The sequence below is a fragment of the Campylobacter pinnipediorum subsp. pinnipediorum genome, assembly GCF_002021925.1.
Lineage (GTDB): Bacteria > Campylobacterota > Campylobacteria > Campylobacterales > Campylobacteraceae > Campylobacter_A > Campylobacter_A pinnipediorum.
This window is the reverse complement of record NZ_CP012546.1, coordinates 1,614,802-1,672,472: the sequence shown is the minus strand read 5'-3', so window position 1 is coordinate 1,672,472 and position 57,671 is coordinate 1,614,802. Positions and strand designations below refer to the sequence as shown.

General features: G+C 29.0%; 50 protein-coding genes and 4 tRNA genes (2 of these 54 only partly in view). 11 read left to right on the top strand and 43 right to left on the bottom strand.

All coding sequences use genetic code 11. The features are described from left to right. From frr to CPIN17260_RS08485, 7 genes are all read right to left on the bottom strand, one after another. Positions 1 to 459 carry the 5' portion of a ribosome recycling factor gene (gene frr, locus CPIN17260_RS08515; RefSeq protein WP_069632748.1) on the bottom strand. Its footprint begins 99 nt before the window's first position, so only the first 459 of its 558 coding nucleotides appear in the window; its start codon is at positions 457 to 459; the stop codon falls past the left edge of the window. Between the two features lie 13 nt (positions 460 to 472). Continuing rightward, the gene (gene secG / locus CPIN17260_RS08510) at positions 473 to 799 is read right to left on the bottom strand and encodes a preprotein translocase subunit SecG (protein ID WP_069632749.1); all 327 of its coding nucleotides are present in this window, start codon (positions 797 to 799) and stop codon (positions 473 to 475) included. Between the two features lie 152 nt (positions 800 to 951). Continuing rightward, complete coding sequence (locus CPIN17260_RS08505) at positions 952 to 2,670, bottom strand: ATP-binding protein (protein ID WP_078406258.1); 1,719 nt, start codon at positions 2,668 to 2,670, stop codon at positions 952 to 954. Further along, entirely contained in the window at positions 2,670 to 4,286 is a 1,617-nt protein-coding gene (locus CPIN17260_RS08500) for a long-chain-fatty-acid--CoA ligase (RefSeq protein ID WP_078406257.1), read from the bottom strand. Before CPIN17260_RS08500 ends, CPIN17260_RS08505 begins: the two co-directional genes overlap by 1 nt. A 9-nt stretch (positions 4,287 to 4,295) precedes the next feature. Beyond that, positions 4,296 to 5,558 (bottom strand): OmpP1/FadL family transporter, encoded by a 1,263-nt coding sequence (locus CPIN17260_RS08495; protein WP_078406256.1) that lies wholly within the window; start codon positions 5,556 to 5,558, stop codon positions 4,296 to 4,298. Continuing rightward, the gene (nfo, locus tag CPIN17260_RS08490) at positions 5,551 to 6,405 is read right to left on the bottom strand and encodes a deoxyribonuclease IV (protein WP_078388092.1); all 855 of its coding nucleotides are present in this window, start codon (positions 6,403 to 6,405) and stop codon (positions 5,551 to 5,553) included. The genes CPIN17260_RS08495 and nfo overlap by 8 nt, the downstream gene beginning before the upstream one ends. Beyond that, the gene (locus CPIN17260_RS08485; RefSeq protein ID WP_153300807.1) at positions 6,402 to 6,710 is read right to left on the bottom strand and encodes a hypothetical protein; all 309 of its coding nucleotides are present in this window, start codon (positions 6,708 to 6,710) and stop codon (positions 6,402 to 6,404) included. Before CPIN17260_RS08485 ends, nfo begins: the two co-directional genes overlap by 4 nt. A gap of 300 nt (positions 6,711 to 7,010) precedes the next feature. Between CPIN17260_RS08485 and CPIN17260_RS08480 the strand changes: the two genes are divergently transcribed. After that, positions 7,011 to 7,085 (top strand) — tRNA-Glu (locus CPIN17260_RS08480). Positions 7,086 to 7,249: 164 nt separating this feature from the next. Here the strand turns inward: CPIN17260_RS08480 and sodB are convergent. From sodB to CPIN17260_RS08455, 6 genes are all read right to left on the bottom strand, one after another. Further along, on the bottom strand, positions 7,250 to 7,867 hold the full coding sequence (sodB, locus tag CPIN17260_RS08475) for a superoxide dismutase [Fe] (RefSeq protein ID WP_069632755.1): 618 nt from the start codon (positions 7,865 to 7,867) through the stop codon (positions 7,250 to 7,252). Between the two features lie 82 nt (positions 7,868 to 7,949). After that, the gene (locus CPIN17260_RS08470) at positions 7,950 to 9,011 is read right to left on the bottom strand and encodes a GGDEF domain-containing protein (protein ID WP_078398151.1); all 1,062 of its coding nucleotides are present in this window, start codon (positions 9,009 to 9,011) and stop codon (positions 7,950 to 7,952) included. Further along, positions 9,008 to 10,090 (bottom strand): GGDEF domain-containing protein, encoded by a 1,083-nt coding sequence (locus tag CPIN17260_RS08465; RefSeq protein ID WP_069632756.1) that lies wholly within the window; start codon positions 10,088 to 10,090, stop codon positions 9,008 to 9,010. The genes CPIN17260_RS08470 and CPIN17260_RS08465 overlap by 4 nt, the downstream gene beginning before the upstream one ends. A gap of 2 nt (positions 10,091 to 10,092) precedes the next feature. After that, positions 10,093 to 10,242 carry a hypothetical protein gene (locus tag CPIN17260_RS09245; RefSeq protein WP_153300806.1) on the bottom strand — a complete coding sequence of 50 codons (150 nt, stop codon included), beginning with the start codon at positions 10,240 to 10,242 and terminating at the stop codon, positions 10,093 to 10,095. 32 nt (positions 10,243 to 10,274) lie between these two features. Beyond that, complete coding sequence (locus CPIN17260_RS08460; RefSeq protein WP_069632757.1) at positions 10,275 to 12,095, bottom strand: mechanosensitive ion channel family protein; 1,821 nt, start codon at positions 12,093 to 12,095, stop codon at positions 10,275 to 10,277. An 8-nt stretch (positions 12,096 to 12,103) separates the two neighbouring features. Further along, positions 12,104 to 12,730 carry a carbonic anhydrase gene (locus CPIN17260_RS08455; RefSeq protein WP_069632758.1) on the bottom strand — a complete coding sequence of 209 codons (627 nt, stop codon included), beginning with the start codon at positions 12,728 to 12,730 and terminating at the stop codon, positions 12,104 to 12,106. 171 nt (positions 12,731 to 12,901) lie between these two features. Here CPIN17260_RS08455 and CPIN17260_RS08450 point away from each other — a divergent pair, with 171 nt between their 5' ends. After that, positions 12,902 to 13,603, top strand: a complete 702-nt coding sequence (locus CPIN17260_RS08450) for a Bax inhibitor-1/YccA family protein (RefSeq protein WP_069636520.1) — start codon at positions 12,902 to 12,904, stop codon at positions 13,601 to 13,603. Continuing rightward, positions 13,596 to 13,985, top strand: a complete 390-nt coding sequence (locus CPIN17260_RS08445; protein WP_069632789.1) for a thiamine-phosphate pyrophosphorylase — start codon at positions 13,596 to 13,598, stop codon at positions 13,983 to 13,985. Before CPIN17260_RS08450 ends, CPIN17260_RS08445 begins: the two co-directional genes overlap by 8 nt. A 37-nt stretch (positions 13,986 to 14,022) precedes the next feature. Here CPIN17260_RS08445 and fldA read toward each other — a convergent pair whose 3' ends face one another. Genes fldA through CPIN17260_RS08430 form a run of 3 tightly spaced genes read right to left on the bottom strand, consistent with a single transcriptional unit; the run spans position 14,023 to position 15,569 of the window. After that, the gene (gene fldA / locus CPIN17260_RS08440) at positions 14,023 to 14,517 is read right to left on the bottom strand and encodes a flavodoxin FldA (protein ID WP_226997051.1); all 495 of its coding nucleotides are present in this window, start codon (positions 14,515 to 14,517) and stop codon (positions 14,023 to 14,025) included. Then, positions 14,517 to 15,251, bottom strand: a complete 735-nt coding sequence (locus tag CPIN17260_RS08435; protein WP_069632761.1) for a hypothetical protein — start codon at positions 15,249 to 15,251, stop codon at positions 14,517 to 14,519. The genes fldA and CPIN17260_RS08435 overlap by 1 nt, the downstream gene beginning before the upstream one ends. Continuing rightward, positions 15,252 to 15,569, bottom strand: coding sequence for a DUF2325 domain-containing protein (locus CPIN17260_RS08430; protein WP_069632762.1), 318 nt, complete (start codon positions 15,567 to 15,569; stop codon positions 15,252 to 15,254). A gap of 463 nt (positions 15,570 to 16,032) precedes the next feature. Between CPIN17260_RS08430 and CPIN17260_RS09475 the strand changes: the two genes are divergently transcribed. Further along, positions 16,033 to 16,260, top strand: a complete 228-nt coding sequence (locus tag CPIN17260_RS09475; RefSeq protein ID WP_226996941.1) for a hypothetical protein — start codon at positions 16,033 to 16,035, stop codon at positions 16,258 to 16,260. A 136-nt stretch (positions 16,261 to 16,396) separates the two neighbouring features. Continuing rightward, the gene (locus CPIN17260_RS09470; RefSeq protein WP_226996939.1) at positions 16,397 to 16,579 is read left to right on the top strand and encodes a hypothetical protein; all 183 of its coding nucleotides are present in this window, start codon (positions 16,397 to 16,399) and stop codon (positions 16,577 to 16,579) included. A gap of 91 nt (positions 16,580 to 16,670) precedes the next feature. Here the strand turns inward: CPIN17260_RS09470 and CPIN17260_RS08420 are convergent. Further along, positions 16,671 to 16,756, bottom strand: a tRNA-Leu gene (locus CPIN17260_RS08420). A 13-nt stretch (positions 16,757 to 16,769) separates the two neighbouring features. Continuing rightward, positions 16,770 to 16,844 (bottom strand) — tRNA-Gly (locus tag CPIN17260_RS08415). Positions 16,845 to 16,977: 133 nt separating this feature from the next. Here CPIN17260_RS08415 and CPIN17260_RS08410 point away from each other — a divergent pair. Further along, positions 16,978 to 17,053 (top strand) — tRNA-Ala (locus tag CPIN17260_RS08410). Between the two features lie 357 nt (positions 17,054 to 17,410). Here the strand turns inward: CPIN17260_RS08410 and CPIN17260_RS08405 are convergent. Then, on the bottom strand, positions 17,411 to 17,944 hold the full coding sequence (locus tag CPIN17260_RS08405; protein ID WP_069632763.1) for a hypothetical protein: 534 nt from the start codon (positions 17,942 to 17,944) through the stop codon (positions 17,411 to 17,413). Continuing rightward, positions 17,945 to 20,326, bottom strand: a complete 2,382-nt coding sequence (locus CPIN17260_RS08400; RefSeq protein WP_078440882.1) for a molybdopterin-dependent oxidoreductase — start codon at positions 20,324 to 20,326, stop codon at positions 17,945 to 17,947. A gap of 131 nt (positions 20,327 to 20,457) precedes the next feature. On the opposite strand from CPIN17260_RS08400, the gene CPIN17260_RS08395 reads away from it, so the two are divergent. Next, complete coding sequence (locus CPIN17260_RS08395) at positions 20,458 to 21,129, top strand: helix-turn-helix domain-containing protein (RefSeq protein WP_069632765.1); 672 nt, start codon at positions 20,458 to 20,460, stop codon at positions 21,127 to 21,129. Between the two features lie 25 nt (positions 21,130 to 21,154). Beyond that, positions 21,155 to 21,382: a DUF2798 domain-containing protein gene (locus tag CPIN17260_RS08390; RefSeq protein ID WP_069632766.1), complete on the top strand. Its 228-nt coding sequence runs from the start codon at positions 21,155 to 21,157 to the stop codon at positions 21,380 to 21,382. 28 nt (positions 21,383 to 21,410) lie between these two features. Here CPIN17260_RS08390 and CPIN17260_RS08385 read toward each other — a convergent pair whose 3' ends face one another. From CPIN17260_RS08385 to CPIN17260_RS08335, 11 genes are all read right to left on the bottom strand, one after another. Then, positions 21,411 to 23,963: a molybdopterin-dependent oxidoreductase gene (locus CPIN17260_RS08385; RefSeq protein WP_226997050.1), complete on the bottom strand. Its 2,553-nt coding sequence runs from the start codon at positions 23,961 to 23,963 to the stop codon at positions 21,411 to 21,413. A gap of 8 nt (positions 23,964 to 23,971) precedes the next feature. Beyond that, positions 23,972 to 24,544, bottom strand: a complete 573-nt coding sequence (locus CPIN17260_RS08380) for a cytochrome C (RefSeq protein WP_078398145.1) — start codon at positions 24,542 to 24,544, stop codon at positions 23,972 to 23,974. A gap of 155 nt (positions 24,545 to 24,699) precedes the next feature. After that, a complete protein-coding gene (locus CPIN17260_RS08375; protein ID WP_078440880.1) occupies positions 24,700 to 25,710 on the bottom strand; it encodes a bifunctional 3,4-dihydroxy-2-butanone 4-phosphate synthase/GTP cyclohydrolase II in 1,011 nt (336 codons plus the stop codon). Between the two features lie 64 nt (positions 25,711 to 25,774). Next, positions 25,775 to 26,602, bottom strand: coding sequence for a LicD family protein (locus tag CPIN17260_RS08370; RefSeq protein WP_069632770.1), 828 nt, complete (start codon positions 26,600 to 26,602; stop codon positions 25,775 to 25,777). Further along, complete coding sequence (locus tag CPIN17260_RS08365) at positions 26,590 to 27,288, bottom strand: NTP transferase domain-containing protein (protein WP_078440879.1); 699 nt, start codon at positions 27,286 to 27,288, stop codon at positions 26,590 to 26,592. Before CPIN17260_RS08365 ends, CPIN17260_RS08370 begins: the two co-directional genes overlap by 13 nt. A 10-nt stretch (positions 27,289 to 27,298) precedes the next feature. Beyond that, positions 27,299 to 28,162 (bottom strand): DMT family transporter, encoded by an 864-nt coding sequence (locus CPIN17260_RS08360; protein WP_069632772.1) that lies wholly within the window; start codon positions 28,160 to 28,162, stop codon positions 27,299 to 27,301. Beyond that, on the bottom strand, positions 28,156 to 29,040 hold the full coding sequence (locus tag CPIN17260_RS08355; RefSeq protein WP_078388080.1) for a choline kinase family protein: 885 nt from the start codon (positions 29,038 to 29,040) through the stop codon (positions 28,156 to 28,158). The genes CPIN17260_RS08360 and CPIN17260_RS08355 overlap by 7 nt, the downstream gene beginning before the upstream one ends. Before the next feature lie 49 nt (positions 29,041 to 29,089). Next, the gene (gene infC, locus CPIN17260_RS08350) at positions 29,090 to 29,605 is read right to left on the bottom strand and encodes a translation initiation factor IF-3 (protein WP_069632774.1); all 516 of its coding nucleotides are present in this window, start codon (positions 29,603 to 29,605) and stop codon (positions 29,090 to 29,092) included. After that, positions 29,602 to 31,422 (bottom strand): threonine--tRNA ligase, encoded by a 1,821-nt coding sequence (thrS, locus tag CPIN17260_RS08345; RefSeq protein WP_078440878.1) that lies wholly within the window; start codon positions 31,420 to 31,422, stop codon positions 29,602 to 29,604. The genes infC and thrS overlap by 4 nt, the downstream gene beginning before the upstream one ends. Before the next feature lie 309 nt (positions 31,423 to 31,731). Next, on the bottom strand, positions 31,732 to 33,090 hold the full coding sequence (gene gdhA, locus CPIN17260_RS08340) for an NADP-specific glutamate dehydrogenase (RefSeq protein ID WP_078440877.1): 1,359 nt from the start codon (positions 33,088 to 33,090) through the stop codon (positions 31,732 to 31,734). An 88-nt stretch (positions 33,091 to 33,178) separates the two neighbouring features. Then, a complete protein-coding gene (locus tag CPIN17260_RS08335; protein ID WP_069632777.1) occupies positions 33,179 to 33,601 on the bottom strand; it encodes a Sua5 YciO YrdC YwlC family protein in 423 nt (140 codons plus the stop codon). Between the two features lie 95 nt (positions 33,602 to 33,696). On the opposite strand from CPIN17260_RS08335, the gene CPIN17260_RS08330 reads away from it, so the two are divergent. The 3 genes from CPIN17260_RS08330 to CPIN17260_RS08320 all read left to right on the top strand — a co-directional run bounded on the left by CPIN17260_RS08330 (position 33,697) and on the right by CPIN17260_RS08320 (position 39,077). Further along, positions 33,697 to 34,719 carry a ribonucleotide-diphosphate reductase subunit beta gene (locus tag CPIN17260_RS08330; protein ID WP_069632778.1) on the top strand — a complete coding sequence of 341 codons (1,023 nt, stop codon included), beginning with the start codon at positions 33,697 to 33,699 and terminating at the stop codon, positions 34,717 to 34,719. Between the two features lie 505 nt (positions 34,720 to 35,224). Beyond that, positions 35,225 to 35,863: a protein-L-isoaspartate(D-aspartate) O-methyltransferase gene (locus CPIN17260_RS08325; protein ID WP_078440876.1), complete on the top strand. Its 639-nt coding sequence runs from the start codon at positions 35,225 to 35,227 to the stop codon at positions 35,861 to 35,863. A gap of 121 nt (positions 35,864 to 35,984) precedes the next feature. Then, a complete protein-coding gene (locus CPIN17260_RS08320; protein ID WP_078398141.1) occupies positions 35,985 to 39,077 on the top strand; it encodes an autotransporter domain-containing protein in 3,093 nt (1,030 codons plus the stop codon). Positions 39,078 to 39,112: 35 nt separating this feature from the next. Here CPIN17260_RS08320 and CPIN17260_RS08315 read toward each other — a convergent pair whose 3' ends face one another. From CPIN17260_RS08315 to CPIN17260_RS08265, 12 genes are all read right to left on the bottom strand, one after another. Continuing rightward, positions 39,113 to 39,685, bottom strand: coding sequence for a ribonuclease HII (locus tag CPIN17260_RS08315; RefSeq protein ID WP_418225743.1), 573 nt, complete (start codon positions 39,683 to 39,685; stop codon positions 39,113 to 39,115). Continuing rightward, positions 39,672 to 40,817, bottom strand: a complete 1,146-nt coding sequence (locus CPIN17260_RS08310; protein WP_078440875.1) for an iron-containing alcohol dehydrogenase — start codon at positions 40,815 to 40,817, stop codon at positions 39,672 to 39,674. The genes CPIN17260_RS08315 and CPIN17260_RS08310 overlap by 14 nt, the downstream gene beginning before the upstream one ends. Before the next feature lie 9 nt (positions 40,818 to 40,826). After that, positions 40,827 to 41,015, bottom strand: a complete 189-nt coding sequence (locus tag CPIN17260_RS08305; protein WP_078388076.1) for a hypothetical protein — start codon at positions 41,013 to 41,015, stop codon at positions 40,827 to 40,829. Between the two features lie 8 nt (positions 41,016 to 41,023). Next, positions 41,024 to 41,185, bottom strand: a complete 162-nt coding sequence (locus CPIN17260_RS09240) for a hypothetical protein (RefSeq protein ID WP_157887349.1) — start codon at positions 41,183 to 41,185, stop codon at positions 41,024 to 41,026. Positions 41,186 to 41,366: 181 nt separating this feature from the next. After that, positions 41,367 to 41,549, bottom strand: coding sequence for a hypothetical protein (locus tag CPIN17260_RS08300; protein ID WP_078397619.1), 183 nt, complete (start codon positions 41,547 to 41,549; stop codon positions 41,367 to 41,369). A 162-nt stretch (positions 41,550 to 41,711) separates the two neighbouring features. Then, positions 41,712 to 43,202, bottom strand: a complete 1,491-nt coding sequence (locus tag CPIN17260_RS08295) for a hypothetical protein (protein ID WP_078440874.1) — start codon at positions 43,200 to 43,202, stop codon at positions 41,712 to 41,714. 238 nt (positions 43,203 to 43,440) lie between these two features. Further along, positions 43,441 to 43,731 carry a hemagglutinin repeat-containing protein gene (locus CPIN17260_RS09730; RefSeq protein WP_418225741.1) on the bottom strand — a complete coding sequence of 97 codons (291 nt, stop codon included), beginning with the start codon at positions 43,729 to 43,731 and terminating at the stop codon, positions 43,441 to 43,443. Positions 43,732 to 43,977: 246 nt separating this feature from the next. Further along, positions 43,978 to 45,453 carry a hypothetical protein gene (locus CPIN17260_RS08285; protein WP_078440873.1) on the bottom strand — a complete coding sequence of 492 codons (1,476 nt, stop codon included), beginning with the start codon at positions 45,451 to 45,453 and terminating at the stop codon, positions 43,978 to 43,980. Then, the gene (locus tag CPIN17260_RS08280) at positions 45,450 to 54,104 is read right to left on the bottom strand and encodes a two-partner secretion domain-containing protein (protein WP_078440872.1); all 8,655 of its coding nucleotides are present in this window, start codon (positions 54,102 to 54,104) and stop codon (positions 45,450 to 45,452) included. The genes CPIN17260_RS08285 and CPIN17260_RS08280 overlap by 4 nt, the downstream gene beginning before the upstream one ends. 16 nt (positions 54,105 to 54,120) lie before the next feature. Next, positions 54,121 to 55,752 (bottom strand): ShlB/FhaC/HecB family hemolysin secretion/activation protein, encoded by a 1,632-nt coding sequence (locus CPIN17260_RS08275; RefSeq protein ID WP_069637167.1) that lies wholly within the window; start codon positions 55,750 to 55,752, stop codon positions 54,121 to 54,123. Between the two features lie 257 nt (positions 55,753 to 56,009). Beyond that, on the bottom strand, positions 56,010 to 57,509 hold the full coding sequence (locus CPIN17260_RS08270) for a hypothetical protein (RefSeq protein ID WP_078440871.1): 1,500 nt from the start codon (positions 57,507 to 57,509) through the stop codon (positions 56,010 to 56,012). Next, positions 57,506 to 57,671, bottom strand: partial view of a hemagglutinin repeat-containing protein gene (locus CPIN17260_RS08265; protein ID WP_078440870.1) — the 3' end only. It continues 1,964 nt past the right edge of the window; only the last 166 of its 2,130 coding nucleotides appear in the window; its start codon lies off the right edge, out of view; it ends in the stop codon at positions 57,506 to 57,508. The genes CPIN17260_RS08270 and CPIN17260_RS08265 overlap by 4 nt, the downstream gene beginning before the upstream one ends.

Genomic DNA, 57,671 nt, shown 5'->3' with positions numbered 1-57,671 from the left:
TATCTCATCTTCGCTTACTGCTTTTTCTTTTTCAAGTTTTTTAACTTCATCGTTTGCGTCTTTTCTTACATTTCTGATGCTTACTTTTGCTTTTTCTCCCATTGCTTTAGCTTGTTTTGCATTCTCTTTTCTTTGCTCCATAGTCATAGGTGGGAAAAATAATTTAACACTATCGCCATCACTATTTGGGTTTACGCCAATATTTGCAGCTTGGATAGCTGTGGATATTTCTTTAATCATCGTTTTTTCCCAAGGAGTGATAGTTATCGTAGATGCATCCGTTGCTATAACCGTAGCAACTTGATTTAATGGTGTTGGTGTTCCATAATAATCAACATAAACATGATCTAATATATTTATATTAACTTTTCCAGTTCTTAATGTCGTAAAATCTCTTTTTAAAGCAACTAATGCTTTGTCGTTATTTTCCTTTTGATTTTTATAGATATCATTTATCATAGTTTATTCCTTTTTATTTTTCAGGTGCTGTTGGCGCAGAAGTTTCTTTTTTTTCAGCTGCTTTAGGGATATTTAATGTTTTTGTATCTATATTGTCAAATAAAGATTTTTTCATCTCTTTGTTGTAAGAATATCCCAGAGTTAATGTGTTTAGTATAAACAAAACCGCAGCTATAAATGTAAATTTCGCTAAAAATCCAGCAGGACCTTTTGCTCCAAACAAACTTTCATTGCTACCGCTGTATGCACCTAAGCCTATTGAAGAGCTTTTTTGTAGTAAAACCGCTATTGTTATAATTACAGCTAATACAAATTGTAAAATTAAAAATAAAGAACTCACTTAATTTTCCTTTTTAAACTATATTTTTAGATATTATACAAAAAAAATTTGAATTTATATTAAAATGTATTTTGATAAAAGCATAAAAAATATATCTTCCTATGCTTTAATTGTTAAAGATAATATATCTTTATAATTTTATGAGTTAATAGCTAAGAGCCAAATCCAACTTTTTTATCTTCACCAAAAGCAGAGCTTAGCTCTCTTTCTATGGTGCTTTTAAAATCATCAAATAAAAATATCGGCTCATCTTTAACAGCTACTTTTAATGCTGTATTTTTCATAACAAGAACTATTTGCGCACCACTTAAATTATATTTTGCAAGGTTTTTTATATCAAAATTATCTTCAAAATCAGCATTTTGTGGTAAAACTTTACGCCATATAGTAAGCCTAGAATCAAAATCAGGCTTCTTAAACTCAATCTTATAATCAAATCTTCTAGAAAAAGCACTATCAAGAGTTTGTAAAAAATTTGTTGTCGCGATAAGCACACCATTAAATCTTTCAATTTGCTCTAAAAATATATTTTGCATTTGATTATGCATTTTTTCAGCACCGTTAGAACTTTCTATTCTAGTACTTAAAAACTGATCAGCTTCGTTTAAAAGTAGTACTGGCTCTGTTTTTGTTTTTTTACAAATTTCATTATATGAATCAAAGATTTTTCTTACATTTTGTTCACTTTCGCCAACATATTTGCTTAAAATTTTAGAACAATCAAAGCTAAGCACCTGCTTTTTAAGACTCTTAGCAAGACTAACAGCACTCATTGTCTTGCCAGTCCCAGCTTCGCCATAAAAAATGATTTTTGCATCTATGCTTTTTCTATTTTTTATACCCCAAGTATTTAGTCTATTAAGAACCTTTTTATCAACTTGTTTTAGTATTGTGTCCAAAAGCTCTTTTGTCTTTTTGTTTAAAACTACATCGTTTATATTTGTTGTTGGTTCTATAAGCTCAAATATCTGATAATCTTTGATTATGCTATCAACTTTTATTTTTTTCTCTTTTTTTGAGTTTTTGGGGTGCATAATACTTTGAAGCACATCTTCATTTATAAAAAAATTCTTGCTTATAGTAGAATATGAGTTTAGGATTTCATCGTATTCAATAAGTCCGCTATCGAGCAATTTTGAGTTATCATCTAAAAGCGATCTATTTTTTACACATTCAAACTCATCTTCACTAACTAATGATATTAGATTGTCTAATTCTCTCTGATTTTCAAAATCATTGCTATACTCTTGCCTTAAAAGAGTTAGAAAAATAAGTTCTTCTTTTTCATTTAAAGTATTGTCTTTAAAAATTTGTTCTGTAACGATATCTATTTTACTTAATTCAATTCTTTGTTTTATATAATCTTCTAGTTTTGATATCTGATTATTTATCTTTAACTTTACTTCACTTTTTGCCGATAGCAGTGATTTTTTTTCATATAATTCAATTCTTAAGAATTGATCTTTTAGGTATTGTAAATTTTCATCATAAGCTACGGCATTTGGCAACTCAAGATTCAAATCACCATCTTCTAATATTTTTAAAAAATTTAAAGATAAAGAAACTTCGCAATTTAAAAGAGGAAGTAAAGATTGGCTTATCTTTTGCTCTGTTCTGAAAACACCAAAATTTTGAACAATCCAACCATTTTCTATAAGAGATTTTATATCTTTAAGATGTTCAATGTGGCTAAAATTTTCTATTGTAAACACAGAGCTTAAAATATCAAAAACAGATAATGAAAAAACCCCGTCAACATAGCTTTTGCTCAAATGTCTTAATATTTTTGTTTGCTCTTCACTTGTATTTAATATTTTTGAAATTCCAATATCTTTTTCATTGGAATTTAAAAAATCAATCAAATATTGCACTAAATTTTATCCTTTACTTGCTCTTTTAAAACTCGTTTTAAAACTTTTCCAGTTGCATTTCTGGGAAGTTCATCTGAAAAATAAATATTCTTAGGAATTTTAAAATTAGCAAGATATTTTTTAAGATATTTTTTAATCTCTTTCTCATCAATATTCATGCCTTCTTTTAACTGGACAAAAGCAACAACTTCCTCATCAGCGTGCTCATCGCTAACGCCTATAACAGCAGCAGCTTCAACCTCTTCAAGCTGATAAATAACCTCTTCAATTTCTCTTGGGTATATATTTATTCCCTTTGATATAATAAGGTCTTTTTTTCTATCAACTATATATATAAAACCATCTTCATCAATCTTACCAAGATCACCAGTTCTTAACCATCCGTTTATGATGACATCGCTATTATCCATACCATAATAGCCCTTCATAACACAATCGCCTTTTACTATTATCTCACCAACTTGACCAATTGGAAGCTCTACCATCTCATCATTAACTATTTTAACCTCGTAGCCATCAAGTGGAATTCCGACACTGAGTGGTTTTTGTTTTTCATATAAATTTGATGCAACAACAGGAGAACATTCGCTAAGACCATAGCCCTCCACAAGACTTGCTCTTGGAAATTTAGCACTAAAATCATCGATAGTTTGTTTTGCTAAAGGTGCGGCACCACACACAAAAAGACGAACATTGTTAAACCATTTAAAATACCATGGAATTTTAGCCTTTCCTATGGCTGTATAAATTGCTGGAACACCTAAAAATATCGTTGCTCTTTTTAATAATGTTTGTTTTAAAACATTTGAAAATGGGAAAACAGATTTTACAAGTATGATGGATGAACCATAACATAAAGGAAGTATGACCATTAATGTTAAAGTAAAACTATGAAACATAGGTAAAAATACAACAAATCTATCTTTTTTAGATGCCTTAAAACGCTCACTTGTTTTAACTACGTTTGAAAAAATATTTTTGTATGTAATCATAGCGCCTTTTGGTTTTCCAGTTGTGCCTGATGTGTATATGATATGACACAAATCATCAAGTATAGGTTTTTTGACAAAATCTATTTCTTTAGGAAAAGTGTAAAGTTCTTCAAAGCAAATATGTTTTATAGTCTCATCAGTTTCATTTTCAAGATACAAACTTTCAGTATCTTCATCGCAAGATTGTGTATACAAAAGATCAGTTTTTGTAAATGTTTTTGGAACTCCACCCGCCCATATAAAATTACTTATAGACATATCATCTACTTTTTGCAGTTCTTTTTGAAAAGAGGTGGATAAGAATAGTGCTTTGGCTTCACAATCTTTAAGGATATATTTTATTTCATCTGATTTTAAAAATGTATTTAATGGAACCGCAACTGCTCCAATAGCAGTAATAGCATAATAGCTAATTATAAACTCTTGTGAGTTAGTAATTAAAATTCCAACCTTATCTCCATGTCTAATACCTACATTTTCAAGATAAGCACCTACTTTACCTATCTTATTTTTAAGCTCTTTGTAGCTTATTTTTTTATTGTCTTCAAATATAGCAACAGATTTTGGATTAGCTTTAACTACTGCCTCTAAATTTTCATATAGATTTTGATATTTATAGATCATACAGCCTACCTAGAATTTGTATTTAATGCCACTATTTATTATCCATATAGCAGCTTTTGATATTTCGCCATCCTGATTAAAAGGCATTGGCATACCGTTGTTTAATTTTGCCATTTTTATACTTGAATCATTTTTCTTTCTATCTTGGTAAAGTCCACCTAATGATAATTCTAAATTATCATTGATTTTATAATTTAGACCCAAAGAATAAGCTAAAGAAGTAGTGTCTGGCAATTCAAGACTTACGCTATGCTTGTTCTTGGCCGCTTTTTGATCATAGACAAAACCGGCCATCAGTCTTAATCTGTCAGTCGCATCATGAGCTACACCAAAACGATATGTATTTGTATCTCTATAATCTCTTATAACTTTGTTGTCAAATGCTGCTTGAAAAAAACCTTCTATTGTCTGTTCTGCATACCTAGCTCTGCTAGGATATTCAAAATCATACCCTGTAAATTTAGACCAATATGTTCTTTCATATGAAAACATCAAGGTTGTATCTTGTATCTTGTAAGATGTTGCTAATGCTAGTTGAGCCGGAAGAGGTATATTTACTTCAACTTTTCCATTATAGTTTATACCAAATTGTTTTACGTTTATTTTAGAATTACCTTTTATGTCCAAATCTATCTTAGAACGATATGTTGCAGCCAAAGACCAATTAGGTGTTGGTTTGTATGTCAGGGCGAGATTGTATCCAAAATCCACTCCATCACCATGTAAAGCACGATCGCCTAATCCATATAATTCATTTGCTAGCATTCCTTTTGTATAAGCAACTCTAAGACCAGTAGCAACTGCAAACTTATCACTAATCCTATAAGCAACACTAGGATTTAGTTCAACAACTTTTAACTTAAATCTTTTTGCTGTAAAGGCAGTATCTGGGTCATCCCATGATATTCCAACACCAGCAGGGACAGCCAAACTCATACCAAAACGAAAATTTTCATAATATTCTGGTGAAACAGAATGCATAGTGCTTGCAAGCGAATCAAACTTATTAGATTTGTAACTTTTTGAATTATTTGAATTAAATTTCACTGAATTTATATGAAACCATGCCAAATTAGCCTCAAAGTAGTGCCTATTTTCTGGCAAAAACATCATATTGGCAGGATTATAGTATGCCGCATCTGCACCAAAACTAGTAGCAATATTGCTTGATAGAAGTGATACGGCATCTGAACTTTGTTCTGGTACTTTGTATCCAGCTGCATTTAGTAAGGAAGCAACAGCAACAGTGCCAAAAACAACTTTTTTAAACATTATTTCTCCTCGTAAAATTTCTTAATATTTCAATTTCTTTATCCCATATACTATCATCTATTGTTTCAAGTATCAAAGGAATATCATCTATTTTTTCATCGTTCATAATATTTTTAAAGGCATTTAAACCCAAAAATCCTTTACCAAGACTTTCGTGTCTATCTTTTCTTGAATTAATATCAAATTTAGAATCATTAATATGCATTGCAGATAAAAACTCATATCCTATAATATCATCAAATTCTTTCATTGTTTTATTGTATGATTTTTCATCTCTTATATCATAACCAGCTGCAAAAAGATGACATGTGTCTATACACACACCTATTCTAGTTTTATCAATAACATTTTCTATCAAATAGGCAAGATGTTCAAATTTATATCCTAAATTTGATCCTTGTCCTGCTGTATTTTCTATAATAAGCCTAACATTTTCGGTCTCTTGTAGGGCTAAATTTAAACATTTTACAATATTATCTAAACACTCTTTTTCACTTATCTCTTTTAGATGAGACCCTGGATGAAAATTTAAAAGTTTTAATCCAAGCAGATGAACTCTTCTTATCTCGTCTAAAAAAGCATTGAAAGATTTTTCTCTTTTTTCATCATCAAAATGACCTAAATTTATAAGATAGCTATCATGAGGGAGTATATGCTCTGGCTTTATATTTGCTTTTTCACAATTTTGCTTAAAAGCTGCAATACTTTTTTCTGACAGATCAGCCGCAGTCCACTGCCTTTGATTTTTAACAAAAAGTGCAAAAGCATCAGCTCCTATTTTTGCTGCATTAAGCGGTGCATTCTCAACTCCACCACTAGCACTAACATGAGCACCTATGTATTTCATTTATTCTCTCTTAATATTATTTTTATCTTATTTTTAGTGTCTATAAATTTAACATTATCAGCACAAACCTCGTATTGTATTAAATTGTTATTTATATTTTGGTTAAAGCCACATTCTGTTTTTTGTAAATTTTTTCTATTATAAATTGGTTTTTGTAACAAAATATCTTCAAACATTTCATCATAGTAAGAATTTAAAAAAAATCTTTTATTAAATTCTGTTTTTTCAAAACATGCACTATTTATGCAAATTTTATTATAAATTTTTATATTAGCTATATTTAATGCGGTGTTGTATATTTGCAAATTTAAGCCTTTTTTATGTTTATGCAAAAATACAATGTCGTTTATCTTTATCATGGGGGAAATTAATGTAAGATTAAAAACTTGTGAGCTTGTAGGCGTTGGTTTAAATGAACACCCGTAAAAAAAAACAATAGTAAAAAATAAGATAAAATGTTTCAATATAAAACCTTAGTTAATATTATTTGTTCCATATAATACAATAAAAAACATATTATCGCAAATATTTTTAATAAAATTTAATATTTTAAGTTATTTTTAAGTATTCTTGTAATATAATCCCAATTCAACTTCAGAAGAAGTGGCCCATTCGTCTAGCGGTTAGGACATCGCCCTTTCACGGCGGTAACACGAGTTCGAGTCTCGTATGGGTCACCACTTATTTTTTAAATACCTCTTTTTATTTTCTTATTTTTTAAAACTTATTGTTTTAATATATTTTTAGACTTTATGAATTTAAATAATAATGTTAACTATAATTAGCGATTATTTTTTTATTATTTAATATATAAGATAAAGCCTAGCCGAAGCTAGGCATAGAATTAACCGTGGATTTTTTGAGTGTAGTGTTGTACTGAACCTAAACCTTCTTTTTTAGCCCACTCATAAGCTTCTGAAACAAATTCCCAGTTTATATTTTCAAAGAATGTTTCTAGATATTTTGGACGAGCATTAAAGTTATCTATATAATAAGCGTGCTCCCAAACATCAACAACCAAAACAGGAACTTTTCCATCATTTACAGGAGTTGCTGCATTTGATGTTTGAACGATTTCTAATTTAGAAGTTTTTGGATCAAACACAAGCCAAGCCCAACCAGAACCAAAAAGTGTAGTAGCTGCTTTTATAAAGTCTTCTTTAAAGTTAGGGAATTCTGCTTGCAAAGCTTTTTTAAACTCATCACTCATTTCACTTTTTTTAGCTATACAATCCCAATAAAAATCATGATTATAAACTTGTGCAACATTGTTATAAAGGCCACCTTTTGCACCAACCAAAATCTCATAAAAAGATGAATTTGCAAATTCTGTATCTTTTATAAGATTATTTAGATTAGCTACATATGTAGCATGGTGTTTACCGTGATGGTATTCACAGGTTTTTTCGCTAACAACAAGATTTGATTTTGAATCAAATGGTAAATTTCTTAATTTAAACATATTTTTTCCTTTTTAATAAAAATTATATTTAAAATTATAATGTATTTTTATTAAACCATCTATTAATATTTTATAAAATAGTCTATTTAAAATCATATATTATCTTATTTTTACCGGTTTTTTTGCCCTTATACATCAAATCATCAGCTTTTTTAATCATAGTCTCTATATCAAATTCTTCATCTTTATCATGATAGACAGCACCAAATGTCATTGTTGTTTTTATCTCATAATCACCATGCTTCACGAATGTGGTATTTAGAATATTTTTAGCTCGTTTTATGACATTTAAAGCACTGTTTTTGTCTATGTCTAGCATAATTATCAAAAACTCTTCGCCTCCCCATCTACACAAAAAATCATCTTCTCTTAATATATTTTTTAATAAACTAGAAATATGAACTAATATAGAATCACCAACATTGTGTCCATAAAAATCATTTGCTTTTTTAAAATCATCTATATCAGATAAAACTAATATAAATTGTTTATTTTTACTCAAATACTTTTTTATAAAATCTTGTAAAGAATGCCTATTTGATAGTTTTGTTAGTGGATCTTGGTTTGAAATATTTTTTATATTTTCTTTTTCTCTTTGCGCATTTAGATATGCTACTTGATTTGAAATTTCAAGCATATATGATAATACCATCGCTAAAAATGACATAATAATAAAATTATATATAAAACAAAAATCTTTCCAAAATGTATTTTTTGCTGCGATATCATAAAATTTAAGACAACATATGATAAATAAAGCAAATTGGATAAATGTCAAAAAATATGTAACTTTTTTATAACTAGTTTCAACAAAAAATATTGTGATTATAAAAGTTATAAAAATCATCTCAAATCCATATCCCCAGCCAAGAACCATTATACAAATTAAAGCATGTATCATGATTTCAAATTGAAATAATGTAAGTAATATTTTTGAATTATTTGGAGGGTTGGTATAAGCTGCTTGTATAAACAAGTATATAATAATAGAAAATGAATTGACTGTCACTAATATATATTGCTCCATTATTAAGAATATAACAAAATATGAAGCATGTGCAGCAAAAGCTAAAATGTTTGTGATTCTTAAAATATATTCTATTTTGCTATACAAATCTTTGGTTAAAGTCAATGATCTACTCATCTTATTATCTCTATTTCAACTTTATCTTTACCGTCCCTTTTCCCTTTGTATAGTAGTTCATCTGCTTTTTTGATATTATCTTCAAAACTATTAGAGGTTGAATTTAAATTAACAACCATCCCAAATGTCATAGTTATAGGGTTATTATTTGGTAATTTGATTAGGCTAATATTTTTTAAAAGCCTATCCGAAAGATCATATATAAACTCTACATTAACATCATTTAATACTATCAAAAACTCTTCGCCTCCCCACCTACACACTAAATCATTTTTTCTAAATGTATTTTTAAGAGTGCTAGAAACATCTTTAATAATTTTATCTCCATAAATATGCCCAAAAGTATCGTTAATATGTTTAAAATCATCTATATCGCCAAGCAATAATACACTATTAGTTTTAATTTTATTTTTCTTTATAAATTCTTCATCTTTTTCTACAAGTTTTTGCATGCTACGTCTATTTAAAATTCCAGTCAATTGGTCATATTGTGAAATTTTTTCTAATTCAAGTTGTTCTTTGATTAAACTTTTGTAATCTTGAGATGTGATAATGCTGGCAAATAAATACATTCTAAAAACAATAAAAAAAGTTATCGTAAAACAAGTTATATACATAATTTGATATGTTGTAGCATCGATATTGGGATTTATTTTGTCTTTTGTAAAAAAATACAAAGAAACTATAAAAATAGTTTCAAAAGCAGATAAAGAATATGTAAATATAAGATTATCGAAAGCACAAAAATAACTAATAAATATCAGTCCAAAAACAAAATACCAAAAACCACTATTCCATCCAAATTTGTATGTAAAAATAGCAGATAGTATAAGTGTATTAAGGTGAAACCATAGCGAAACTAAATTTTGAAATTTTTCGTTGTATTTGTATTTTATATAAAAAGAAAAAATTAGAACGATAAGAGAATATATAGATAGACCAAGGTCAAAAATCAAAAGAAGAACAAAAGATATTATATGCCCTACAAGGAGTATATTTATTATAAATTTATAAATATACTCTACTGATTTGTATTTATTTTGACTTATTTTTCTATCTATAATTTTTTGACTAAGCATTTTTAATAGCTATCATAACTTTCTTCATCGTTTTCATCGTTGTATTCATAATCATCGTCATCATAACTATAACTATAACCCATATCAACTTCATCTTCATCATAATTTTGTAAATCATCATACTCAAATTCTTCATCATAATCTTTTATCATTTTAAACTCCTATAAAAATATAAATTATTTGGTTAATTTTTTACTTCTGGTTGGTTTTGAAAATACAAACTCTGGCTAGGGAAAGCAAAATCTAGTCCATTGTTTGCAACTATATCCATTATCTTAAATATAACATCCTCTCTAACTTTCATATATTCCAATTTTCCAACCGCTTTTGTGTAACAAATTATAGCTATATCTATAGAACTACTATTTAGGGTATTTAGTGCTACATAAATATCACTTTTGCAACCAGCTAGCTCGTCTATACTAACTATATTTTTTCTAAATCTTAAATGACTATTTGAACTTAAGGAACCTCCGTTGTCCTCTCTTGAAATATCAGGATGAACAGCAAGCATATCTTTTATATCAGCTATGCATTTTTTTAAACTATCAGGAGTTGAATCATAGGTAAGTCCTATGGTGATGTTTATGATACGACCTATTTTTCTGCGAGACCAATTTATAATAGGCTCATTTGTTAGTGTTGAGTTTGGAACAGATATAAGAGCATTATCAAAGCTTCTAATTGTGGTTTTTCTTAGTCCTATTTCAACAATAGTGCCTTCAATATTTCCACAAACTATAAAATCATCTTGAGAAAATGAATTGTCAAACAAAAGCATAACTGATGCAAAAAAGTTTGCTATTATATCTTTTGCAGCAAAAGCCACAGCCAAACCACCTATTCCCAAAGATGCTATTATGGCTGAGATGTCAAACCCTAAACGAGATAAAACTAAAAGCAAGGCTATAATTATAATTATAAAATTTACTATTTTTATAATTAAATTTACTACTTCTTTGCGACCACTTTTTTTTGCTATCTCGCTTATAACAAACATTCCATAACCATTTAAAGCTGTTATCACAAGCCAACATATAAGAACTATATAAAATATATTGAAAAAGTTTATGATATTTAAAGGCATTGGCAGAGGATAATATCCGACACTAGCACAAATTTTTAAGGCATACGCTATAAGTATAGTCGCTATTGGTCTTTTGATGATTTTTGAAATTTGATCTTTCATAGCATCAGAATGAACCCCTTTTGGTAAAAATAAAGTTAAAAACCAAAAAGTAAATTTAGACAGCAATCTTGTAAGTGATACAAAAAAACCAAAAATAAAAACAATTAAAATTATTTTACCAAAATTTAAATATCTAATATGAATAGGTATCATATTGTTTATATAATCAATCCCAGTATTTAGATTTAGCTCATTTAATGCAAAACTGGAACTTAAAAGCTCGACATTATTTTTAAGATACGACAATATCTCTTCAGCTGTTTGTTTTTGTATCTTTATGTCATGCAAGGCTTCGCTGTGCTGAACACCATATGCGCTTGAATCAGTGTATGAATTAACATTAAGCTCTATGATTGAATTTTCTAGTAAGTTTCTTATTTCCGATGATTTTGAACCACTTTTTAAAAGTTGCGCAACCTCAAAAATATTTTTAAAAAGTATCTCTTCAATCTCCACTTGTTTGAGTTCTATAAAATTCTTTGCATAACCATCACTACTTTTATTTTTACTATAAGTAAGCATATTTTTTTGAAGAACAACTTTTTTGTTCTCAAATTTATTTAAATCTTTTTTTGAAAATTCTGTTTTAAGTATATAATTTGGCAAATCGCTAATTATTTTATTTTTTTTCACATTAAGACTACTTAGACTGTTTGAATCGGTTGAATTTAAATCAAGCGTTAAAATATAAATCTGTGAATTTATCCTATTTAAATCATTAAATGCATTAATTATATCCGTTGATTTTATATCGGCGGCTTTTAAAAAAGAAAAAAACAGAGTAAAAACAACAAAAAATCTTAAAATTTTATACATATAAATCCTTATTTAGTACTTAGAAGCTCAAAACTTCCTTTTTTTAAATCATAACTAAAAATCTCTCCGGTTTCTATTATGTAATGCCAACCATAAATTTCTAGTTCACCTGCTTTATACTCATCTTCAACATTTGGGTATGTTAGTAAATTTTGTATAGAGTTTATAACATTTAATCTTTCTGTTAGCCAACCTCTTTTGGCTGGATCTTTTGTGCCAAATGTTATTACTTTATTTTTAATAGGCTGCATGATTTTTATCCAGCTTTTAAAATTTGGAGAGCTACTAAATTTTGAGTCATCCTCGTATAAAGCCTTGCATCCACCACAATTAGAGTGTCCGCAAACAATAATTGTTTTAATATTTAATACAGACAAAGCATATTCTATAGCCGAAGTGGTTGCTAAAAACTCATCACTTACTCGATAAGCTGGGACTATATTGGCTATGTTTCTTATTGTAAATAAATCTCCTGGTAGGCTTTTTGTTATTAAATTTGGATCAACTCTAGAATCAGCGCAGGATACAAATAAAACTTTTGGATTTTGCGTGTTGCTTAAACTTTCAAAAAGATCCCTATGTTCCAAAAAACCTTCTTCCATAAAGTTAACGGCTCGCTCGAGCAATGATTCCATTATTTATCATCTCCATCAGTTTATAAATTTTAGGACAAATATTATATCAAAAAAATATTTATATTAGATATTAGTAAAAAATTAAACATTATTTAAGATATTTTTTAAATTTTATTTACCTATTTTTTGTTAAATTTATATAAGACAAAATTAAAAAATAAAGGAATAAACATGAGTCTATATGATAGAGATTATGCTAGGTCTAACGAATACGAACAAAGTTATGCACAAAGTTCGCTTAGTACATTTATAAAGCAAACATATCAGTTATTTGCAGCTTCTTTACTGTCAGCAACAGCGGGTGCTTATACTGGTATATACTTTTTAGCGGCTACTTTGATGCAAAATAAAATATTATTTTGGGGATTGGTTATAGTTGAGTTTGCTTTGTTGTTTGGTTTAATGGCAGCTAAGAGAAAAGCCGGGTTAAACACCATATTGCTATTTGCATTTACATTTATAAGCGGTCTTACGCTTACGCCTTTGCTCTATATGGTTTTAAATCTTCCGAGCGGAGCCAGCATAGTAGCACAAGCATTTATGCTAACAACAGTAGCTTTTGGCGGACTAAGCATTTTTGCGATGAATACAAAAAGAGATTTTACAACAATGGGTAAAATGCTTTTCATAGCAGTTGTAGTGCTTATAGTTGCAGGACTTATTAATATATTTTTAGGAAGCCCTATAATGCAGCTTGCTATATCTAGTATTGCAGCTATAGTTTTTAGTGCATTTATATTATATGATACACAAAATATTATCAAAGGTAACTACGAAACACCAGTTGAAGGCGCTGTTGCTTTATATTTAGATTTTTTAAATTTATTTACATCTTTATTGCAAATTCTAGGAATACTTGGAAGAGATGAATAACGAAAATCTATACAGAGTTATAGATGCCAATCTAAATAGGCTAAGAGAAGGAATTAGGGTTGTTGAAGACATATGCAGATATGGGTTTAATAACCAGCCTATCTCACTTAGGCTTAAACAGATAAGACACCAAACAAAAATAGACCAGACTGGGTATATAAATTTTAGAGATTCTTCAAACGATGTTCTTAAAACAAGCACAAAATCCGAACAAAAAAGAGAAAACTTGAATGAAATTTTGATCGCAAATTTAAAAAGAGCGCAGGAAAGTTCTAGGGTTTTAGAAGAGTGTTTTAAGATAATAGATACTGGAAAATCTGAGTTATTTAAAAAAATAAGATATGAAATTTATACGATAGAAAAAGATATTTTTATAAATTAATTTAGAGGAAGCAAAATAAATAGCTTCCTCCTTTTTATTATGCAAGTTCAGATTTGATAGTTTCTATCCAAGCTAAAACTCTAGCTTCTGTTTTGTCGCTTTCATTTTCAGCATCAAGAGCTAGACCTACAAATTTTCCATCTCTCACAGCTTCAGATTCATCAAAAGTATAATCATCCGTAGATACACCACCAACAACTTTTGCTCCAGCTTTTACAACTTCATCGTAAAGTTTTCCCATGCCACTGCAATAGTCATCAGAATAGCTTTCTGAATCACCTAGGCCAAAAAGTGCAACTGTTTTTCCGTTAAGAGATAGACCGCTGAAATCAAAAGCATCCCAATCATCTTGTAAATCGCCACTACCCCAAGTTGATGTAGCAAGTATTAATTTATCGTATCCATTTATTTTATCAGCATCAGCATCGCTTACATTTACAACTTCATTTTCAAGACCCAAATTTTCAGAAATAAAATTTGCAACCTCTTCAGTATTTCCCATGCTGCTTCCGTATATTATTCCTACCATTATTATATTCCTTTTTTAGTTTTTTTATTATCAATAGCATAAGGCACAAGTTTGATTTGGTTAAAATCGCATTCACAATGCCTAACCTCTATGTGTTTCCTAAAATTATCATTTCTAGGCATAACTACATAAACCCTGTCAAATCCATATTCTTTGATAGCTTTAACTGCTGAGCTTATTTCATTTGATAAGCTTGATGTATCATCTAAACTAAAGTTTTTAAAACTCGTTAAAACACATAATAGCTTTTTACTATCTTTGCATATACAGATTGAGTCATTTTGAAAAGAGACATCTTTATCAAAATTCTTGTATGCAATTCTATCATAAACAAACTGAGAAAACATAAAATTTGCATCAAAACATAACTCAAAATGTGAATTTATATATAACATTTTAATCATTTTCGCAGCTTTATTTTTTGGTTGTTTTGTAATATATTTTATGTTGTCAAATTGTTTATTTTTGTAATAAAATATTATTAAATTTGATACAGCGCAAAAAGTTTTGACTTTTGTTTTTTTGAGATTTGAATCAAATTCTAATAGGTCTTGTATCCTATGCTTAAAAGCATTTTTTATATTTTTATATTTTGAGTAGTGAAGTGGTAGCTTTAACTCTTGTTCGACACAAGAGTTATAAAGCTTTATAAATGTTTTTAGCCTTGAGACAGAATCAAGATTTGAAAAAATATCCGGAGTTATTTCTCCAATATCTGATAAGTATCCGAATTTCATTTAAAATTCCTTTTTGCATCCAAATTCCCTATCCAAACCAAAAACCTTACAATATTCGCAAAATACGCAACTAACACTTCTTTTTGCACAAACTATAGGAATATTTCTCTTTTTAGCTTGAGTTTTTATAGTTTTCATTGTATTATGATTTAAAAAACTTGTAAGCATGACAACACATTTAGTATCTTGAGGAATAGGCTTTCTATTTACTCTATTCTCATTTCTTGCATCCCAGTGCTCTATCTTTTGTGCGCCAAGGTCATGCAAAACAGCCTTTATCGGAGTAATTTCATCTGCACCTATAACTAAAACTGACATTGTATTTTTCTCTCTTCTTTTATTGATTATAATTATTATTTTGATAGTGCGATTATATAAAAACTATTCTAAAATAAAACTTAATTATGATAATAAATATCATTAAAAATAGTTAAATTACAAAATCTACACAGTAATTAAAAATTTAAGTTATGAATCAGATCATAATGTATATGTTTTAACAAAACAAGTGAGAAACAATAAATACAAAATTTTATTATAAAAAAATTCATCAATATCTTTAAAATTCCCTTTGTTTTATAGTTGTAGCTAAAAAATGATTTATAATATGTATATTAAAAACAGTCTAATTCAAGAGTATTTTTACATAGGGTTGTCTATTTTGATTCCAGCTTCTCTTATCGTAGGCTTACCACCACAGTTAGCACTAGGAAAAGAGAAATTAGTAAGCACAATAGGAGCCATAGCCGCAATTAAAAACTTATGAAAGCAATTTTATTGTATGGAAAATAATACCCATAGGCTTGTTATCAGCACTACTTGGTGTATACATTGGTGCAAAATAATCCTTATGCTACCTGAAAATATAATCAACTATATTATTTTAGCTCTTCTTCTGACAGGATTTTTGGCTACATTTTTCAAAAGCAAACTAATCTCAAACAATAACGAACAAACCGATATACAAAAATCAATAATATCGGTATTTTTTACTTGTTTGGTCGTATAATTTTACGATGGTTTCTTTGGTTAGGGAGCAGGCAGTCTTTTTATTATAGCTTTGTTTATCATAAACAAACTAAGTCCATTACAAGCATCAGCAACATCTAAAATATTTAATTTTGCTTCAAATATTGGCACTTTTGTTGCATTTTATATCCGTAAATATGGCTTTTGATATAGGCATACCAATGATAATCGCTAGTTTTGCAGGTAATCATTTTGGAAGTATGCATACCATAAAAAGCAATGGAGAAATTGTGAAAAAGATATTAGTTGTTACCGTGCTTCTTATGATGATTGCTATGGGTTATAAAGTATTTAATTAATCTAATTATTGGGTTTTAATGTTTGTTTTTTATTTTGATGATATAAAATTTGATTACGATATTTTTTGTAAATATTTTTCAGTAGTATGGGTGGTGCCCAGAGCCGGACTTGAACCGGCACGGAAAAATTTCCGAGGGATTTTAAGTCCCTTGTGTCTACCATTCCACCACCTGGGCAAAAAATAAAAAATGGAGCGGGAAACGAGATTCGAACTCGCGACCCTAACCTTGGCAAGGTTATGCTCTACCCCTGAGCTATTCCCGCTTATATTCTTTTTAGGAATTGGAATAATACCCAATGTTTGCTTAAAAATTTATTTTATTTGTAAAAAAATTTATAAATTTTCAAAAAATTATAAGAGTTTTTTGATACAATTATCTAAATATCAACCAAATATGGGGTTATAGCTCAGCTGGGAGAGCGCTTGAATGGCATTCAAGAGGTCGGCGGTTCGATCCCGCTTAACTCCACCATTTTACTTATTTTTCTTTATTTCTTTTTATTTACAAAATGTCATTAAAATTGTTATTTGTTAAAGTTTTGGTGTTTTACTTTTTTACCTTGTTTTAGGCAATTTTGATGGACTAAATCAGGCTTACTGTAAAAAGTCCTGTAAATTATTTGGAAGTATGGGTTCTGTTAAAAAACAATCTAACCGATAAAATAGACGGTAGGAAATTTATTTTAAATAAAAGGTGGTTTTATATCTATTAAAGATATAAATAATTAATATTTATGTTTTTTTGTTATTGCACTTTAATTTGTTATTGTATTTTTAATGTAAGTATAATAATTTTGAGTTGCTTATTACAAGCAACTCAAAAATTGGTTTATTCTTTTACAACACCATCTTTTGCAAAAGCTTGAAGATAGCGAAGTATTCTATCTTTTTCTTTATCGTTTATCTTAGCAAATGTTTGCATTGCTAAAAGATATGCTTCCCACTCTGACATTAAATGCTCTTTTGGCTTATGTGCAGCGTGGCATGAGCTACAAGTATCATAGTAAGTCAGGTCTATCTCTTCCCAAGATGTTAGCTCATCATCTGTTAGTTCTTTTGTTTTTATTAAAAAGGTATCTTTGCTTTTAGCATCTTTGTCGTTTAGTTTATAAAATACAAAAAATGGCTCTTTTTTTAAAGCAATTACTTTTTTATCTGTGTCTGAAACCTCGCCACTTATTTGAACAAGGCTCATATCACCATCTTTTTTTAATACTTCAACAGAAGTTCCTTCGTATATCTCGCCAACAACTTTTTTTGTTTGCGGATCCATAAGATCCGCTTTGATATTGTTTATATACATAGTTTGTGCAAATGCAAAATTTGCTAAAAATATTGCTAAAATTGCTATAAGTTTTTTCATTTATGCTCCTTTTACTTTAGGTGCTTTTACACCTTCATATGCTTTTGCATCAACTTTTCTAATCGCAGCCAAGCAAGTATTTACAGATGTAGCTTGAGCCATAGTTGATGTAGGTATAGATGTAGTAAGTAAGTTTACATGTCCTGCTTTACATCTTGGTTTTTCATCGTTTACATTTTCTGGATCATACCAAGCGCCTTCCTCAACAGCTATAACGCCTTGCATGATATTTTTGCTTACAACTGCACCACACAAGATAGCGCCTCTATCATTGTAAACTTCTACAACATCACCATCTTTGATTCCGAATTTTTTGGCATCTTCGTCATTTATAACAACAGGCTCTCTGTTTGTAACTTTATAAGCTTTTCTTACAAATGAGTTATCAAGCTGAGAGTGGATTCTGTATTTTGGATGTGGGCTTAGCACGTGAAGCGGGTATTTTTCAGTTTTTTCTTCATCTCCAAGCCATTCAGCTGGTTCTAGCCAGATTGGGTGACCTTTGAAATCTTCTAGTTTAAAATCAGCAAATTTTTGAGAGAAAATTTGTATTTTGCCAGTTTCAGTAGCAAGTTTGTTTGTAACTGGATCTTCTCTAAATTTAGCATGGCGAACGAATTTTTTAGCATCTTCATCAGGCTCAAAATAAAGATAACCTTTATCCCAAAACTCTTCAAAACTCATATAATTAGGGCAATCGCTCTTATCATATAACCCTTTGATTCTCTCTTCTTTTGTCTTGTTGCCTGTAAATTTACGATGTGCTTTGTCGCTTATCATCTTAGCCATATCAGCAAATACATCATAGTCGTTTCTAGCTTCCCATAATGGTTCTATTACTTTTTTCATCGCATAAACATAATCTTGTGAGTATGAGCCACCATAGCTTATATCATCTCTTTCAAGTGGAGTTGTAGATGGTAAAACTATATCAGCCATTTTTGCCATAGGCGTCCACCAAGGCTCATGAACTACAACTGTATCAAGTGTGCGTATGGCTTTTATAAGTTCGTTTGTATTTGGATGGTGTCCTAGTAGTGTAGCACCTGTGATATATAGCATTTTTAGATCAGGATATGTCATATGCCCGCCTTTGAAGTTTATCTTCTTGCCAGGATTTAAGATTGCTTCACTAATACGAGATGCAGGTATACTTACATCTACTTTATTTTTGCCTTGTGGTAAGCCTCCAGGAAGCATAGCGCCAGAGAATGCTTGTCCGCCACCACTATAATGCATTGAAAAACCAAATCCACCGCCAGGTAAGCCAACTTGTCCTATCATAGCTGCAAGAACCATAAGCATCCAGTCAGCTTGTTCGCCGTGATGAGCTCTTTGCATAGACCAGTTACCAGCTAGGAATGTTCTATTTTTTACAAATGTATCAGCAAGTGCTTTTATGATTTTTTCATCTACGCCTGTTATTTTAGCAGCCCAAGCTGGAGTTTTTTCTACTTTATCTTCTGTTTTTCCAAGTAGATAAGGTAAGAATTTATCAAAACCAAATGTATATTTTTCTATAAATTCTTTGTCATATTGCTTGCTTGTATAAAGATAGTGAGCCATACCAAGCATTAAAGCAACATCGGTATTTGGGCGAATTTTAATCCACTCAGCACCAAAACGGTTTGCTATTTCGGTGTATTGAGGGTCAATTGTTATAAATTTTATACCTGATTTTTCATACTTATCATAATATGGGTTATTCCCACGATTTGCAATTTTATAATCAATTTGATTACACTTTAACAAATCAGCACCCCACATAACATATACTTTTGTATTTTCAAGTATAACCTCGTGAGATGTTTGAAGTGAATAAACTTCTAAATCACCCATGATAGTTGCATTTACTTTACCAGCCGCACCGTTGCTGTATTCGCCATCAGTTCCAACTGCTCCGCCGATAGAAGTGTTAAAAAATCTTCCAGCTACCGCACCGCAGTTGTGTAAAAGACCAGGGTGTCCCCAGCCACTATAGCTTGCATTGTGTATCTCTTCTGGTTTAAGCGTTTTTAGTTTATCTACTATAAGTTTCATTGCCTCGTCCCAACTAACGCGAACAAACTCTTCTTTTCCGCGAAGTTCTGGTGAGTTTTTGCCTTCTAAGTAGCTTTTTCTAACGCAAGGATATTTTACCCTAGTATCTGAATAAACTCTATCTATCCAAGCTTCATTTCCTGGGAATTTTGGATCTTTGTCTGATACTTGTGAGCGGATTTTTACTATTTTTCCATCTTTTACATCAGCATAAAAAGCACCTAGGTTTGAAGCATGTGGTATTGTTTTTATATTTTCATCTTTTGCTAAAACAGGATTTGCTGTAATTGCAAGTGCTGTTGCTGCAGATGATTTTAAGAAATTTCTTCTTGAAATTGACATCTATTCTCCTTCTATAAATTTAAATTTTGCAAAGTTTACTATTATAATAAAAATTGTCATTGCATTTTCACTTTTAAACTTAAAATAAGCTTATTATAATAAAATACTCAATTAGGATTTAGGATGATAAATTGAGGTTTAAAGATTTAAATATACTTTTTGTAAATGATGATGATAACATCAATATTTTGCTAAAATCTCAAAAACATAGATTTAAAAATCTATATATTTCTTGTAGCGAAAATTTTTTAAATTTTTATATAAACTGTAATACCAGTTTAGATATGGTTGTTTTGGATTTAGATCCTTTTTATAACAAAAACAAAGATATTGATTTTAAACAAATTTTGTCTATTTGCTCTCATCAGCAGTTCATATTTTTAGCTAAAAATATGAAGACTTATAAAAGGATTTTAAGAGATTTTACAGGTAATAGATCTGTTGTTTTTTTTAAACCCATAAAACTAACAGCAATATTTGATAATATATTATTTTTAAATAAAAAAGATTCAAAACAGATTATAAATTTAAATCATAATGTATCCTTTGATGTTGTTGAAGAAAGATTATATAAAAATGACTCTCAAATTTTTTTAACAAATTTGGAACATAAACTAATACTTCTTTTGATTCAAAACATCAATAAATTGACAACCTTTGAAATCATTGACAATATTGTGTATGATGGAGAGTGTCCATCAAAAATAGCAATGCAAAATTTAGTAGGCCAATTAAGGAGAAAATTAGGATTGAAAATAAAAAGTATCCGATCATCTGGCTATATACTACATAGTTTTAATTAAAAATTATTATATTTAGGAAGAAATTATGATATCAAAAAAATATTATAGATATATTCATTCATTATTTATGGCATTATTTATGACAACATTTATGTCGGGAATTCTTAGTTATATAAATTTAGGCTTAGTTGATGGATTCTTAAAAATTTGGATATCTGGCCAAATAAAAGCATTTGTTGTTGCTTATCCTACAATACTTATTATTTCTCCTTTTGTTGCAAGAATGGCAAATAAAATTTGCAGTAAAGATTAATGCCACAAAAATTTGTGGCATTACTATGTTATATTATATCAGGGTTGCTAAAAGCTGTAAGCTTTGGAGCTTCTCCTTTAAATTTCTCAATATTTACAAGTGCTGTGTGGGATATATTTCCATTTGCTAGTTTTGATGTAGGGATATCAAGAGTTAGCACATTTGCACAACCATTTTTGCAAAGTCCGTTTTTATCAGGGTCATACCAAGCACCTTCGGCTAGTTTTACTACGCCTTGAGATACATTATTTGTTACAAGAGCACCGGCTAAAATTTGTCCCCTTTGATTAAATACCCTAACCAAATCCCCAGTCTTTATTCCAAGTTTTGATGCATCCTTTTCATTTATCCATATAGGCTCTCTATCTGTTATTGAGTATTTGTCTCTTAAAGATGTGTGACTAAGCTGAGAGTGAAGTCTATCTGCTGGGTGTGGGCTTAGCATATGAAATTGTGCTGGTTTGTTTTTCATTCCAAGCCATTCTATTGGTTCAAACCAAGTTGGATGAGGTTTACAATCATCATAGTTCATATTTTCTATAGTTTCAGAATAAATTTCAATAAGCCCAGATGGTGTTCCAAGAGCATTTAATATCGGATCCTCTCTGAAGTCGCCAAATCTAACCCAAGATTCGCTTTCAGGAGTTGATGAAAATGTTACCGGTTTATTTTCATTCCAAAATTCTTCAAATGGTTTCATTTCTGTATATAAATCAGGTATTGATTTTACTTGTTTATATGCCCCATCGTAATATTGTTTGATCCAGTCAAATTCTGTTTTTCCATTATCTGTATATGCTATTGCTAATCTATCATCGTATGCTTTTGATAGGTCAGAAAAGATTTGATAATCATCTTTTGACTCTTCAAATTTTTCAACAACTTGTTTCATAGGAACTATATTCATATTTGAATAATCCCCAGTCATAGTTATATCGTTTCTTTCATAAGCTGTCGTTACAGGGAAAACTATGTCAGCCATTTTTGCTGTTGGTGTCCAATACGGTTCATTTACAACAATGGTTCTTGGTTTTTGCCAAGCTTTTCTTAGTTTATTTGTATTTTGATGATGAACAAAAGGATTACCACCAACCCAGTATATAAAGTCTATATCAGGGTAGGTTATTTTTTTGCCGTTATGATCTATTGTTTTTCCTGGATTTAGTAATGCATCGGCTATTCTTGCCACAGGAAACGCATATTTTGTCGCTTCTTGTAGCCAACTTTGTCCGGTGCCATTGTCTGTATTTGCTTTTGCTACAAATCTTCCATTTTTATCAAAAGCACCACTATTTGTTCCTATAAACTCGCCTTTTTTATTAAAATTTCCAACACTTGCACTATTTACACCACCTATAACACCACCTTTGGTAGTAGGTGCACCACCGTTTGAATAGTGATAACTAAGACCAAACCCGCCACCTTCTAGACCTATTTGCCCAAGCATGGAAGCTAGTGTAACAAGCATCCAATGTGGTTGTTCTCCGTGTTGTGCTCTTTGCATTCCCCAGCCACTCATAAGCATTGTTCTATTGTTAAAAAATGTTTCAGCTAGTTGTTTTATCTTTTCTTCGCTTATTCCGCTTATTTTACTTGCCCATTTTACATCTTTTGCTACACCATCTTCTTTGCCAGTTAAATAAGGTATAAATTTATCAAAACCAACTGTATAATCTTGTATAAAATCTTTATCGTATTTGTTGTTTGTATATAGATAGTGTGCTATACCCATCATTAAGGCTACATCTGTGTTTGGTCTTGGTGCTATCCATTCAGCTTTGTCAAAATACTGTGCTGTTTCTGATCTTATAGGGTCTATTATTATTACTTTTTTGTTGCTTTTTTTGAGTTGTTCTAGATATTTAAAGCCTTGTTCATCTGTTGAAGTCCATGCAATTCTTAGTGTTGATAAAGGATTTGCTCCCCAGATAACGACTACCTGTGAACTTTCTAACACCACAGGCCAACTTGTTTGTTGTTCATAAACTTCTATGCTTCCCACTACGTGCGGCATTATGATTTGCGATGCAGCAGTAGAATAATCCCCTAAAGACCCAACAAACCCACCGCTTAAATTCATAAACCTATGTAATAAAATTCTTGAATTGTGAACATTTCCACTTGATTTCCATCCGTAACTTCCTGCAAATACAGCTGTGTTGCCTTTTTGCTTTCTTGTTTTTTTAAGCTCGTTTGCAACAAGTTTAATCGCATCTTCATATTTAACTCTTACCCACTCATCTTTGCCCCTAAGTTCGGGTTTTGGGTTGTCTGGATTTTCAAGGTAACTTTTTCTTACCATAGGGTATTTGACACGAGTTTTATAAACCATATCTTGTGTGTAGTATTGAAGTGGATTATAAATTTCGCTTGTTTTTTGATATGGTTTTGAGCCAATTATTTTTCCCTCTTTAACATCAACTTCAAGCATTCCCCAGTGAGCACCAGTTAGAACTTTTCCATTTTTTATAAGACCAGTATTTAGCTCATCTGCCATTAAATTTAAAGCCGTTACATTTGAAATTAATGGCATACTAGCAACTAAACCACCTAATTTTAAAGCATCTCGTCTTTGCATGATTTTCTCCTTTATTTAGCGTTTTTATCTGATGCGTTTTTTTGAAGGTATTGTATAACAAGCCACTCATCTTTTTTATCAATAGCTGTTCTGCTTAGCATTGATTTTAATAAGCTAGGCCACTGATTTGCCTTATAGCTTGTTGGTTTATGAAGCGAGTGGCAGGTGCCACAATTGTTTTCGTAAATGTTTTTGGCCTTATTAAATATTGGCTCTAAATCACTGCTAAAACCGCCATCTTTTGCAAAAACTTCTGTTTTTACTAGATTCCATTTACCATTTTTTCCTTCTTCTATGACTTTTATGTCTATTTTTGCTGTTTTTGATAAAGCAAGTGTAAAAATACGCTCAGAGTCATTGAAGTATATTACATTTTTTACATCAGGGTTTTGATAGCCTTTAACCTCTAATTTTAGCATGTCTCCATTTTTTTCTAAAATTTTAACACCATTTGTTGGAAGTAGTCTGCCTATTGATTTTGTAGCCTTTGTATCAGCAAACACCGGTTTTACAACATCTGTATAAACTTCACTATTTGCATATAAAAAACATATTAATAGTGATGAAAGTAGTAGTTTTTTCATTTAGTTTCCTTAAAATAACTTCAAGTATTATATACGGAAAATAATTAAAAACTAATTTATTTATATATTTTAATAATTAAAAAGATTTTTTTATGTAATTTTAATATAATATAAAAAGCCAAGATTTCTTGACTTTTTATCTGTATATTGAAAGATTATTTGTAAGATGTTATGTTTAAGCCAAAACCGCTTATACCGACAAATTCTTTGTTTTTGCTAGAACTAAGTAGTTCTATATCTTTTACTCTAAAATATTTTAAAATTTGTGCTCCTATGCCATAGTCTTTTGTGTTTGCCTCATTTTTTTCACTATCTAAAAATACTAAAATTCCACCATTTTCTTTTAGGTATTTTATACTTTGCACAAACTCATCAAATTTCAAAGAGCTTAGAAGTTCATAGTCTTTTGCGATTTTTTGAAATTTAACACTTGTTTGTGGATTTATTTTTCCAAATGTAAATGCAACATGTGTTAGGTTTTTGTGATCTTTGATTTCATATTTTTTGCATTCAAAATCAAACAATGAAGAATCACTTGAGCTTTCTACAGTTATCAGGCTTTCACTATTTAAACGATATTCAACCAACTCAGAAACAGAAACCATGTTTAAATCATATTTGGCACAAAACTCTTCTAAATAATCCCTGCGAGCCATAGTCCCATCTTCTTTTACTATCTCGCATATTGCGGCCATTGGTGCAAGTCCTGCGAGTTTGCATATATCAACAGAGCCTTCTGTGTGTCCTGTTCTTTCAAGAACCCCTCCATTTTTTGCTATAAGTGGAAATATATGTCCAGGCCTTACAAAATCATCAGGTTTTGAAAGAGGATTTGCAGCAAGTCTCATAGTAAAATCTCTTTCATATGCGCTAACTCCTGTTGTTACCTCTTTTGCATCTATTGTTATTGTAAAAGCTGTTTCATGGCTAGATGTGTTTTTGGAAACCATAAGTGGTAGATCTAGCCTTTTTGCATTTTCTTGATCCATTGCAAGGCATAATACACCTTTTGCATGAGTGATTGCAAAATTTACCTTTTGCATATCGCTTAATGCTGCTGGAAAAACCAAATCCCCTTCATTTTCTCTATCTTCATCATCAACCATAACAATCATTTTACCATTTTGTAAATCCTGTATGGCTTGTCTTACTTTTTGAAATTTCATAATTTTCCTTAATATAAAAATTACTTAAATTATAGCCACAAGTGAATTAAAAAAGATTAAAGCCTTATGATTGTTGTTTGTTTATATAGTATCTATAATAAGCATGGCTATTTACTCTTTCTTCTTCTGGTGGAAGTTTGTTGTAATCTCCATAAGTTATTTTTAATACAGGATCAAAGTGCTTAATTATCATATATTTACGATTCTCGAAATCACAATAAGTGTATTCTTCAAAATCTTCACTATCGTATATTTCTCTCATGTCTCCTGTGCAGACACCTATAAATTTTGTTTTTTTACTATTGTATTTTGTTTCTTCTTCGTATAGTTTTTGTATTATATTACATCGTTTGATGATAAATTTATGGTATAAAAATCTTGGAAAATTTGTTACAGCTTTTAGGTACGTTGTATGTTTTTTGCCTGTTTTATTATAGTTTAAAAAACTACTTAATAATAGTTGTCTTTTGTAATTTTTTATTTTAGATAATTGCATTTTTGGATTTTCTTCATCTCTATAATCTAAAGGAAAAATATCTATAAAAACACCAAAATTTTTAATTATTGGTATGGTTTTATCTATTTGCTCACCTTTGTATTTTTTTGAACAAAGCTTTGCAAAATAAAGATAGTAATCATCATCTTTGTTATAATCTATTATAAAATAATCTTCTGATTTTTCTAATAGTTTTAATAGTTTTTCATAATTTTCTCTTGTTAGAAAAATATCAAAATCATCGTCCCATGGTATAAAACCTTTATGTCTTACAGCACCTATTAATGTTCCGTAAGCAAGTGAATATTTGATATCATTTTTTATACATATGTCATGTATATAATCCATCATTTCAAGCATAACTTTTTTAGCTTGTTCAACAGTTATATATTGCATTTTAGTCCTTTAATTTTTTGTTTTATTTCTTCCAAGTCTGTTTTATCGTCTATTTCACCTACAAATTTATTTTCAACATATTCGTTTTGCACATTTATTTTGTTTAAATTTTTAATTATTAAATCATCGTAATATAATTTTGAATTTTCAAAAAAATCTATAGTTAGATTGCAAATTTGTTCTTTTATAATAGCTCCATCTTTTTTGTTAAAAAAACTTATACCAAGCAAAGATGGCGCTACTTCATTTGAAATTTCTATCCCGATTATTCTGTTATTGTGTGTTTTAACAACCCATTCTTTTTTATCGCTTTTTTTTCTAGTAGTTGTATAATATCTAGAATAATTTTGCTTTGTAAAGATGTTTTTTAGTAATACAACATCTGCATCTATTAAAAAACTATCACCAAAATACTCTAATGCAACTTTTAAAGAATATGCGTTATTGTAGTTTTTGTATAATTCATTATGTAGTAATTTAACATTATATTTTTCTTCTAAAAAATTAAAATTTTCCGCTAAGTAACCAGTTACAATATATATATCAAAAACTCCAGACTCATTTAAAAATTTAATAGTTCTTTCTATGTTTGGAATTCCATCTATTTCAAAAAGAGCTTTATGTTTATTCTTGGTAAGTTCTTTTAATCTAGAACCCAAGCCTGCTGCTAAAATAATTGCGTTCATTTTTTTATCCTTATATATTTGTCATTATAGAGCCAATAATAATTAAAATAGAAGCTATTGTTATTTCGAATGTTATATTGTCACCAAACAAATAACTAATAACTATGGCCCAAAATGGGTAAGATATATTTAATCCCATTGCTTTTATAGTGCCGAGCCTATCAATGCTTTTATAGTATAAAAAATAGGACATTGTTCCAAAAAATGAAGCCAAAATAATAAAATTTAAATAATTATAATTTTGAATGTTAGTTATATTATTTTTTGTAAAATATATAGAAAAAATAATACAAAGCATAAACAATATAGAGCTTGTGAGTTGTCTTATGAAGACTATGTTTATTGGTTGGATATCTTCTTTGAGTGCTAAATTAATTATAACACACTCCATTCCCCAACCAAAAGCACACAACAAACCAAACAAAACACCATAGCTATTAAATTCTATATCATTATATAATACAATAGATGTATACATTGTAGATAAAATTGAAATTATAAAGCCAATACTAGCTATTTTAGACAATTTTTCTTTTAGTATTGTTTTTGAAAAAATAACACCAATCAAAGGATATAATGCACTTAAAATAGATGCGCTAATGCCTATATATTTGATCGACATTATAAAAGAACCCATTCCTACAAAACTACCAAAAAATGATGCAATTACTACAATTTTTAATTTATTTATGTTTATGGATTTTAATTGATACAAGTATTGTTTGTTAATCAGTATAAAAATAAAAACTATAACAAAACTAAAAAAATCGTGAATAAAAGCTAGTATTAATGAGTTTAACGATGTAAGACTTAGTGTATATGTATCCGCACCCCAGAAAATACCACTGAGTATACCAAAAAAATACTTTAGCATTTTCTTAGTAAAGCATTTTCTAATCTTTTAGAAGCATATTGTATATACTCTTTTCTCTTGTGTGGTGTTATGTTTTTATTGCTTAGCTTTACCAAGGTCCAAGTGCACCACAATATATCTTGTATACTTTTAAAAATTTTAATTTTTTCATATTCATTATCTGTTATTTTGTAGGCATCTAAAAATATGTTTTCTTGCTTTTTTGATAAGTTGCCTTCTAAAAATAAAGATGCTATATCCCAACATATATCATTTAATCCCGAATACTCCCAGTCAATAATATAAATTCTTTTATCTTTTTCACAATATAAAATATTTTCAGGAACTAAATCCCCGTGGGTTGGAACCAATTTATAGTTTTTGTTGTTCTTGTTTATAAAATTAATTTTTTCAACCAAGTTATCAAATAAATCAAATAGTTTTTTTAAATTATTAAAAATATTAAATGAATTACTATCTATAAGTGCTAAATATTTTTTTAATTCATATGATGGGTCAAATAAATTTTTAAATTTCATATCTGAATCATGAATTTCTTTTAATTTTACAGCTATTAATGTTAAATAATTACATACAGTTTCTTGCTTGAGTGTTTGAGAATTATCTAAAAATCTAGTTATTTTCACTCCGCTTTCTTCGCAAAAAAATAGAGTTTCAACATTAAATCCATATTTAGATGATTCTGTTTGATTTATTTTCTCAAATTCTCTATTTATCATATTATTTGAGCTATTACCAGGCAGTCTGACGACAAATTTATTTTGCCCAGATTGAGCTAGAAAATTAAAATTTGTCATACCTCCTAGGGCATTAATGTAATCAAGTTTTATGTTTAGTTTAGAGTTAAAAATAAGGTTTATTTTATCTTCGCTACTCAAGTATTGCCTTTTTTGAATAACCCTCTTTTAATAAGAGGGTATTATGAAGTTATTTTTTAGGGGTTGTAAGCATGTTTACATATCTGCCTTCAATGATTGGCTCTTTATCTCTGTCGGCATATTCTTTTACAGTTTCCCATACTTTTTCAAGTATTGCAACACCAGCCTCAGGCGAACTCATCTCTCTACCTTTTAAAAATACACGGAATTTAACATGTTTGCCTTCTGATAAGAATTCAAGTGCATGTTTAACTTTATAGTTTATATCATTTTGTGCTATTTTTACAGAAAGTTTTATCTCTTTTACTTCAATAACTTTTTGTTTTTTCTTAGCCTCTTTTTGTTTCTTTTCTTGTTGATAACGGAACTTTCCGTAGTCCATTACTTTACAAACTGGTGGTTTGCCATCAGGGGCTATTAAAACCAAATCCATTCCAGCATCTTGGGCTATTTTTAAAGCCTCTGCTCTTGATATAACACCATAAGCTGTACCATCATCGCCAATACATCTAACCTCGTTTGCTCTTATGTCTTCGTTGAGCAATACTTCATTTTCTCTACTCAAAAATGTACCTCACTAAGTTTCTCCTTTGTTAAATTTATAAAATCCACTAAGCTCATATCGCTTTGTGTTCTTGCTTGCCTATCTCTTAGAGCAATTGTTTTGTTGGCAACTTCACTATCACCAATTACCACTATCATAGGCACCTTTTGTTTTTCAGCCGTTCTTATTCTTTTGTTTAGACTTTCATTTTTGCTAGCAACTTCGCTATCAATATTTATCTTTCTTAATTCACTAGCGATTTGTTTTGCATAGTCTAAATGAGCATCAGATATAGGAACAATAACTACTTGTGTGGGTGCTATAAAAAATGGCAATTCGCCTGCTGTATGCTCAAGTAAAATTCCTATAAATCTCTCAAAACTACCAAGCAATGCACGGTGAAGCATTACAGGTCTTTGTCTTTCATTATTGCTATCAATGTATCCTAGATCAAAACGTTCAGGCAAGTTAAAGTCTACTTGTATTGTTCCGCATTGCCATTTACGTTTTAAGGCATCTGTGATTTTTATATCTATCTTTGGTCCATAAAAAGCACCGCCACCTTCATCTATTCCGTATTTAAATCCATTTTCGTCAAGTGCTTCTTTTAAAGCTTTTGTAGCAACTTCCCAAATTTCATCATTACCTATCGCCTTGGCTGGTCTTGTTGAGATCTCCATCTCATATTCAAAGCCAAAACTTTTCATTATATCACCAGCAAATTTTAAAATTTCAAGTATGTTTTCTTTTATTTGGCTAGGCATACAAAATATATGAGAGTCATCTTGTGCAAATTCTCTTACTCTAAACAAGCCGTGTAAAACCCCGCTTTTTTCGTGTCTATGAACTACACCATATTCAAAAAATTTAAGCGGTAAATCTCTATAAGATCTTATATCTGTTTGATAAACTTTGATATGTCCTACGCAGTTCATTGGTTTTATACCATATTCAGTATCATCTATAGTCGTAAAATACATATTTTCTTTATAGTTTGCATAGTGTCCGCTTTTTTTCCAAACATCAGCTTTTAAAAGCTCTGGTCCACGAACAGGCTCATATCCACGGTCTCTATGTGCTTTATATAAAAGTTGTTCTAATTTAGAACGTAATCTTCCACCATTTGGTAGCCACATAGCAAGTCCGCCACCGATCTCTTCATCAAATGCAAATAGTTTCATATCCACACCAAGTCTTCTGTGATCGCGTTTTTTTGCTTCTTCTATTATGCGGATATGCTCTTTTAGGCTCTCTTTGTCTGCATATGCGGTTCCGTAAATTCTATTTAACATCTCTCTGTTTTCATCACCGCCAAGATATGCGCCAGCTACACGAGTTAGTTTAAAAAATCTTAAAAATTTTGTATTTGGAACGTGTGGTCCTCTACAAAGATCTTCAAATTCGCCTTGAGAGTAGCTACTTACTTCACCATCTGGAATTCTTTTCAATACTTCTTGCTTTAAATCATCGTTTTTAAATTTTTCAGTCATTGCTGATTTTGTTGAGCTAGTTTTTACTATATCATTTCTTTTATCAGCTAACTCTTTCATCTTTTTTTCTATGGCATCAAGATCACTTTCACCAAGTTTCGTTCCATTTTCATCTACTCTAAAATCATAATAAAATCCATCTTCAACATTTGGACCTACGAAAAACTTAGCTTCTGGGTATATTGACTTGATGGCTTCTGCCATTAAGTGTGCACAGGAGTGTCTTATCACATGTAGTGCATCTTTTGAGTTGTCAAAATATATAGGCTCAGCCAGATTTTCTCTTCCAGCTATACTTTGAGTGTCTATTATCTCACCATTTAGTTTATATGCGATTATTTCGCTCATCTTGTAAATTTCCTTTTTTTATATCAAATTGTCTTTTTTACATTAAAAGAACTAAGCACGATTTTATCTAAATGGTTTTTAAACAATACTTAATAATTTATTTTGTAGTTATTTGAGAGTTTATGTGTTGCGGTTTTTTACAATGTTTTAAATTAAAAATATATTTTTATATATTTTATAAATATAATTTATTATATTTTAAGAAAATTAGACATATAATTACGCTGATTTTAAAAAATAATCGTCTTTGATTATTTTCTCCAGTAAAGACTATTTGGATGTGGTAGCCTCACATCCAAATTTTTGATATTATAGGTAACCTTGATCTATCATAGCATCAGCAACTTTTCTAAAACCAGCGATATTAGAACCTAATACTATATTTCCTTCTTGTCCAAATTCTTTACTTGTTTCATAAGCAAGTTCAAAAATATGTTTCATTATGCCTTGTAAATTTGAATCAACTTCATCAAAACTCCAAGAAGTCATACCAGCATTTTGCATCATTTCAAGTCCACTTGTTGCAACACCACCAGCATTTGCAGCTTTAGCAGGAGCAAAGTAGAAATCTTTTTGTGCTAGCATAAAGTCTATAGCTTCAAGTGTGCTTGGCATATTTGCCCCTTCGCAAACAAAACGACAACCATTAGCATATAATGTTTTGATATCTTCTAAATTTAGCTCATTTTGTGTAGCACTTGGGAATGCACCATCGCAAGGAACGCTCCAAACACCATTTGATCCAGCTTTGTATTCTGTGCTAGGTGTGTATTTTGCATTTGGTTTAGATTTTACGTATTCGCTAAGTCTAGCTCTTTTTACCTCTTTAAGTTCTTTAAGAAGTGCTACATCAATACCATCAGGATCATACACAAAGCCGTTTGAATCAGATACTGTGATAGCTGTTGCTCCAAGTTCTTTTAGTTTTTCAACAGTATAGATAGCAACGTTACCAGAACCACTTACGGCACATTTTTTACCTTCTAGTCCAAGACCAGCTTTTTTAAGCATATTATCTATAAAGTATACAGCACCATATCCAGTCGCTTCTGTTCTTGCTAAACTTCCGCCCCAGTTTAGACCTTTACCTGTTAAAATTCCATCATAAAGACCAGTTAGTTTTTTGTATTGTCCAAAAAGATAGCCTATTTCACGACCACCAACACCGATATCTCCAGCCGGAACATCTGTTGTGTTACCTATATGGCGATATAATTCACTCATAAAGCTTTGGCAAAATCTCATAATTTCATTATCGCTCTTTCCTTTTGGGTCAAAATCACTTCCGCCTTTTCCGCCACCCATACTTACACCTGTTAGAGAGTTTTTAAAGATTTGCTCAAATCCTAAAAATTTCAAGACACCTAAATTTACGCTTGGATGAAATCTAAGACCACCTTTGTATGGCCCAATTGCTGAATTAAACTGAACTCTGTAGCCATTATTTACTTTCGGTTTTCCATTGTCATCTACATAGGTAACTCTAAAGCTTACAACACGCTCAGGGATTGTTATTCTTTCTAATATAGCGTGATTTTCATATTTTTTATTGCTATTTAGTAGTGGTTCAAGGCTGTAAAGCACCTCTGTAGCTGCTTGTATAAAGACCTCTTGCCCAACACATGATTTTTTTAAATCTTCTAAGATTTTATTTATGTAAGTGTTCATGCTCTGTATCTCCTTGTTTTTTTTGAAATCTATATTTTAAATATTAGCATGCCTATAATTTTTTTAGTTTGATTTTAAATTAATAATTTTATCTTAGTCGTTTGATGTTACTATTTGAAACTTTTAAAATTTTAGATGGGTTATTGTTTTGAAATTTTTCATCAATAATTACATCAGCTACGCTTCTTGCCCATACTTCATCAAAAGGTTTTTCATGCAAATTTGCAGAACTAGAAAACATCCATCCGTGCAAATCCAAAAAATTAGAGTGTCTGTTGTCTTTTATAACTCTTATCGCTTTTAAGCTTGGATATAAAAAAGTTGTTTTTTTTGATTTTCTAATTCTATTTTTAAATTTATTTGGCACTCTTGTAAGTTCTGACAAAATTTTAAATTTAGATGTTGTTATAACACAAAGTTTGTCTAATTGTCTATTTTTTATTTTATTTATTTCATTTGCATTTTTACTTAAAAAACCAGCTGTTGTATCTGTTTGTGCTAAAAAAATCATATTAAAATCCTAGTGTGATTATATTTTATCTGTGTTTATTTTAATTATATTTTGGTAAAATCTTGCAAAATTTATAATAAATTTAAGGTAAAAACATGGAAAGAAAAAAGATTTATAACCCAAAATCAAACGAAACACTAACTGATAGAAGGGTGTTTAACGGAAATCCTCACGGAATATTAAATTTCACAAAAGCAAAATATCAATGGGCTTTAAAGCTTTGGGATTTAATGGAAGCAAATACTTGGTTTCCAAAAGAGGTTGATGTTAGTGCTGATGTTAGAGATTATAATTACAATTTAACACAAGCTGAAAGAAGAATGTATGATCTAGTATGGAGTCAGCTTATATCAATGGATAGTTTTCAAACAAATAACTTAGCAGATAATATAAATCCATATATAACAGCACCTGAGATAAATGCCTGTTTGGCTCGTCAAGCCTATGAAGAGGCAAATCATAGCAAGTCTTATGCGGTTATGGTTGAAGCCATATCTGACAATACAGACCTTATTTATGAGATGGAAAAACATGATGATGTTTTAAGAGAGAAAAATGACTATATTTCTGGTTTGTATGAGGAATTAGCAGGAGAGGTTACTGATGAGAAGCTTTTGCTTGCTATGGTAGCAAATCAAATCCTAGAAGGAATATATTTTTATAGCGGATTTACCGCGATATATGCACTAGCTCGTGCTGGAAAAATGCTTGGTTCGGCCCAGATGATAAGGTTTATCCAAAGGGATGAGATAACACACTTACTTTTATTTCAAAATATGATAAACTCTGTAAGAAATGAAAGACCTGAGCTTTTTACAGCTGAGATTGAAGAAACAATCTATGATATGTTTAAAAAAGCTGGCGATTTAGAGATAAAATGGGGTAAATATATAACTCAAAATCAGATTATGGGCTTTACTGATGATATCATACAAGAGTATATTCATTATCTTGTAGATCAGCGTTTAGTAGCTATTGGATTAAAAAGAATTTATAATGCAAAACATCCTATAAAATGGGTTGATGATTTTTCTAAATTTAATGATCAAAAGTCTAATTTCTTTGAGAGTAAGGTTACAAACTATTCTAAGGGAAGTTTGAGTTTTGATGATTTCTGATTTGGTCTATATTTTTACTTATGGTTCGCTTTTAAACAAAGAAAGTTTAAAAAACTATCGACAAAGAGCGAATCTATAATTTTTAATGTTTTAAAATATAATTTATGAGTATAAAAAATAAAATTAGAATATTTTACATTATGATTTAACTGATATATTGATAGAATTAGAGAGGAATTGCTTTTATGGATGAAGCGAAGTGGTTAAAAGTATTTTTTATATTTACCATAATAATTTGTTTCATAATTAGTTTTGCAAATTATATCGTAGATCCTTTTCAGCAATTTAGGATATCTAACTTTTATGATATAAAATTAAAGAACAGCAATATTTAAATGCTGGGTTAGCAAAAAATTAATACTTTGATGCTCGAGTATATAAAAGAACATAAATACTTAGTGACTAATGAAAATTATAAGAGTTTAATCGAGGATTTAAAAAATCAAGTGTATGAATATAAATTACCTGATTTTATAACTCAAGAGAATTTTAAAAAGGAATAAGTTTGGATTCATTACAGCAACTAAAATGTAAAAAATTAGCCGATGAGATAGCCGATGAGATAGCATTAACTCCGCTTTTATATAATGCGATAAAAGAGACTGAAAGAGAGATTTTTGTCCCTATAAATGCTCATGCCTATAGCCTTGATGCTCAGCCAATAGATGCAAATCAGTGGATTAGTTCTCCTTTGACTGTTGCAAAAATGACAATGGCTTTAGAATGCGAAAATGTTGATAATATCCTTGAAGTAGGGTGCGGGAGCGGCTATCAGTCAGCTATATTGTCAAAATTAGGACATAGAATTTTTAGTATAGAGCGGATACAAAAACTAGCTAATGAAGCAAAAAAAAGATTTGAAATCTTAAATATAAAAAATGTTCATGTTCGTTTTGATGATGGTAATAATGGCTGGAGGGCATATGCTCCTTATGATAGAATTTTACTTTCAGCGGCCACAGCTAGTGTACCTGAAAGGCTTTTTGAGCAGCTAAAAGTTGGTGGTATTTTAGTTGCGCCAATTGAAAAAAACAGCAAACAATACATTACTAAATTTATAAAGCATGGTGAAAAAGATATAGAAGTTTTACAATCTGATGAGTGTTTGTTTGTGCCGTTATTAAATAATGTTCAAAGTTTGTAGAAAATTTGTAATTTAACTATAAAAAGTATTATTAATGTGAAATTAATATAATATTAATTTCACATTGGATAGAATCCTGTTTTTTTAAAATAATATAATAATAACAAAAATAAGGTCTATAATGAATGTGTTAGTTAAAAATAAAAAATATTATCTTTTGTCTATCGCTTCAGTAGTTTTTTTGCCTGCGGTGGCAGCGGCGGAACAAACTACTACCCCTTTAGCTATATATGGTGATTATAGCAATAAATCCAATGTTGTATCATATACTACGACACCAGTTTCAGAAAAGTATATAGCGTCAACAGAATATGTAGCTCCACTAACTATAAAGTCAGTTGATTATTTAAAAGCTGTAGAAAAATCATATCAATCTTGGATTGCTAATCTAATTCAACAAAAACTATTAGAACAACGTGTTTATAAAAATTTAGAATATAATAGTCTTAGGTTTGGGAATATAAATATTGAAAAACTAGAAAAATATGCAAAAAATGGATATATAAACGATGAACACTTGTCTCATGGTATTGTAATTATTGATGATGTTGCCTATAAGAGTAAAAGTTTTGGAGATAGGCTCTTTGTTGTTAATGGAGAACAATCTAGCTATCACTCTCATGGAACAATGGTTGCTTCTGTATTAAATAGATATGCAAAACAAGGAATAAAATTTTATTCTTATAATGCAGATGCCGGAGGCGGAGGATTGTATCCTTACCCTGGATATTTTGTTCATGCTCATGATAATGGACTGAGAATATTTAGTAACTCTTATGGCAGTGATCCAACTTTAGATAAAGCGCTTATAAAACAACATATAAATCACCATGTTGCAAAATATGCTAGAGAAGATAGTGTGTTTGTGTGGGCTGCAGGCAATGAGCATAAAGACTATGCTACGCGACAATCTTTATATCCTATTGTAGATGATGATGCTAGAAATGGATGGATTGCTGTAGCAGACGTTGATTTAAGAGGCACAAGACCAGGGGATCAGCGTATGACATACGGTGGCAATAGTGCTTCAAACTATATAGGAGAAGAAGCTAAAACCTGGGGTATATCAACTCAAGGAACTTATGGTCTTTATATAGAAGATAAAGATAGCAAAAATGTAAGAATTCAAGTTGCCGGTACATCTGGGGCAACTCCTAGAGTAAGTGCAGCTGCCGCAAATGTATGGCAAAAGTTTCCTTGGATGGATAATCATCTAGTTGTAGTAAGCATACTTTCTAGTGCTGATAAATCTGGGAAAATTTGCACTAACATTAATCAAACTAAATATTGCGGAACAGTTACAGATGGCCCTAATGAAAAATTTGGATGGGGGTATTTAAATCAAGGTAGAGCTTTAAGTGGTCCTGCTAGATTTGATAAACTACTTTTAACAAATAAGGATGCGGTATCAACAACAGATAATGAGATGTATTATAAAGATGGTAAAGAAAGTCAATATAAAAATCAACGCGATTTACTTGTTGTAAATTTTGATTATAGAAATTACATAGATAAAAGTAAGTTAACTTGGGATAATGATATAGCTGGCGATGCCGGGATCTTAAAAAAGGGAACAGGATCTTTATACCTAAGTGGCAAAAACACATATGCTGGTAAAACTATAATAGAAGATGGTGTTTTAGGTATCGGCGACTCTTTAAATTCACAAGTTTATATTTTACAAAAAGGAACTTTGCTTGCAAAAAACAATTCAGATCGTAGTATAAATAAAAAAGTTATTTTAGGTACAACAAATCAAAATAACTATTCATTAGTCAATAAAGGTTCTTTAAATGTTTATGGAAATGGATTGACTATAAATGGAGATTATGAAGGAAAAGAAAACTCTAGAATAGTTATAGATATAGATAAGTCTAATTTAGAAGTTAAAGGGAAAATGAGTCTAGCTGATAATAGTAAACTTGTTGCAGATGTTGAAACATTCACAAGTGATATGTCGCGTGAAGTCAAAACAAGAAAAGTTGTTGAAGCCAATGAAATAAGTGCAAACCGAGATAAAATTATTAGTTTAAAATCAGACAATATTCCTTACTTAGATGTTTCTAATTTTGACATTCAAGATAAAAGTATTAGCGTAAGCTATAAAAGAAATAGCTCAATTAAAGTTTTGCAAAAAATTAACTATACTCCAGCAGCAGCTATGAATACGGCGCAAAATATAGAGGAGCTTTCTAAAACTTTAGAATCTTATGATAGATGGAGTGGTTTTAAAAATAAAGTGCAAATTATGTTTAAAATGAGTCCTTATGTTCTGCCTGCTGCTTTTGATTCTCTTTCTGCTGAAATTTATTCATCATCTCAAGATATTTTATTTAAACAAAATAGATTGTTAAATAAAAAAGTAAGCAACAGGATTATGGATTCTTTTGGCGATACAAGTGATAAAAATAACTTTTATGTTGATGGAATTTTTGGAGAAACATCTATAAACAAAAAAGGATTTGCTAGCGCAAAAGCAAATACAAAAGGTGCTATGTTTGGTGCTGATACTAAAAAAATAGATAATACTTTAATTGGTGCCGTCATTACTCAAAATAAATCAGAGGCTAAATTCTCAAAAAATGCAGGCGATATAGATATAGATTCTATGGGTATTTTTGCATATGGTATGTATGATTTTGACTATTTGTATTTATCTAGTGTGCTTGGTTTTGATAGTTCAAGAGTGAAAGTAAATAGAGATATCTTAGATGATAATTCTAAAGTAAAATATAATAGTAAAGATTATAGTTTATATACAGAACTTGGAAAGAATTTTAAAATAGATAAGTTTTATATAAATCCATATATCGGGTATTCTTTTAATAAACTTGTCCGTGGATCTTTTGCGGAGAAGGAAGCTCTTGGTATAAGTGCTGATTCTAAAAGCTATAACTCTTCTTCGTTGGTCGCAGGATTTAGAGCAAATGCAAAAATAGATAATTTAAATTTAAGTGCAAATATTGCTCATATACATGATGTAAATCCAAATGATTTTGGTTTTAACGCATTTTTTGTAGATGGACAAGGTGGTGCAGTAAGTTTAGCAAAAATAAAAGGAGCTAAACAACCAAGAAATATATCTTGGTTGGGATTTGGAATTTCTTATTCATTACTAGATGGCTTGATGTTGCAAACTAGTTATGATCTTTCTATTCAAGATAAGAAAAAAGATAGTAGTATTTTTACTGTAGGCGCAACTTATAAGTTCTAAAATTTTTAAGCGATTGGATATGTTTTATCTAATCGCTAATTTGTATCAAAAAGACTTTTTTCTTCTCTCTTTATCTTAAAACTTTTTCTTAAAAGAGGTGTTGGCCCATATTTTTGTATCGCTTCTAAATGTGCTTTTGTACCATACCCCTTGTGTTTTTTATAACCGTAGTTTGGATATACATTATCTAAAAGATCCATGCTCTTATCCCTACTCACCTTTGCCAAAATACTAGCTGCGCTTACCTCTTTTATAACACTATCCGCTTTTATAATTGTTTTTATACTTGTTTTATAATCAGTATTTCCATCAAAAATCAACTCATAATCTTTAAAGTATCGTTTAAAACACGTCAAAGCACTTTTTAGACATTTGCTAAGCCCCAACTCATCAATTTGAGAGTTTGAAAAGTATATTATTAGGTATTTTGAGTTTTTTATTATTTTGTCAAAAAGCTCTTCTCTTTTTTTAGGGCTTAATTTTTTTGAGTCATTAAGCCCTTTTATATCTTTTAGCAAAACACAGCCTGCAATCACCAAATCCCCAGCTAAGGCGCCACGACCAGCCTCATCAATCCCGCATATTTTTAATGATTTACTTTGCAAAATCAAAAATTTCTTTTATGCTATTTTGATTGTAAACATCATTCATTTTTGCTCTTTGTGAGTTTTCAAAAGCATTTTGAATGATTTTTTCTAATGTATTGTTGTCTATATTTAATTGTTTTAGGCTAGTTGGAGTATTTATTTTATCAAACCACTCTTTTAGTGAGGTTATGCCATCTTTTGCTGATTCTTTGTTAAAAATTTCTTTAGCAAATCTCTTAAAAGCATCTAAATTTTTATCCTTATACCACATCATCCAAGCAGGCATTACGACTGATAAACCAGCTCCGTGGGGACAGTCTGTTATCGCACTCATTGCATGTTCTATCATATGATTTGGAAAATAAAACTTATCGACCCCCAGTTGAGATAGTCCATTAAGCGACATTATTGCAGCCCAAGCAAACTCAGCTCTTGCATTATAATCATCTGGGTTTTTAAGTAAAATTTCTGTATTTTTTATTATGATTTTGATATTTGATTCTATATACATCCTTGTTATGGTTGGGTGGTATGTAGCTGTAAAATACCCCTCTATGCAGTGTGCTATAACATCAGCCGCCGAATATGCTAAATACTTTTTACTTACAGTTTTATGTAAATCTGGGTTTATCACAGATAATGTTGGAAATGTAACCGGCGATGAAAATGAATATTTTTGATTTGTTATGTCATTTGTTATAACACTTCCGCCGTTCATTTCACTGCCGGTTGCAGCTAAAGTTATTATGTCAAAAATTTTAAGTGCTGTTTTTGGCTTTGTATTTGTGAAAAAATCCCAAACATCACCATCATAACAGGCTCCAGCTGCCACAGCTTTTGCACTATCTAAAACAGAACCACCACCGATAGCTAAAATACTATCCACGTTTAGTTCTTTCGCTATATTTATGGCTTCTTTTACCTTGCTTAAAATAGGATTGCTTTTTATTCCACCTAGTGCTTCATATTTTATGCCGTTTTCATTCAGGCTATTTGTTGCCGTGTCGAAAAGCCCGTTTTGTTTTATTCTCTCGCTACCATATAAGATTAATGTTTTTTTAACATTAAAATCTTTCATGTATTTACCAATTTGTTTTTCTTTATCTATCCCAAACTCAATTTTTGTTGGGTTACAAAAACTAAAATTTTTCATTTATAATCCTTAAATTTGATTTACTTCACTACTTCTTGCATTATACACAAACCAGCTTAGTAAAGTAAAAAGTATGACAAAGCCATAGGCTGAGATTATTATAAAATAAGTACTAAAAATGCTATTTTCGGTAATGCTTTTTAACTCATTTATATTGTGAAGAGCGATCAAAATTCCTGCCATAATCCACTCAGTCATTTTTTATCCTACAAATTCTTAATATGTTCATTTCTTCTAGTGGTAACTTTTTCAATTCTTGATGGAGCTTTTTGTATTTTTAATTGTTTGTTTAAATGCATTGCTGCTTTTGGAAAATATAAACTATCACTTAAAGCTTTCATTCTGCTTGGAGCCACTCCATCAATCAAACTCATCCCTTCAGAATCAAACCTTTAATTATACTATATGTGTTTTTCATAAGAGAACCCTAAAATGTTTCCGGAACAGGGAGGCGTCATAACAATATCATTAACCACAGACGCTTCTACCCACTGCTATTGTAGTTACTCTTGGTTCATATAGCATTTCAATACCTTTATAATAAGCTTCCTAATACTCAGGTGTATCTTTTGCTTTTTCTTCTGACATATTATTTGTTTTAGCATAATCTTTTGCATTTTCTTGTATAAATTTTATCTCTTCTTGATGTAATTGTCTATTGTTTAGTTGTACACTAGTATATATGTGATAGCCTAAGTTTGCTCCTTTGTCTTCATCTATTAATCCACCCACTAATATGCCTGTTAGTTTAGATTATATCTTTTAAATTGTCATTAAATTTATATATTGGTTTACTTGTAAATTTTCTTTTAAATATAAATTTATATAAGAGAAACTAAATTTATTAAAAGTGATAATATATGTTTTAGTATATTAGTTTCTCTTTAAATTTAACTATTTGATATAATAGCTTCTTATCTTATCTTCTGCATTTATATCATACTTTTTATTTGGATAGTATATATTAAGTCTTTTCATCTTGTTTATATCTATGTTTTTAATTACAATAGAATCTATCATTTGTTTTATACCCTTCATATAATTTAAATGTAAATTTTCAAATTCTTCGTTGGTTGAGTTTTCTTTTGTAAACTTAAACTTATGTTGAATTACAATAGCATCTTCTTCTCCATTTTTATTATAATATGGGCAGGTTGTATCATAATGGGCAAAGCTATGATAATCTAGTTCTTTTCTATATATTAAACTTGTATAACATTTTAATCCTGCTACATAATTAATATATCTCATACCACTAGCTCTATACTTTAACTCATCTTCATTAAAAGACATCCCTAAATAATGTTTATAAGAAGATTTCGGGTTTGTGAGTAGATCATGAATTAACTCTTTGGGGGTTTTATTATAAAGTGTAGATAAGGTATTAAATTTTGGATCATAAATACTAAAAGTATATACTCTTGCACTTTCTTTCATTCTACCATCATTTAAGATATTTGGAATTTCTCTAAAAAAATATATCTCATTATATTTAGTATTGATACCATTAAAGTATGATTTAAATTTATACTCAGGATAAGAGTTTGGAATATTAAAAGTAAAATAAGGACTTGTTGCTTTTTCATTTGGATTTAAATCTATATTGGTATAAAAGTTTTTTACCTTATTATCTGCATTTATATCATACTTTTTATCTGGATAATACATTCCTTGTTTTATCATTCTATCTTTATCTATATCATAAATTTCTAAAGAGTCAAATATCTCTTTTACATCTTGTTTAAATGCATAATTCATTTGTTGTAGAGTGTAGTTTTTTGTGCTTGATTGTTTAGAACCTTCCAATACTGTTCCACCAGCTGTAAAGATAAAGTCATAGTGAATTCTTATAAGTGTCTCTTTTCCATTTATGTCATAATATGGACAAATGGTATCATGATTTTTATTTCCTAAACCCATGCCTATATTTTTAGAATAAGTATAAGTATAGCATTTAAGCCCTGCTATATAATCAATATATCTTTTATAATATTCTGTTCTTGATTCTATATCATCTTCTAGATCAAAGTCGCTTAAAGGAGCATTGATATAATAATCATAGTGTGTTTTATGTTTAGACAATAAATCATATACTAGCTTGTGTCTTTCTTTTGTTTTATTAAGCTCATATGAAAATATCCTTATATCCTCATTCATCATATTTGGGATGTCTCTATCAAATACAACAAGCTCTTCATCAAATCTATAATAGCCATTGAAAGGTGGCTTCTTAATATCACTTCTAGCCATAGCTGAAAATTTTCTATTTATACTATAAACTCTTGTATCATCTTGCATAATAACTTCCTTGCCATTAACAGGAAGGTCATTAATGCATCCACTAAAAAATATTGTTACGATTATAAATAAAATTATCTTTTTCATTTAATTCCCTATAATTAGCTTTATGATACATTTTATATTGTATTATGTATAAATATATCACATAAAACTAAATTTTAACTATTATTTTCAATATTCATTGAATATAATTAATATGTTTTTATATTATGTTTGGACTCAATCTTTTTAAAATAAAATTCTCAAAAGACAATAAATGAAAATATTTAATTTTAAAATAATTTTTGCTAGCTTGATTATTATGTTTTTAACGGGGTGTATTTCAACAAATTAAGTGAGTGTTATTTTTAACATCTATATTTGCATTAGTTCCACCAAATCCTACTCCTGCACTTACATTAAAGCCTTTATTACTATAAGTATATTCATCTTGTAAAGATATGACATCTAAGTTGTTACCTACATTTAAATTTAATGTATCATTAGCTCTTAGAGTTGCTCCTTTAAATAAAGCATCATTTGCTACATCTATATTTATATTACTTGCACTTATATCTAAATTATGAGTATTTATATTAAGCTCATCTTTGGCTACAACATTACTTCCTTTTATAATTGTATTTGTATTTAGTTTTTTGTTTGTGTTTAAGCTTCTACTTAAATTTTGGAATTTGGTTGAATTTGGATTATTTAAATTTAGAGTTTAGCTTAGATCTAAACTCTCATATAAGTTTAAATATAAATTTATATATTTGTTTATCTATAAATTTTCTTTTAAATATAAATTTACATAAGAGAAACTAAATGCCGTTATAAGTGATAATATATGTTTTAGCATTTAGGTTCTCTTTAAATTTAACTATTTGATATAATAGCTTCTTATCTTATCTTCTGCATTTATATCATACTTTTTATTTGGATAGTATATATTAAGTCTTTTCATCTTGTTTATATCTATGTTTTTAATTACAATAGAATCTATCATTTGTTTTATACCCTTCATATAATTTAAATGTAAATTTTCAAATTCTTCGTTGGTTGAGTTTTCTTTTGTAAACTTAAACTTATGTTGAATTACAATAGCATCTTCTTCTCCATTTTTATTATAATATGGGCAGGTTGTATCATAATGGGCAAAGCTATGATAATCTAGTTCTTTTCTATATATTAAACTTGTATAACATTTTAATCCTGCTACATAATTAATATATCTCATACCACTAGCTCTATACTTTAACTCATCTTCATTAAAAGACATCCCTAAATAATGTTTATAAGAAGATTTCGGGTTTGTGAGTAGATCATGAATTAACTCTTTGGGGGTTTTATTATAAAGTGTAGATAAGGTATTAAATTTTGGATCATAAATACTAAAAGTATATACTCTTGCACTTTCTTTCATTCTACCATCATTTAAGATATTTGGAATTTCTCTAAAAAAATATATCTCATTATATTTAGTATTGATACCATTAAAGTATGATTTAAATTTATACTCAGGATAAGAGTTTGGAATATTAAAAGTAAAATAAGGACTTGTTGCTTTTTCATTTGGATTTAAATCTATATTGGTATAAAAGTTTTTTACCTTATTATCTGCATTTATATCATACTTTTTATCTGGATAATACATTCCTTGTTTTATCATTCTATCTTTATCTATATCATAAATTTCTAAAGAGTCAAATATCTCTTTTACATCTTGTTTAAATGCATAATTCATTTGTTGTAGAGTGTAGTTTTTTGTGCTTGATTGTTTAGAACCTTCCAATACTGTTCCACCAGCTGTAAAGATAAAGTCATAGTGAATTCTTATAAGTGTCTCTTTTCCATTTATGTCATAATATGGACAAATGGTATCATGATTTTTATTTCCTAAACCCATGCCTATATTTTTAGAATAAGTATAAGTATAGCATTTAAGCCCTGCTATATAATCAATATATCTTTTATAATATTCTGTTCTTGATTCTATATCATCTTCTAGATCAAAGTCGCTTAAAGGAGCATTGATATAATAATCATAGTGTGTTTTATGTTTAGACAATAAATCATATACTAGCTTGTGTCTTTCTTTTGTTTTATTAAGCTCATATGAAAATATCCTTATATCCTCTTTCATCATATTTGGGATGTCTCTAAAAATTCTAATAGTATTATAGAAATTATTTAATCGAATAGTCTCAAAAGGATAATTTGGATAAGGGTTAGGGATTGTAAAAGCAAATTTTGGTGCACTTAATTTAGTATTTGGTCCTACTTCTATATAGTGAGATTTGTAAGAACATCCACTAAAAAATATTGTTACGATTATAAATAAGATTATCTTTTTCATTCTCTATACCCACATACTACACCAATATTTTCATAATCCTCACATATATATGAACTATGTGGAGAATCAGATGTAAAAAGCTTAAATATATTTATTAAATTTAATCTATCTAATATATCTGCTTGTTTGTTGACCCCTTTATTTCCACCTAAACCCTCTCCTACAAAGTCACCATCTTTAACTACAGAGTTATACTTATAACCCAATCCTCCTTCAGATGGATCATCAGATATTAATTTGCTCATATCTTTTACATTTACAGGTGAACCAAATGATGAAAAACTTGGTTTACGTTTACCATCTTCTATCTTCATAAAACCTCCTTCATATTTATTAATATATTTTATCCCGCTTTTACCAAGCAAATTTGCTTGTGAATGAAAGGCAAAGTTAACCTTTTCACCTCCTCTACCTTCTATTGTATCTTTAACAAATCTTCCCGTTTGCTTTGCAATACCTGTTGACCAAAGACCTACTTTATCAACTAATGATTCTAGTAAGTCTGGCATAAATCCATATGTTGGGTTATAAGCCACATTTAACTCTACTGGTTTATCTGTTGTTGCTTTGGATTGTCCTGTTTGCTCTAAACCATTTATTATAGCATTAATTTCTGGATTTAAAATTCCATTTACTGAGTTTTGAGAGGTAACTGTATCTTTTGAGATGGTGACTGGTTTTTTAGATATATAAAGCCCTAAACCTTTTAATTTTTCTCTTCCTTTTTCATCTAATCTTTTATAGAATTTAGATTTTTCTATCTCTATATAGCCTTCTTTGTTGTTTTCATGCTTAGGAGACTTTCCATTTACAATCTGCAATACTCTATGCTCAGAATCAGCTGTTCCTGTAAGTACAGGTAAATTTGCAAGTAAACCTCCTCGTCCATTGTTTGGAAGTATTCCAAGGGTCGCTGCAGCTAACACATTTAATGCCTTTCCAAAAGCTGCCTCTACTTTATTATCGCTATATTCATCTGGAAGGGTTGAGGCTACTATGTTCATATTTTTATTCATATTCTCATAATCATGTTTCATCTGCTCTCTTCCATCTCTACTAAGTAGTCTTGTATCTAAGCTAGCATCTACTTTAGAGTTGGTTTGTGAACTATATAACTCATTTGATAGTTTAGATGTATCTGTGTTTAGTCTTTGTAAATCATCTGAGTTAGCTTGATCAAGTATTGTTATACTTCCTTTACCTAGTGTAGCTAGAGTTTTAGAGTTATTTATATTTAGTGAGTTTGATTGATTATAACCTAGTGATGAGATAGTATTAGATACACCATTTACTTTATTGTTTAGACTATCTTTGCTATCACTATCTGATAATGCTAAATTTCTAGTATCTTTATTGTTTAAATTATCTTTATTATCTTTTTTATCATCTTTATCTTTTGAGCTTAGATTTAAATTTATGCCTATTGATTTAGAACTATTGTAATTAGTGTTTGATAGGTTTTCAAAGGTAAGGGTATTTGTTTTAAAGTTTAGCTTTTTATTATCTATAAAGTTAGCTTTATCATCAAATTTACCACTAGCTATTAGCGAACCTTTTAAATGGGTATTGTTTTTAACATCTATATTTACATTAGTTCCTGTTAAAGATGTTAATACACTTTGCTTATTTAATCCTATAGAGTTATTTATATTAAAGCCTGTATTTGCTGAAGATGCTTCACTTACTTCTATACTTGGAACCCTATTGGCTTTTGCATTATCTCCTTTAAATCCTACTCCTGCGCTTACATTAAAGCCTTTATTACTATAAGTATATTCATCTTGTAAAGATATTACATCTAAGTTGTTTCCTACATTTAAATTTAATGTATCATTAGCTCTTAGAGTTGCTCCTTTAAATAAAGCATCATTTACTACATCTATATTTATATTGTTTGATTTTAAATTTGAGTTATTAAATGTTGAAGAGCTAGAGTCATATCTACTTTGTCCATAACCAAGTAAAGCAGATCCTCTTCCACCTCCATACATAGTAAAGTTTACACTACCATTTGTTGATTTAGTATTTTTATTAGTAGAGTCAAAGTCATTACTTGCACTTATATCTAAATTATGAGTATTTATATTAAGCTCATCTTTGGCTACAACATTACTTCCTTTTATAATTGTATTTGTATTTAGTTTTTTGTTTGTGTTTATTAATATATTTGAAGCTTTTACACTTGAAGGTGTAGAGATATTAGTAGTTGATTTAGTATTTGATTTTTCGCCATTTACATCTGCACTTATTCCTGCAGAAAAGCCGTAGGTTGCACTTGAAGCCGCAGCAGCAGCTGCTTGAGAAGCTATGGCTGTTGTTTTAGTAGCTAGATTTATAGTTGCAGCACTTATATCTACTAGATAGTATTTTTCTTGTGATTTTAGATTATCTATTTTATCTACTAAATCCTCTATATCACTATAATCAACTCCAACCTTTTTGTTTTTATAATCATTTTTTAATTCGCCTAATTTATTTTCTAATTTTTTTACTTCTTTTTTATACTTAGTATAATTACTCTTTGTCTGTTTTAATTGCTTGGCAGCTTCTTGGGCTTGCATTACAGTAGTTGCTATCTCTACATATTCATTTTGAGCAGTAAGACTTAAAGAGGCTTTTAAATGCTCTTCTTTTATGCTTTTATCTTTAGTATCGGTTGAATTAAGTATATTTATATCTCCAATCTTTGAGTTTAAAACTACATTACCACCAGCTTTTAAATTACTTCCTTTTATATTTAAATCATCAAGAGAGTTGGCTATAATATTCTCTTTAGCAATTAAATTTGAAGAAAGATTTAGTGTATCTTTTAGTATTTTTGCCTCTTTATCATAACTTGCCTCTGCTATTTGTACTTTTACTTTTGTATTAAATTTTTTCAATCCCTTAATATCATTTTTAATTTGATTAACTAAATTTGATACCTTAACCTCTGTTTTTTTATCCAAGGTTTGCCTATTTGAGTTATCAACGCTTGGAAGTATATCTATTTTACCAGTATCAGCTTTAATGTATATATTTTTATTCGAATTTAAATTTGATCCAACTATAGCTGTACTACCGCTATCTATAATTGTATTACCCTTAGAAACTAAAAGACTTTCTTTGCTTTTAGATTTTACTAACTCATCTTCGTGAAGTTTTTGCGAGTATAGAGGTGTAACGTCTACACCTACTAAGTTTAATGCACCTAGTGGATTAAACTTAGTTTTTTTACTATAATTTACATTTTTTTCTAATTCTTGCCTAGAGGAGATCAATACATCATTTAAGGCTTTAAGCTCTATATCGCCAGCGCTTAATACCTCACTTGCTAAGATATTTATATCTTTTTTTGAGTTTAAGACTATATTGTTGGCCTCTGTTTGAAGCTTCGTGCTATGTAAGTTTAAATTATTATTTGAGTTTAAACTTACACTTCTACTAAATCCTCCAAATCCTTTTTTATTTGTATAGTGAAGCTCTTTAATTGCATAATCTTTTGCTAAGAGATTTATATCATTTTTGGCATTTGCTACTATATTATCTTTTGCTTTAATACTAGCTGCTTCTAAATTTATATCATTATTAGAGTTTAAGAGTATATTTTTAGCTTTTAGCAAAGAAGAGTTTACGCTTTCTTTATAGCTCATATCTCTTGTTGTTTTAGAGCTAAAAAAACCTTTTGAATGAGTTTGTATATCTTTATGCCTTATGCTATTTAAAGCAGTTATATTTAGGTTTTTATCTGCATTGATACCTATAATATTATCTGCTTTTAAATTGCTAGCCTCTATGTTTACATCTTTATTTGAAGAGATTATGATATTGTTTGCATTTAAATTTGAACTAAGATAGTCTGTATTTTTGGTTTTATAAAAATTACTACCTCCTTCATTGTTAAATTCATCTTTTAACTCTTTAGAGTTTATATCTATATTTCCTGTTATAGTAGATAATCTTATGGTGTTTTTTGCTTCAAGGTTGCCAGCTATGTCTTTAATATCTTTTTTTGCATTTATTATTAAGTTGTTATTTGTTGCAATTATAGATGATGGTTTGCTTATTTGAGTATATGTTGTGTTATTATAATTATCTCCGCTTCTTACTTGCTTAACAAATGTTTCATTTATAACACTTCCATATTTTGATACAATATTTATATCACCAGCTTTAATGGTTGCACCATTTTTGTTTGCTATATCTTTGTTTGCTATAAGATTAAGTTTTTTATGTGATAGTAATAATCCTGTGTTGTTTACTATGGTATTAGCTTGTAAATTTAAATACTCTTTTGAAATAATACTTCCGGAGTTTACTAACTTATCTTTTACATCTAGCTTTACATTTTTTGCAGTAATTGTCGCACCATCTATTTTTTTATAATCTTTTGCTAAATAAACGACAGGAACTAATACCTCTTCATTATTTATAACTTTACTTACATACCAAACTATATCCTCTTTTAAATTTGCTAATTGCTCGTGTGTTAGCTCTTTACCTAAAGTTAAACCTAAAATAGAGCTTTGATTTACAGCATTATCCATAAATTTTATATACTGAGCATTTGGATTTGTAAAATAGTTATCATTTATATAAGCTCTTCCTAAATGTCTTCTTAATGCATCACTTACAAGCTTTGTTTCATAAGCTGCATCACCTATACTTTTTATCTTTCTGTCGCTTCTATAGTTTATTTTTTGTAAAAAATAACTACTTCCTAAATAGTTTGATAACTCTGTATAAAGCGGATTTGATTCTATTAAATAGTTTGGATTATTAGGGTTGTGTATAAAAAACGAATATCTATTTTTAGGTAAGTTAAAATCATCTTTTATGGTGTTTATTACTCTATTAAAGTTTGTTTTATCTATGGTATCTAAATTTATATCAGCTTGATTGATTAAACTATCTTTAATATTTATTTTATTAGATGATAGATTTGTTTTAGTTAGTTTTATATCTAAATTTGGGTTGTAGACTGAATTTTGAACAACGCTATCTATGTTGCCATTAACCAAACCATCTGTTTTTCCAAGTAAATTATTTTTTGCAAATATTAGTGAACCAATTTTAAAAGTTTCTTTTTCCTTGCTTGTCTTTGTGCCTTTATAAAACATTTTGTAGCCATGGTCCACGCAATGTCCAAATTTTCTATGCTTACAATATCTTTCATTTCTATATACTTCTTTTTCAGTTGTAGTAAGTTTTACTAATTCATGCTCCTGGTTTAATATGTTTTTAGAATTAAAATATATATTATTTCCAGATATTATTTTAGAAAATTCATTATTTATATAACCTACATCAAATTTTATATCCATACCTGAAATAATTTCTGCATTTGGAGATTTTTTAGGAACCACATACATCTCATCTATATATCTAGTAACTAAATTATAATGCGGATCGCCTGTGCTAACCTTTTTCTTTTTTCCTAGATAGGTTCTTTTTCCGCCAGAAACTATCTCTTTAACTTTGTTGTATTTACCTATGAGATCTGGTTTATCCGATATGTTTTTCAAGCTCTTAGCAAATATATTTATATCTTTAGTTTGAGTTTGTATTGCGGCTTTGTCATTTACTATACTTTCAGTTCTTAAACTCTTATCTTTATCCCCTTTAATATTTATATCATTTTTAGCAAATATTATTGCTTTTTCATCTCTTAAATCAACTTTTATTTTATCTGTTTGGTTTATAAGAGAATCTTTAATATATAGGTTTAAATTATTACTTGAATATATTGTGTTATAATTTTTTAAATTGTTAGATATTATATTTAAATTTGAACTATAATTATCATTGTTTGATGATGCAATAGCTCCATAGTTATCTAAATTTTTGGTATTCATATTCATGTCATACATGGAGTATAACAAAGCTTTATTTGTTAATTTATCTGTATTTATATCTAAAAATGCACCTCTTATAGAAACTATATCATCGTTTAAACTTTCATTATTTATATAGTTTTTAGCTTTTAAATTTAAAGTTTTAGATGATATTTGATTGTTGTTTATTATATAGTCTTTAGCTTCTATAAAAATATCATTATCAGATATTATGTTTGCTTTATTTATAATTGAGTTAGATTGTAGTTTTATGCTGTTTGTTGCCTTTATGGAGTTATCTTTTTGAAGTAAAAGATCACCATCTATTTTTATATCTACATTTTTACCATTAAAATTCGAACTTCGCACTTCATTTTCTATGCTATTTATTTTAAGATCTAAATCATTTAAAGTGCTAAGTGTAGAGCTAATTGTGCTAAACTTTTTGGTTAAAATATTTATATTATTGTTTGCTTCTAGTAGTGAATTGTTTAAGCTTAAGATATTAAGCTTGTCTTTTGGTTTGATTGTTAAATTTTTAGATGCTAAATTTGAGTTTTTTAAAGAGATAGAATTTGATATAAAACTAATATCACCTTGCTTATATCCATTTTTGTATTTTTTATCTATATCGGCAATATTATAAATAGTACTATTTTCCAATTCCAAATTTGAAGCATTAAATTTTATATTTTCTTTCGCTTGTGATTTTAATTTAACTCCATTTATATTTTTAGAATCTAGGTTAATATCTTTGTTAGAATATAAAATAACATCGTTAAAACTACTATTTCCATAAATATTTAAATTTATATCTTTATTTGTTGATATTATTTTTGAATTATGTAAATTTAAACTTTGTCCATTAAGCCTCAAATCCCCACTTTGAAGAATTGAGTTTACATCTTTATAATCATCTAACTTTAATGTTAAATGATTTTTACTACTTATTAAACCAGATGTATTTTTTAAAGAATTAACTATTATATCTATATTTTCATTAGAAGATATAGTGCCTTTTATATTATCTAAGCTACTTGAGGTTATGCTTATATCTTTTAAAGCACCAATGTATCCATTTGTATTTAAAATATCACTTGCTTTTATATCCAATAAAGATTTTGATAGCAATTTAGAAGAATAGTTTTTAGAGTCCATATTTACATCTGATAATATAAGATTTTTTGTAAATATATCTATCTTTCCAGATTCAAGACTTATACCATTAGCTTTTATATAGTTTTTTGATTTTATAGTTGTTAGTAAATTTGCACCAATATTTGCTTTTATGGCGTTTAAATTTGATGAGTCTATATTGATGTTTGAGTTTTGAGATAAGAGATTTGCTCCATTTAGACTTATATTATCTGATGTAAGGCTTATATCATTTAGAGCTGCTATCTGCCTAGAGTTATCTAAATTTATAATGTTTGAGTTTATATTTAAATTTCCTTTTGTGGCAACTATGTTGGAGTTTTCAGAATTAAATACATTTGAGTCTATAAAAATATCTTTAGCCTCTATATTTGCTCTGTTTGATTTTATATCGTTTGTATTTATTATATCTATTTTATCTTCTGCTATAATTTTAACACTTTCTTCATTGTCAATAGTTTTGGTTTTTATAGCTATATTTTTACCTGAGTTTATCTGTGAATTCTTAGTGTTTTTAATAAATTTAGAACTTAAATATACGTCATCTTTTGCATAAAAAGTATTTTTATTTACAACTCTATCTGATTGAATATTTAAACTGCCTCTTTTAGCAACCTTTAAATCAGCCTCTATTCCTGAAGCAATCACATTATCATTTATTAATGAGTTAGATTTTATCTTTATATCTGTTTTTGAAGCAATTATATCTTTGTTATGAATATTGTTTTTTGCTTCTATATCTATATTTGATCCATATATTGTGTTTGATTCTAAATTGTCATCTGTTTTAATCTCTACTTTTGAGCCAGATAGTGCTTTATTTAAAACTATCTTACCTCTAGAGTTTATCTCTAGACTATCTTGTGCTGATATCTCTCCTTTTAGGCTTACGCCAACACCTCTACTTGTACCAACCAATTTTATCCTATTTGCATATATTCCACCAAGAGATGATGAGTCTAGTGAAACCTTGTTAGATTCTGTATCATTTTTTGAAATTATGGTTCCATTATTGAGAATCTTATTTTTACCAGTTATTATTTCTAAGTCATTGGCATGTATTTTAGCATTTAACTCTATAGTCTTTGCATAGAGCTCTGCTTTATCAACATTTTTGGTATTTAGCCCATCTTTTTCTATCTGTATTAGCCCTTTATCTATCTCATAACTATCTATTTTTTCATTTTTTATACTCGGATTTGCTGTTGTTATAGTCGCTTTTTTTGTATTTATAAACCCTGCACCATTAATATATATACCATTTGGATTTGATATGACTACAGATGCTCTATCTCCTGCAACCTCAGTAAATCCCTCAAGTCTTGTCTTTCTTTTGCTTGTTACCTCATTTAATATTATTTTTGCTGTCTTGCTATTTGCTAAATTTTTATTCCCATATATATATCCAGAGAGTTTTGTATCTACATCTCTTTTGTTTGAATTATTAAGTATAACTCCTTTTTTCTCCACATTGTAATTAGAAAATTTATTATGAGATAGTCCTTCGCTGTTTGGCTTAACTATGTTTACTATGGGCACACCATTTCTTGCTTTGTCTAGCGAGGCTCTATTTTTTATAGGAGCGTTTGTGTCTATATCAATACTGCTTGCTAGTAATCCTTGTTGAGCTATAAGCATTGAACTTATAATAACAGATACTATCTTTTTAAATACTTGTTTCATTTTTACTCCATAATATTTAATAGTTATAAACTATATTAAACCCAAAAAACTTTGAACTATGCTCTTTTGTATAATCTGTATCCCTTAAGGGAATATTATAAAATAGCTCTAAATTCAATCTATCTAAGTATATTCTTGAACCTATACTAGAACCTGTAATTTTTCCAAATATACTATTTTTATCTTTTTTAACATATCCATAATCAACTGCTAAATATGGCATAAATATGGCATCTTTTATTTTGTATTGCACAGATAGCTCGTTTCTAGTATAAAAACCACTGCTTCCGCTAAGCCCTGTATTTTTAAAACCTCTTACGCTATAAATTCCACCCATAGATATCTCATCGCTACCAAAAAGCTCATCATTACTATATTGTCCTCTTAAATAAAAATTATATTTTAGGTAATTGTCTGTATTAAAATATCTATTAAATCCTAAATCAACCACATATTTGTCATAATATATCTTAGCTGAAGCCTCTTTGTCTTTACTTCCATCTACCCCTTTGTAGATTAAAAGCTGACTATAATAATCAAATTCGCCTCCCTTATAGCTGTGTCTAAAACCTATACCTAAAGATGAGCTAGAATAACTTTGTAAATCCAGTTTTATATTATTTAAAAAATTTTTTGATTTCTTATTGTCATATCTTAAGATAAACTCCAATGTATGATCAAGTGAATGAAACGTTTTATAAGATAGATTTATACCTTTTGAGTTGTTGCTCCCATCTGTTTTAAATATAGTGCCAAACTCATCATTGTTTATCTGTTTGTAGTTTGAATAGTTATAATATATATCAAATAAAAATCTCTCATAAGGAACACTATAACTTATTGACGTTCCAAGCGTATTGTCATTGCTTTTAAATACTTTATTTGTAAAGTTGAGGTTTAGATTTAAAATGTCATTTATTTTAAATGGATTTTCAAGATTAAAATTATTATAGATTTGATATTTACCTGTTTTTTTAAAACCATAATTGTTTGTACCAATATTTCCATAGATTCTATTCTTATCACTACCATTTGAAACTTTAATTATGGTATGTTCATCCAAAGAAGATGGAATTAGCTCCATCTTTAAAGCCTGTGATTGCAGTCTTTCACCTTGTTGCAAAGCGACCTCTAAATCCCTTAAATTTAATATCCTTCCTTTGTAGCCATTATATAGATTTACCATATTTATATCATCTGCTAAGACTTTTTCTACCTTTCCTTCAAGAATGCTTATATCTAAAATACCATCACTTAAATCTTGGATCTTTAAGTATGCTTTGCTTGTGGTATATCCCTTTTTAATATATTTATTTGTTATCTCATTCGTTAGATTTTTTAAATCACTAATGGTATTGCACCTATTTAGATATCTATCTAGTATCTTATTGATATCTTTAATCTTAAATACCCTAATATCTGAAATATTTATTTTATTAATCTGTATGCAATTTTCACTAAATTTAGAGGTTTTGTTTATATCAAGTAGGTCTATATTATAAAATCTACTTTTATTTTTAGTATCTATTTGCTCTTTATAAATCTGTTTTTGAACAAAATCTTTCTGTTTTTGCTTAACAATGTTTTCAGGGGAGATTGTAGCGCAGGAGGAAGATATGATGGCAAAGATTAAAAACAATAATCTCATGCGAATACCTTTTTTGTATATTAATATATCTATAAATTTATATACAACTTTTTAACATTTATATTAATATATTTTTGTTTAAAATATATTAAATTTTTAATAGTCTATTTTGGATTTATAAATCTTATGTGTAGTTTTACAAACTATATTGGTTTATCTGTAAATTTTCTTTTAAATATAAATTTACATAAGAGAAACTAAATTTTATTAAAAGTGATAATATATGTTTTAGTATATTAGTTTCTCTTTAAATTTAACTATTTGATATAATAGCTTCTTATCTTATCTTCTGCATTTATATCATACTTTTTATTTGGATAGTATATATTAAGTCTTTTCATCTTGTTTATATCTATGTTTTTAATTACAATAGAATCTATCATTTGTTTTATACCCTTCATATAATTTAAATGTAAATTTTCAAGTTCTTCGTTGGTTGTATGAAATTTACTAAATTGAAATTTATGCTCAACCACAATAGCATCTTCTTTTCCATTTTTATTATAATATGGGCATGTTGCATAATAATAAGTATAATTGTGATAATTTATCTCTTTGGTATATTTTAAACTTGTATAACATTTTAATCCTGCTATATAATTAATATATCTGCCTCCTGTGTATTTATATCCATTACTACTAAGTTCATCTTCATTAAAAGACATCCCTAAATAATGTTTATAAGAAGATTTCGGGTTTGTGAGTAGATCATGAATTAACTCTTTAGGGATTTTATTATAAAGTGTAGACAAGGTATCAAATTTTGGATCATAAATACTAAAAGTATATACTCTTGCACTTTCTTTCATTCTACCATCATTTAAGATATTTGGAATTTCTCTAAAAAAATATATCTCATTATATTTAGTATTGATACCATTAAAGTATGATTTAAATTTATACTCAGGATAAGAGTTTGGAATATTAAAAGTAAAATAAGGACTTGTTGCTTTTTCATTTGGATTTAAATCTATATTGGTATAAAAGTTTTTTACCTTATTATCTGCATTTATATCATACTTTTTATCTGGATAATACATTCCTTGTTTTATCATTCTATCTTTATCTATATCATAAATTTCTAAAGAGTCAAATATCTCTTTTACATCTTGTTTAAATGCATAATTCATTTGTTGTAGAGTGTAGTTTTTTGTGCTTGATTGTTTAGAGCCTTCTAATACTGTTCCACCAGTTGTAAAGATAAAGTCATAGTGAACCATTATAGCCATCTCTTCTCCATCTTTATTGTAATATGGACAAGTTATACTATTAAGACGGTTTCCTAAACCCATGCCTATATTTGTAGATAAAGAAATTGTATAGCATTTAAGCCCTGCTATATAATTAATATATCTTTTATGATATTCTGTTCTTGATTCTATATGACCCTCTAAATCCAAGTCACTTAAAGGAGCATTGATATAATAATCAAAAGTATTTTTCTTGGTTAGTTTACTATGAAATAATTTATTATATTTTTCACTTAATCTGGTAATGTTTAATGCCTTTATCCTTATATCCTCTTTCATCATATTTGGGATGTCTCTATCAAATACAACTCTAAAAATTCTAATAGTATTATAGAAATTATTTAATCGAATAGTCTCAAAAGGATAATTTGGATAAGGGTTAGGGATTGTAAAAGCAAATTTTGGTGCACTTAATTTAGTATTTGGTCCTACTTCTATATAGTGAGATTTGTAAGAACATCCACTAAAAAATATTGTTACGATTATAAATAAGATTATCTTTTTCATTCTCTATACCCACATACTACACCAATATTTTCATAATCCTCACATATATATGAACTATGTGGAGAATCAGATGTAAAAAGCTTAAATATATTTATTAAATTTAATCTATCTAATATATCTGCTTGTTTGTTGACCCCTTTATTTCCACCTAAACCCTCTCCT

Excerpts from the sequence above, each read along its gene's own strand:
- CPIN17260_RS08500 (WP_078406257.1), bottom strand. The coding sequence starts at position 4,286 with ATGATCTATAAATATCAAAATCTATATGAAAATTTAGAGGCAGTAGTT.
- CPIN17260_RS08495 (WP_078406256.1), bottom strand. The coding sequence starts at position 5,558 with ATGTTTAAAAAAGTTGTTTTTGGCACTGTTGCTGTTGCTTCCTTACTA.
- nfo (WP_078388092.1), bottom strand. The coding sequence starts at position 6,405 with ATGAAATACATAGGTGCTCATGTTAGTGCTAGTGGTGGAGTTGAGAAT.
- sodB (WP_069632755.1), bottom strand. The coding sequence starts at position 7,867 with ATGTTTAAATTAAGAAATTTACCATTTGATTCAAAATCAAATCTTGTT.
- CPIN17260_RS08470 (WP_078398151.1), bottom strand. The coding sequence starts at position 9,011 with ATGAGTAGATCATTGACTTTAACCAAAGATTTGTATAGCAAAATAGAA.
- CPIN17260_RS08465 (WP_069632756.1), bottom strand. The coding sequence starts at position 10,090 with ATGCTTAGTCAAAAAATTATAGATAGAAAAATAAGTCAAAATAAATAC.
- CPIN17260_RS09245 (WP_153300806.1), bottom strand. The coding sequence starts at position 10,242 with ATGATAAAAGATTATGATGAAGAATTTGAGTATGATGATTTACAAAAT.
- CPIN17260_RS08460 (WP_069632757.1), bottom strand. The coding sequence starts at position 12,095 with ATGTATAAAATTTTAAGATTTTTTGTTGTTTTTACTCTGTTTTTTTCT.
- CPIN17260_RS08455 (WP_069632758.1), bottom strand. The coding sequence starts at position 12,730 with ATGGAATCATTGCTCGAGCGAGCCGTTAACTTTATGGAAGAAGGTTTT.
- CPIN17260_RS08450 (WP_069636520.1), top strand. The coding sequence starts at position 12,902 with ATGAGTCTATATGATAGAGATTATGCTAGGTCTAACGAATACGAACAA.
- CPIN17260_RS08445 (WP_069632789.1), top strand. The coding sequence starts at position 13,596 with ATGAATAACGAAAATCTATACAGAGTTATAGATGCCAATCTAAATAGG.
- CPIN17260_RS08435 (WP_069632761.1), bottom strand. The coding sequence starts at position 15,251 with ATGAAATTCGGATACTTATCAGATATTGGAGAAATAACTCCGGATATT.
- CPIN17260_RS08430 (WP_069632762.1), bottom strand. The coding sequence starts at position 15,569 with ATGTCAGTTTTAGTTATAGGTGCAGATGAAATTACTCCGATAAAGGCT.
- CPIN17260_RS09475 (WP_226996941.1), top strand. The coding sequence starts at position 16,033 with ATGGAAAATAATACCCATAGGCTTGTTATCAGCACTACTTGGTGTATA.
- CPIN17260_RS08405 (WP_069632763.1), bottom strand. The coding sequence starts at position 17,944 with ATGAAAAAACTTATAGCAATTTTAGCAATATTTTTAGCAAATTTTGCA.
- CPIN17260_RS08400 (WP_078440882.1), bottom strand. The coding sequence starts at position 20,326 with ATGTCAATTTCAAGAAGAAATTTCTTAAAATCATCTGCAGCAACAGCA.
- CPIN17260_RS08390 (WP_069632766.1), top strand. The coding sequence starts at position 21,155 with ATGATATCAAAAAAATATTATAGATATATTCATTCATTATTTATGGCA.
- CPIN17260_RS08380 (WP_078398145.1), bottom strand. The coding sequence starts at position 24,544 with ATGAAAAAACTACTACTTTCATCACTATTAATATGTTTTTTATATGCA.
- CPIN17260_RS08375 (WP_078440880.1), bottom strand. The coding sequence starts at position 25,710 with ATGAAATTTCAAAAAGTAAGACAAGCCATACAGGATTTACAAAATGGT.
- CPIN17260_RS08370 (WP_069632770.1), bottom strand. The coding sequence starts at position 26,602 with ATGCAATATATAACTGTTGAACAAGCTAAAAAAGTTATGCTTGAAATG.
- CPIN17260_RS08365 (WP_078440879.1), bottom strand. The coding sequence starts at position 27,288 with ATGAACGCAATTATTTTAGCAGCAGGCTTGGGTTCTAGATTAAAAGAA.
- CPIN17260_RS08360 (WP_069632772.1), bottom strand. The coding sequence starts at position 28,162 with ATGCTAAAGTATTTTTTTGGTATACTCAGTGGTATTTTCTGGGGTGCG.
- thrS (WP_078440878.1), bottom strand. The coding sequence starts at position 31,422 with ATGAGCGAAATAATCGCATATAAACTAAATGGTGAGATAATAGACACT.
- gdhA (WP_078440877.1), bottom strand. The coding sequence starts at position 33,090 with ATGAACACTTACATAAATAAAATCTTAGAAGATTTAAAAAAATCATGT.
- CPIN17260_RS08335 (WP_069632777.1), bottom strand. The coding sequence starts at position 33,601 with ATGATTTTTTTAGCACAAACAGATACAACAGCTGGTTTTTTAAGTAAA.
- CPIN17260_RS08330 (WP_069632778.1), top strand. The coding sequence starts at position 33,697 with ATGGAAAGAAAAAAGATTTATAACCCAAAATCAAACGAAACACTAACT.
- CPIN17260_RS08320 (WP_078398141.1), top strand. The coding sequence starts at position 35,985 with ATGAATGTGTTAGTTAAAAATAAAAAATATTATCTTTTGTCTATCGCT.
- CPIN17260_RS08310 (WP_078440875.1), bottom strand. The coding sequence starts at position 40,817 with ATGAAAAATTTTAGTTTTTGTAACCCAACAAAAATTGAGTTTGGGATA.
- CPIN17260_RS08305 (WP_078388076.1), bottom strand. The coding sequence starts at position 41,015 with ATGACTGAGTGGATTATGGCAGGAATTTTGATCGCTCTTCACAATATA.
- CPIN17260_RS08295 (WP_078440874.1), bottom strand. The coding sequence starts at position 43,202 with ATGAAAAAGATAATTTTATTTATAATCGTAACAATATTTTTTAGTGGA.
- CPIN17260_RS08285 (WP_078440873.1), bottom strand. The coding sequence starts at position 45,453 with ATGAAAAAGATAATCTTATTTATAATCGTAACAATATTTTTTAGTGGA.
- CPIN17260_RS08280 (WP_078440872.1), bottom strand. The coding sequence starts at position 54,104 with ATGAAACAAGTATTTAAAAAGATAGTATCTGTTATTATAAGTTCAATG.
- CPIN17260_RS08275 (WP_069637167.1), bottom strand. The coding sequence starts at position 55,752 with ATGAGATTATTGTTTTTAATCTTTGCCATCATATCTTCCTCCTGCGCT.
- CPIN17260_RS08270 (WP_078440871.1), bottom strand. The coding sequence starts at position 57,509 with ATGAAAAAGATAATCTTATTTATAATCGTAACAATATTTTTTAGTGGA.